The 56,999-nt window shown below is 66.1% G+C and carries 52 protein-coding genes (1 of these 52 cut by a window edge); 32 read left to right on the forward strand and 20 right to left on the reverse strand.

Annotation, left to right across the window (positions count from 1 at the left end; translation table 11 throughout):
- Window positions 1–49 precede the first annotated feature (49 nt).
- From LY622_RS20575 to LY622_RS20595, 5 genes are all read right to left on the reverse strand, one after another.
- Window positions 50–241, reverse strand: coding sequence for a zf-HC2 domain-containing protein (locus LY622_RS20575; protein ID WP_234292598.1), 192 nt, complete (start codon window positions 239–241; stop codon window positions 50–52).
- Complete coding sequence (locus tag LY622_RS20580; protein WP_234292599.1) at window positions 238–822, reverse strand: sigma-70 family RNA polymerase sigma factor; 585 nt, start codon at window positions 820–822, stop codon at window positions 238–240. Before LY622_RS20580 ends, LY622_RS20575 begins: the two co-directional genes overlap by 4 nt.
- 131 nt (window positions 823–953) lie before the next feature.
- Complete coding sequence (locus LY622_RS20585; protein WP_234292600.1) at window positions 954–1,586, reverse strand: ATP-binding cassette domain-containing protein; 633 nt, start codon at window positions 1,584–1,586, stop codon at window positions 954–956.
- On the reverse strand, window positions 1,583–3,280 hold the full coding sequence (locus LY622_RS20590) for an ABC transporter permease (RefSeq protein WP_234292601.1): 1,698 nt from the start codon (window positions 3,278–3,280) through the stop codon (window positions 1,583–1,585). Before LY622_RS20590 ends, LY622_RS20585 begins: the two co-directional genes overlap by 4 nt.
- 79 nt (window positions 3,281–3,359) lie before the next feature.
- A complete protein-coding gene (locus tag LY622_RS20595; RefSeq protein WP_234292602.1) occupies window positions 3,360–4,571 on the reverse strand; it encodes an ABC transporter substrate-binding protein in 1,212 nt (403 codons plus the stop codon).
- Between the two features lie 235 nt (window positions 4,572–4,806).
- On the opposite strand from LY622_RS20595, the gene LY622_RS20600 reads away from it, so the two are divergent.
- The 7 genes from LY622_RS20600 to LY622_RS20630 all read left to right on the forward strand — a co-directional run bounded on the left by LY622_RS20600 (window position 4,807) and on the right by LY622_RS20630 (window position 12,369).
- Entirely contained in the window at window positions 4,807–5,508 is a 702-nt protein-coding gene (locus LY622_RS20600; protein ID WP_234292603.1) for a cytochrome c peroxidase, read from the forward strand.
- Window positions 5,509–5,711: 203 nt separating this feature from the next.
- Window positions 5,712–7,220 (forward strand): NfeD family protein, encoded by a 1,509-nt coding sequence (locus LY622_RS20605; RefSeq protein ID WP_234292604.1) that lies wholly within the window; start codon window positions 5,712–5,714, stop codon window positions 7,218–7,220.
- Window positions 7,221–7,289: 69 nt separating this feature from the next.
- A complete protein-coding gene (locus LY622_RS20610) occupies window positions 7,290–8,123 on the forward strand; it encodes a slipin family protein (protein WP_234292605.1) in 834 nt (277 codons plus the stop codon).
- 51 nt (window positions 8,124–8,174) lie between these two features.
- Window positions 8,175–9,089, forward strand: a complete 915-nt coding sequence (locus LY622_RS20615) for a DMT family transporter (protein WP_234292606.1) — start codon at window positions 8,175–8,177, stop codon at window positions 9,087–9,089.
- Between the two features lie 354 nt (window positions 9,090–9,443).
- Window positions 9,444–10,934, forward strand: coding sequence for a SulP family inorganic anion transporter (locus LY622_RS20620; protein WP_234292607.1), 1,491 nt, complete (start codon window positions 9,444–9,446; stop codon window positions 10,932–10,934).
- A gap of 115 nt (window positions 10,935–11,049) precedes the next feature.
- A complete protein-coding gene (locus tag LY622_RS20625; RefSeq protein ID WP_234292608.1) occupies window positions 11,050–11,904 on the forward strand; it encodes a universal stress protein in 855 nt (284 codons plus the stop codon).
- A 96-nt stretch (window positions 11,905–12,000) separates the two neighbouring features.
- Window positions 12,001–12,369, forward strand: a complete 369-nt coding sequence (locus tag LY622_RS20630) for a RidA family protein (RefSeq protein ID WP_234292609.1) — start codon at window positions 12,001–12,003, stop codon at window positions 12,367–12,369.
- Between the two features lie 30 nt (window positions 12,370–12,399).
- On the opposite strand, the gene LY622_RS20635 is transcribed toward LY622_RS20630, so the two are convergent.
- Entirely contained in the window at window positions 12,400–13,254 is an 855-nt protein-coding gene (locus LY622_RS20635; protein ID WP_234292610.1) for a MurR/RpiR family transcriptional regulator, read from the reverse strand.
- 221 nt (window positions 13,255–13,475) lie between these two features.
- Here LY622_RS20635 and zwf point away from each other — a divergent pair, with 221 nt between their 5' ends.
- Genes zwf through LY622_RS20650 form a run of 3 tightly spaced genes read left to right on the forward strand, consistent with a single transcriptional unit; the run spans window position 13,476 to window position 16,360 of the window.
- The gene (zwf, locus tag LY622_RS20640; RefSeq protein ID WP_234292611.1) at window positions 13,476–14,984 is read left to right on the forward strand and encodes a glucose-6-phosphate dehydrogenase; all 1,509 of its coding nucleotides are present in this window, start codon (window positions 13,476–13,478) and stop codon (window positions 14,982–14,984) included.
- Between the two features lies 1 nt (window position 14,985).
- Window positions 14,986–15,663, forward strand: coding sequence for a 6-phosphogluconolactonase (gene pgl / locus LY622_RS20645; RefSeq protein WP_234292612.1), 678 nt, complete (start codon window positions 14,986–14,988; stop codon window positions 15,661–15,663).
- 34 nt (window positions 15,664–15,697) lie between these two features.
- On the forward strand, window positions 15,698–16,360 hold the full coding sequence (locus tag LY622_RS20650) for a bifunctional 4-hydroxy-2-oxoglutarate aldolase/2-dehydro-3-deoxy-phosphogluconate aldolase (RefSeq protein WP_234292613.1): 663 nt from the start codon (window positions 15,698–15,700) through the stop codon (window positions 16,358–16,360).
- Window positions 16,361–16,485: 125 nt separating this feature from the next.
- Here the strand turns inward: LY622_RS20650 and LY622_RS20655 are convergent, their stop codons facing one another.
- Genes LY622_RS20655 through ptsP form a run of 3 tightly spaced genes read right to left on the reverse strand, consistent with a single transcriptional unit; the run spans window position 16,486 to window position 22,087 of the window.
- Window positions 16,486–18,237 (reverse strand): PTS fructose-like transporter subunit IIB, encoded by a 1,752-nt coding sequence (locus LY622_RS20655; RefSeq protein ID WP_234292614.1) that lies wholly within the window; start codon window positions 18,235–18,237, stop codon window positions 16,486–16,488.
- Entirely contained in the window at window positions 18,234–19,208 is a 975-nt protein-coding gene (pfkB, locus tag LY622_RS20660) for a 1-phosphofructokinase (protein ID WP_234292615.1), read from the reverse strand. The genes LY622_RS20655 and pfkB overlap by 4 nt, the downstream gene beginning before the upstream one ends.
- Complete coding sequence (ptsP, locus tag LY622_RS20665) at window positions 19,208–22,087, reverse strand: phosphoenolpyruvate--protein phosphotransferase (protein ID WP_234292616.1); 2,880 nt, start codon at window positions 22,085–22,087, stop codon at window positions 19,208–19,210. The genes pfkB and ptsP overlap by 1 nt, the downstream gene beginning before the upstream one ends.
- A gap of 181 nt (window positions 22,088–22,268) precedes the next feature.
- Between ptsP and cra the strand changes: the two genes are divergently transcribed.
- Complete coding sequence (gene cra, locus LY622_RS20670; protein WP_234292617.1) at window positions 22,269–23,270, forward strand: catabolite repressor/activator; 1,002 nt, start codon at window positions 22,269–22,271, stop codon at window positions 23,268–23,270.
- A 51-nt stretch (window positions 23,271–23,321) separates the two neighbouring features.
- On the opposite strand, the gene LY622_RS20675 is transcribed toward cra, so the two are convergent.
- The 6 genes from LY622_RS20675 to LY622_RS20700 all read right to left on the reverse strand — a co-directional run bounded on the left by LY622_RS20675 (window position 23,322) and on the right by LY622_RS20700 (window position 30,597).
- Complete coding sequence (locus tag LY622_RS20675; RefSeq protein WP_234292618.1) at window positions 23,322–24,281, reverse strand: carbohydrate kinase family protein; 960 nt, start codon at window positions 24,279–24,281, stop codon at window positions 23,322–23,324.
- A 102-nt stretch (window positions 24,282–24,383) separates the two neighbouring features.
- Window positions 24,384–25,259, reverse strand: a complete 876-nt coding sequence (locus tag LY622_RS20680; RefSeq protein WP_234292619.1) for an aldo/keto reductase — start codon at window positions 25,257–25,259, stop codon at window positions 24,384–24,386.
- Entirely contained in the window at window positions 25,256–26,212 is a 957-nt protein-coding gene (locus tag LY622_RS20685; protein WP_234292620.1) for a D-hexose-6-phosphate mutarotase, read from the reverse strand. Before LY622_RS20685 ends, LY622_RS20680 begins: the two co-directional genes overlap by 4 nt.
- A gap of 19 nt (window positions 26,213–26,231) precedes the next feature.
- Window positions 26,232–27,200: a glucokinase gene (glk, locus tag LY622_RS20690; protein ID WP_234292621.1), complete on the reverse strand. Its 969-nt coding sequence runs from the start codon at window positions 27,198–27,200 to the stop codon at window positions 26,232–26,234.
- Entirely contained in the window at window positions 27,197–29,086 is a 1,890-nt protein-coding gene (gene edd / locus LY622_RS20695) for a phosphogluconate dehydratase (RefSeq protein ID WP_234292622.1), read from the reverse strand. The genes glk and edd overlap by 4 nt, the downstream gene beginning before the upstream one ends.
- A 116-nt stretch (window positions 29,087–29,202) precedes the next feature.
- Window positions 29,203–30,597, reverse strand: coding sequence for an aldehyde dehydrogenase family protein (locus tag LY622_RS20700; protein ID WP_234292623.1), 1,395 nt, complete (start codon window positions 30,595–30,597; stop codon window positions 29,203–29,205).
- Window positions 30,598–30,715: 118 nt separating this feature from the next.
- On the opposite strand from LY622_RS20700, the gene LY622_RS20705 reads away from it, so the two are divergent.
- The 14 genes from LY622_RS20705 (at window position 30,716) to LY622_RS20770 (ending at window position 43,378) form a co-directional block, all read left to right on the forward strand.
- Complete coding sequence (locus tag LY622_RS20705) at window positions 30,716–31,849, forward strand: GNAT family N-acetyltransferase (protein ID WP_234292624.1); 1,134 nt, start codon at window positions 30,716–30,718, stop codon at window positions 31,847–31,849.
- Window positions 31,850–31,908: 59 nt separating this feature from the next.
- Window positions 31,909–32,265, forward strand: coding sequence for a cell division protein FtsB (gene ftsB / locus LY622_RS20710; protein WP_234292625.1), 357 nt, complete (start codon window positions 31,909–31,911; stop codon window positions 32,263–32,265).
- Window positions 32,258–32,995, forward strand: a complete 738-nt coding sequence (ispD, locus tag LY622_RS20715) for a 2-C-methyl-D-erythritol 4-phosphate cytidylyltransferase (RefSeq protein WP_234292626.1) — start codon at window positions 32,258–32,260, stop codon at window positions 32,993–32,995. The genes ftsB and ispD overlap by 8 nt, the downstream gene beginning before the upstream one ends.
- Window positions 32,996–33,502, forward strand: a complete 507-nt coding sequence (gene ispF / locus LY622_RS20720; protein ID WP_234292627.1) for a 2-C-methyl-D-erythritol 2,4-cyclodiphosphate synthase — start codon at window positions 32,996–32,998, stop codon at window positions 33,500–33,502. It abuts the gene before it with no gap.
- Complete coding sequence (gene truD, locus LY622_RS20725; protein ID WP_234292628.1) at window positions 33,499–34,569, forward strand: tRNA pseudouridine(13) synthase TruD; 1,071 nt, start codon at window positions 33,499–33,501, stop codon at window positions 34,567–34,569. Before ispF ends, truD begins: the two co-directional genes overlap by 4 nt.
- A 37-nt stretch (window positions 34,570–34,606) precedes the next feature.
- Window positions 34,607–35,353: a 5'/3'-nucleotidase SurE gene (surE, locus tag LY622_RS20730; RefSeq protein ID WP_114477201.1), complete on the forward strand. Its 747-nt coding sequence runs from the start codon at window positions 34,607–34,609 to the stop codon at window positions 35,351–35,353.
- Window positions 35,340–36,020: a protein-L-isoaspartate(D-aspartate) O-methyltransferase gene (locus tag LY622_RS20735; protein ID WP_234292629.1), complete on the forward strand. Its 681-nt coding sequence runs from the start codon at window positions 35,340–35,342 to the stop codon at window positions 36,018–36,020. The genes surE and LY622_RS20735 overlap by 14 nt, the downstream gene beginning before the upstream one ends.
- A complete protein-coding gene (locus LY622_RS20740; RefSeq protein ID WP_234292630.1) occupies window positions 36,017–37,003 on the forward strand; it encodes a DUF368 domain-containing protein in 987 nt (328 codons plus the stop codon). Before LY622_RS20735 ends, LY622_RS20740 begins: the two co-directional genes overlap by 4 nt.
- Window positions 36,996–38,066, forward strand: coding sequence for a peptidoglycan DD-metalloendopeptidase family protein (locus tag LY622_RS20745; RefSeq protein WP_234292631.1), 1,071 nt, complete (start codon window positions 36,996–36,998; stop codon window positions 38,064–38,066). The genes LY622_RS20740 and LY622_RS20745 overlap by 8 nt, the downstream gene beginning before the upstream one ends.
- A 144-nt stretch (window positions 38,067–38,210) precedes the next feature.
- Complete coding sequence (gene rpoS / locus LY622_RS20750; RefSeq protein WP_234292767.1) at window positions 38,211–39,194, forward strand: RNA polymerase sigma factor RpoS; 984 nt, start codon at window positions 38,211–38,213, stop codon at window positions 39,192–39,194.
- Between the two features lie 137 nt (window positions 39,195–39,331).
- On the forward strand, window positions 39,332–40,789 hold the full coding sequence (locus tag LY622_RS20755) for a TolC family outer membrane protein (protein ID WP_234292632.1): 1,458 nt from the start codon (window positions 39,332–39,334) through the stop codon (window positions 40,787–40,789).
- Window positions 40,790–40,953: 164 nt separating this feature from the next.
- Window positions 40,954–42,075, forward strand: a complete 1,122-nt coding sequence (gene alr, locus LY622_RS20760; protein ID WP_234292633.1) for an alanine racemase — start codon at window positions 40,954–40,956, stop codon at window positions 42,073–42,075.
- A gap of 86 nt (window positions 42,076–42,161) precedes the next feature.
- On the forward strand, window positions 42,162–43,076 hold the full coding sequence (gene lpxL / locus LY622_RS20765) for an LpxL/LpxP family Kdo(2)-lipid IV(A) lauroyl/palmitoleoyl acyltransferase (protein WP_234292634.1): 915 nt from the start codon (window positions 42,162–42,164) through the stop codon (window positions 43,074–43,076).
- A 143-nt stretch (window positions 43,077–43,219) separates the two neighbouring features.
- Window positions 43,220–43,378: a DUF1328 domain-containing protein gene (locus LY622_RS20770; RefSeq protein ID WP_234292635.1), complete on the forward strand. Its 159-nt coding sequence runs from the start codon at window positions 43,220–43,222 to the stop codon at window positions 43,376–43,378.
- Window positions 43,379–43,516: 138 nt separating this feature from the next.
- Here the strand turns inward: LY622_RS20770 and ettA are convergent, their stop codons facing one another.
- From ettA to LY622_RS20790, 4 genes are all read right to left on the reverse strand, one after another.
- Window positions 43,517–45,178: an energy-dependent translational throttle protein EttA gene (gene ettA / locus LY622_RS20775; protein WP_234292636.1), complete on the reverse strand. Its 1,662-nt coding sequence runs from the start codon at window positions 45,176–45,178 to the stop codon at window positions 43,517–43,519.
- A gap of 108 nt (window positions 45,179–45,286) precedes the next feature.
- A complete protein-coding gene (locus LY622_RS20780) occupies window positions 45,287–45,496 on the reverse strand; it encodes a PA3496 family putative envelope integrity protein (RefSeq protein ID WP_234292637.1) in 210 nt (69 codons plus the stop codon).
- A 191-nt stretch (window positions 45,497–45,687) separates the two neighbouring features.
- Window positions 45,688–46,122, reverse strand: a complete 435-nt coding sequence (locus LY622_RS20785; RefSeq protein ID WP_234292638.1) for a PAS domain S-box protein — start codon at window positions 46,120–46,122, stop codon at window positions 45,688–45,690.
- A gap of 106 nt (window positions 46,123–46,228) precedes the next feature.
- Window positions 46,229–47,545 carry an MFS transporter gene (locus LY622_RS20790; protein WP_234292639.1) on the reverse strand — a complete coding sequence of 439 codons (1,317 nt, stop codon included), beginning with the start codon at window positions 47,543–47,545 and terminating at the stop codon, window positions 46,229–46,231.
- Window positions 47,546–47,601: 56 nt separating this feature from the next.
- Here LY622_RS20790 and LY622_RS20795 point away from each other — a divergent pair, with 56 nt between their 5' ends.
- Window positions 47,602–47,871, forward strand: a complete 270-nt coding sequence (locus LY622_RS20795) for an Rdx family protein (protein ID WP_234292640.1) — start codon at window positions 47,602–47,604, stop codon at window positions 47,869–47,871.
- Complete coding sequence (locus LY622_RS20800) at window positions 47,868–48,770, forward strand: DMT family transporter (protein WP_234292641.1); 903 nt, start codon at window positions 47,868–47,870, stop codon at window positions 48,768–48,770. The genes LY622_RS20795 and LY622_RS20800 overlap by 4 nt, the downstream gene beginning before the upstream one ends.
- Before the next feature lie 25 nt (window positions 48,771–48,795).
- On the opposite strand, the gene LY622_RS20805 is transcribed toward LY622_RS20800, so the two are convergent.
- A complete protein-coding gene (locus tag LY622_RS20805; RefSeq protein WP_439649605.1) occupies window positions 48,796–49,497 on the reverse strand; it encodes an arylesterase in 702 nt (233 codons plus the stop codon).
- Here LY622_RS20805 and LY622_RS20810 point away from each other — a divergent pair.
- The 5 genes from LY622_RS20810 to LY622_RS20830 form a co-directional block, all read left to right on the forward strand.
- A complete protein-coding gene (locus tag LY622_RS20810) occupies window positions 49,496–50,212 on the forward strand; it encodes an ABC transporter ATP-binding protein (RefSeq protein ID WP_234292642.1) in 717 nt (238 codons plus the stop codon). The two genes, LY622_RS20805 and LY622_RS20810, sit on opposite strands and share 2 nt — an antisense overlap.
- Before the next feature lie 47 nt (window positions 50,213–50,259).
- Window positions 50,260–52,782, forward strand: a complete 2,523-nt coding sequence (locus LY622_RS20815) for an ABC transporter permease (protein ID WP_234292769.1) — start codon at window positions 50,260–50,262, stop codon at window positions 52,780–52,782.
- Between the two features lie 131 nt (window positions 52,783–52,913).
- Complete coding sequence (locus LY622_RS20820) at window positions 52,914–54,329, forward strand: hypothetical protein (protein ID WP_234292643.1); 1,416 nt, start codon at window positions 52,914–52,916, stop codon at window positions 54,327–54,329.
- 277 nt (window positions 54,330–54,606) lie between these two features.
- Complete coding sequence (gene glyA, locus LY622_RS20825; protein ID WP_234292644.1) at window positions 54,607–55,872, forward strand: serine hydroxymethyltransferase; 1,266 nt, start codon at window positions 54,607–54,609, stop codon at window positions 55,870–55,872.
- A 184-nt stretch (window positions 55,873–56,056) separates the two neighbouring features.
- Window positions 56,057–56,999 carry the 5' portion of a type I secretion system permease/ATPase gene (locus LY622_RS20830; protein ID WP_234292645.1) on the forward strand. It continues 851 nt past the right edge of the window, so only the first 943 of its 1,794 coding nucleotides appear in the window; its start codon is at window positions 56,057–56,059; its stop codon lies beyond the right edge, outside the window.

Consider the following 56,999-nt stretch of genomic DNA (forward strand, 5'->3'; position numbering starts at 1 on the left):
GGACGGGCTGGCCAGGAAGCGATTCAGCAGTGCTGGGCGGTCTGCGGCCTCACTCCTGCTCATCCCGGGCGGCAGGCTCGAAGCGCTTGCCGGCCTCGTGCAGCATGTCGAACTGCCGATTGCACTGGCTGCAGGCGCCACACATCGCCAGGTGGACGCGTAGCGAGAGGCGTTCCTGCCACACCAGGGGGCGATCCAGGCGTTGCGACATCAGCTCGGTGGCGCGTCGGCACATGATCATGGCGTTTCCTCCGTCAGCCAGCCCTGTTCGATGCAGGCCCTCAGCCGCAGGCGGGCCCGGTGCAGGATGACCCAGCAGTTGTTCTCCCTGATGCCAAGCTCGCGGCAGATCTCCTCGGTCGATAGCCCCATCAGTTCACGCAGCGAGAAGACGCGTGCCACGTTGTCCGGCAGGGCGATCATGCAGGCATCGAACACCTGCCAGAATGTCTCGCTCTCAAAGGCTGCCTCCGGCTCCCCCCAGCTGGCGGGACGCGCCTCCTTGACCCAACTGCCGTTCCGGCGGAACTGACGGTCGATGGCCTCGTCATCGGCCTCATCTTCCAGGGGTTGCCAGGTGCCCTGGCGCTTCTGGGCCCGCATGGTATCGAGAATCTTGAACTTGAGGATGCCGAAGACCCAGGTTTCATAGCCGGATCGTCCGGAAAAGCTATCCTGATTCTCGATGGCGGCTTCGAGGGTGTCCTGGACCGCATCTTCGGCCTGGGCGTGATTGCGTAGATGCAGGCGCGCGAAGGAGAGCAGCCGAGGCCGAACGGCAGTCAGACGCTGCATGCGGTCGTCTAGCGGCGGGATGCTCACGGGGTGATCCTTTCGGGTTCTTGTTTGTCGTCAGCATGCAGGCCCTATCAGGGCAGGGCAAGCCCTCCACGTTGAACAAACGCAGAATGACCGTCTCGCATTGCCCCGTCACGATGGCGGCCACGAGCGGCTCAATGAGTGAGCTCGATCACTTCTCCGCCGGCGGCCGCCGCGTCGTCTCTGTCGTGGGTAACCAGCAGGCTCGGCAGGCCGGCCTGGCGCAACTGGGTAAAAACCAGTTGACGCATCTCCTGGCGCAGGTGGGTATCAAGCTTGGAGAAGGGCTCGTCAAGGAGCACGGCACAGGGCCGGGAGAGCAGCAGGCGCATCAGGGCCACCCGGGCCTTCTGGCCGCCGGAGAGGGTGGCCGGGTCACGATCGCCGAAACCGGTCAGGCCGATCTGCTCCAGCGCCGTCTCGACTTGCCGGGGCTTGTCGCGGGTGGCGCGCGGCATGCCGAACCGCAGGTTGCCGGCGACCGACAGATGGGGAAACAGCAGCGGATCCTGGAACAGCAGGCCGATGCCGCGCCGCTCTGCCGGCAGGTGGGTGATATCGCGACCGTCCAGGTGCGCGTGGCCGCTGGCCTCGAAATCCCCTGTCAGGAAACCGGCGAGCCAGGCCAACAGGGTCGACTTTCCCGAACCGGAAGGCCCCATCACCGTGAGAATCTCACCGGGGCCGATATGGGCATCGAGCTCCAGCAGCACGGTGCCATCCAGCGCGATGCGCAGGCTGTCGATCTCGAGATGATGGTGCGTCATGGTGACCCTCGCATTCCACGGCGTTTGGCCCAGAGCAGCCGCGGCAAACCGACGGCAATGATGAAGCCCACCAGCGGCAGGCTGGCCTGGACCAGTGCCCAGACCCCGATCGCCCGGCGGTTCCCTCCCGACGCGAGCGCCACCGCCTCGGTGGTGACAGTGGGCACGCGACCGGCACCCAGCAGCTGGGTGGGTAGATACTGGCCGATACTGACGGCAAGGCCAACGGCACAGGCGGTGAGGATCGGCGCCAGCAACAGGGGCAGGCGTACCCGCCAGAAGACGGCATTAGTCGAGCTGCCCAGCGTTCGCCCGAGCTGCGACCAGCGTGGGTCGAGGCGTCGGTAGGACTCCGACAGCGAGAGAAACACATAGGGCAGCACGAAGAGCAGGTGGCCGAAGATGACCAGGCCATGGTTTGGGCGGCTGCCGAGGGATTCCATGACCACCACCAGGCCGAACAGGAAGGCGATCTGCGGCACGATCAGCGGCAGATAGAGCAGCCCCAGTGCCGACAGCAGCCGCCCTTGGGCCGGATGGCGTCCGGTGCGCTGCTCGTTTTCCAGCGCCGCCAGGGTGAGCGCCAGGGCGATCAATGTCGAGACTGCGGCGATGATCAGCGTCGAGGCCACCGGGCCCGTCAGCGAGGGCAGGGCGCGAATCCAGTGCGTCGCGGTGAAGCCCTGGGGCAGGGCATCGGGAAAGCGCCAGAAGCCGGCCACGGAGTTGAGTGCCAGGCTGCCGATACCGACGAAGGCGGTGAGGGTGGCGAACAGGATCAACCCCTTTCCGGCCAGGCGCAGCGGCTGCTCTCCGCGTTGCCGCCCGCCCCGGGCTACCCAGCGACGCCCCAGGCAGGCGACACCCCGCTCCAGGCACCACCAGACCACAAGGGCGGCGGCGGTGATGCCCAGCTGCAACACGGCACCGGCCGAGGCCATGAAACGCCGGGAGAGGTCGGGGTCGTTGAACCAGGCGAGGATCGACACGGAGAGCGTCGGCGGCAGGGTGGGGCCGAGGATCAGTGCCACGTCGACCACCGCGGTGGCATAGGCGATCACCGCGTAGACCGGAAGACGGATCAGCGGGTAGAGGGCCGGCGCCACGACCTTCAGCCAGGCGATGGTCGGACGGTAGCCGAGTGAGCGGGCCATCGCCACGCGCCTTTCGGGATCGAGCTGTGGCAGGGCGGCAAGGCTCATCAACAGCAGGAAGGGGATTTCCTTGATGACAAGCCCAGCCATCAGCGACAGCCCCCAGGGGTCCTGGACGATCAGCGCATCGGGGGGACGCTCCCAGCCGGTCAGCCCCGGCGATATCAGTCGCGAGATCAGGCCCGACGGCGCGATCAGAAAGGCCAGCCCGAAGGCGGCGGCGGCATGGGGAATCGACAGCAGCGGCGAGACCATGCGCCGAATCCAGCGATCGAGCCGGCTGCCCGACGCGCTTGCCAGAAACAGCAACACGACCGTCAGCGAGGCGACGGTGGTGGCAAGGCCGCTGACGAAACTGACCGTCACCGAGCGGGCGAGCCCGGGCTGGGCGAACAGGTCGCGCCAGGGTGCGAGGCTGAACTCGGTGCCACCCAGGGCCGGCAGATAGCCGAAGGCGGGCAGCACCGCCATGGCCAGCCCGGCCAGGATGGGTGCCACCAGCAGCGTGACGATCAGAGCCGGTGCGAGACGCAGCATCATCTTGGTAATTGCCCCCGTTCGCGCCACTCACGGCATCGCCGGCTCAGGCCGAATCGCATCGTGACGATGGAATTCGCCATCAGTTACCGACGTAGCGGGCCTGCCAGGCGTCTGCCAGGGCGTCGACCCAGCTGGGGTGGGGTTGGCCGAGCAACTCGCCGAGTTCGTCCGGCGCCAGGGTGGCGATACCCAGGTCGATGTCATCGAACAGCGCGCGGTCGGCAGGCTCTAGGGTCGCCAGCGACAGCACGGTGCCGCTGCCCCACACCACCGGGTCCTGCTTTCTGGCCTGCGCCTCGGGAGAGAGCAGGTAGTCGGCGACCACCATGGCGCCGGCCTTGTGCTGGGCGTTATAGGGGATTGCCATGAAGCTCATATTGCCGATCATGCCGTGGTCGTGGACATAGCTGCGCACGCTGTCGGGCAGCTCGAAGTTGGCGATGGCGCCGGACGCCTCGGTGGTGCTGAAGGAGAGGGCGATGCTGATCTCACCGTCGCCCATCAGCCGGCGCAGCTCCGAGCTGTTGGCCGGGAAGGCGCGACCGCTGCGCCACAGGTGCGGGTGGAGTTCGTCGAGGAATGCCCACAGCGGGGCCGAAACCTCGTCGAAGTCCTCTTCCCGCATGGGCTCGTAGAGGATGTCGGTGTCCTCTGCCAGTTCCAGCAGCGCCTGTGTAATGAAGGCATTGCCGAGAAAGTTGGGTACCCGGGCGTAAGTGAAGTCACCCGGGTTCTCCCGGGCCCAGTCGAGGAGTTCGGGCATGGAGCGCGGGTGCTCGTCCACCAGCGCCGTATCGTAATAGAACACCACCTGGGAGCTGCTCCAGGGCGATTCCAGGCCGTCCACCGGGATCGTCCAGTCGTAACGCACCGCCGGCGTGTTGTCCGGATCGGTCAGCGGATAGTGGGGTAGTTGCTCCGACCAGGGGCCGAACAGCAGGTCGTTGGCCTTCATGGTGGCGAAGTTCTCGCCGTTGATCCAGATCAGGTCGACGTTGCCGCGCTCATGGTTGCCGGCCTGCTTCTCGGCCAGCACCCGCGACACTGCCTCGGCGGTGTCGCCGATCTTGACGTGCACCAGCTCGATGTCGTGCCGCTCGGCGACCTGGCGTGCCGTCCACTGGATGTAGTCGTTGATGCGCTCTTCGCCGGCCCAGGCGTACCAGTAGACGGTTTGCCCACGTGCCTCATCGAGCACGGATTCCCAGTCGCCGGGATCGGGGGCGGCATGCAGCGGGGCGGAGAGCAGCAGAGCAAGTGGCAAGGTGGAAGCGAGCATACGGTTCAGCATTGGCAGGTTCCTGATGCGGTGTTCGGTCAGTGGATGGTCGAAGGTAGCCTGGATTCCTTACAGCATTGGCCTGATTTTTCTCTTTTTTTTACCTTCTTGCGCATTCTTGCCGTGCGCCTGTAAGTAATCGCTCTCGGCTCCTACCAAAGGATACCGCTGGCAAGCGGCGGTGCGACATGGCCCTTTGGGTCCAGAGAATGCAAACAACAACCAACGGCTTGATCGGAATTTCATCATGGAGGTAGATACCATGCCACAGCATGACGACAAGCGCCGCAGGCTGCTAGGGCGTCTCAGTCAACAGCTCGCCTATACGGCCCCGGTACTGGCGCTGATGGCTGGCGGTGCCGCGCTGCACGCCACGACGATCAATGCATCGACCGACTCAGGCTACGGGCCTGTTTCCGAAGAGACGCTGCTGCTGGCCAGCAACCATGCCCAAGGTGAGGCAGAGGCAGAGGCGGAAGGAGAAGCAGAGGCCGAAGCCGAGGGGGAGGCAGAAGCCGAAGCAGAGGGTGAAGGTGAAGCAGAAGCCGAAGGTGAAGCAGAGGCTGGCGATCGCTCGGCGGTAGAGCGCCCCGAGGGTTATACCCCAGGGTATAGCGAGGACGGTGAAAACGCCCCGGCGCTGCTGGCACTGGGCGAAGAGCTGTTCAACGACCCCAGCTTGAGTACGACAGGCCTCTCCTGCGCCTCCTGTCATGCGGGAGATACAGGCTACCTGGAGACCTTCGAGCAACCCTATCCGCATCGGGTGGCAATGGGAGAGAATCTCTTTGGCATGGAAATGGTGCATGCCGACGAAATGGTCCAGATGTGCATGGTCAGCCCCATGGCCGCCGAGGCGCTGGGGTGGGACAGCGAGGAGCTGGCGGCACTCTCGGCCTATGTGGTCGAAGTGCAGCGGCGCTATGCCGGCGAACCCCATAATCTCTGACGCTCCACAACGATAGACACCACGCTCGCCCGATGCCGTCCAGCGGCATCGGGCCATTGCGTTCCGGTAAAGATAATGCTCGACCCTGCGTTAACGTCTCTGCACTGCTAATCTGAATTCAGAAGTACCTGAAGTAGGAATTGCATGCTTCTGGGGGGAGGCCGCTTTCGCTACGTCGGGACGCCAAGCTAGGAAGAGTCATCATGCGGACACGCCGGGTTGCCTTCGTTCATCGCTTTCTCCTGCTGACCAGCCTGCTGTGCCTGGTTCTCGGCGGCGGGCTGCTGGCCTGGCAGACGCAGGCACAGGAGAGCGAGCGGGTTGCCCTGGTCATGACCATCGACGGTGCCATCGGCCCAGCTACCGGCGACTATTTCCAGCGCGGCCTGGCACTTGCCGTCGAGCGCGATGCGGAACTCGTCGTGGTACAGATGGACACCCCGGGTGGGCTCGACGCCACCATGCGCAGCATGATCCGCAGCATGCTCACCTCGCCGGTACCGGTGGCTATCTATGTCTCGCCCAGTGGCTCCCGGGCCGCCAGTGCCGGTACCTATCTCCTTTACGGCAGCCATGTTGCGGCCATGGCACCTGCTACCCATCTCGGGTCGGCCACGCCGGTACAGATTGGGGGCGGCTTCCCCGGCATGGATGAGCCGGACGACGAAAATGACCGCAGCGGGGCTGGGGAGGAAGACAACGAGGCCGGCGGTGAGGCCAATGGCAACGGTAACGGCAGCGCCGAAGAGGAAGCGGGGGCCAACGGCGAGTCGAATGGAGACGAGGCCGCTCCCGAAGAGGAGGAAGACGCCGATACGCGCCGCCGTGGCGAAACCGCCATGGAGCGCAAGGTACTCGAGGATGCCGTCTACTATATTCGCGGGCTGGCCGAACGCCACGGTCGCAACGCCGACTGGGCCGAGGAGGCGGTTCGCGAAGCGGTCAATCTGACCTCCCGCGAGGCATTGGAGAAGAACGTGATCGACGTGGTGGCCGTCGATATCGAGGATCTGCTGGCCCAGATCGACGGTCGCGAGGTGGTGATGGAGCACGGCGAGCGGACACTGGATACGGCCGAGTTGACCATCGAGCGCTTCGACCCCGACTGGCGCACTCAGCTGCTGCAGGTGATCACCAACCCCAATGTCGCCTACTTCCTGATGATCATCGGCTTCTACGGGCTGATCTTCGAGCTGTCCAATCCCGGCAGCCTGGTTCCCGGCACCATCGGCATAATCTGCCTGCTGTTGGCGCTTTTCGCCTTTCAGCTGCTGCCGATCAACTATGCGGGGCTGGCATTGATACTGGTAGGGCTGGCGCTGATCGTGGGCGAGGCTTTGATGCCCAGCTTCGGCATTCTGGGGATGGGCGGCATCGTCGCCTTCGTGATCGGATCGGTGATGCTGATGGATGCAGACAACCTGAGAATCTCGCTGCCGTTGATCGGCGGCATCGCGCTGGTGGCGGCGATCTTCATGCTGTGGACACTGACGCGCTTCATGGGGCTGCGCCGACGACCGGTCAGGACCGGTCATGAACAGCTGCTCGGCAGCCAGGGGCGAGCGCTCGAGCGCTTCGAGGGCCGTGGCCATGTTCGTGTGAAGGGGGAGCGCTGGAACGCCCGCAGCACCAGCCCGCTGCACAAGGATCAGGTCGTCAGGGTCGTCGCGGTCGAGGGGTTGACCCTGGTCGTGGAGCCTGTCGATACCTGAACCGCTGCGATACTTGACTGCTGAAAGTACCGATACAACTCAGCCTTAGCGATACCAAGGAGATGGACCATGCTGATTTCCTATCTCGTGCCAGTGGTACTGGTTCTCATGCTGATCGCCGCATCGATCCGCATCCTGCCCGAGTACAAGCGGGGCGTCGTGTTCTTTCTGGGTCGCTTCCAGGCGGTCAAGGGGCCCGGTCTGATCATCGTGATTCCCGGTATCCAGCAGATGACCCTGGTGGACCTGCGCGTGATCACCATGGACGTGCCGGAGCAGGACGTCATCTCCCAGGACAACGTCACCGTCAAGGTCAACGCGGTGCTCTACTTCCGGGTGGTCGATCCGGAGAAGGCGATCATCCAGGTCGAGAATTTCACCGTTGCCACCAGCCAGCTGTCCCAGACCACGCTACGTTCGGTGCTGGGCAAGCATGACCTGGACGAGATGCTCTCCGAGCGTGACAAGCTCAACGACGATATCCAGGAGATCATCGATGCCCAGACCGAGGAGTGGGGCATCAAGGTGGCCAACGTCGAGATCAAGCATGTCGATCTCGACGAGAGCATGATTCGCGCCATTGCCCGCCAGGCCGAGGCCGAGCGTGAGCGCCGCGCCAAGGTGATCCACGCCGAGGGTGAGTTGCAGGCGTCCAGGAAGCTGGTCGAGGCGGCCAACGTCATGGCCGAGAACTCGGCGGCGCTACAGCTTCGCTACCTGCAGACCATGAGCGACATGAGCAACAAGAATGCCTCCACCATCGTGTTCCCCTTGCCCATGGACATCATGGAGGCGTTCCGGCACCTGAAGGCGTCACCGGCCGCTCAGGCGCGGGCCGATAGGAGCGCCCAGGGCGGCAGCGAACAGGGCAGTGGCGAGCAGGGCAGCAGTGACGCCACCTGACCTTACTGCCATGGGCACACCTCTAGGCGACCCACCGACAGCGAGGTCGCCTTGATTCACTCCCTATCGCACCGCCAGCAGGGGCTGTTGCTGACCGGCGGCGGTGCGCTGATCATTTCCCCCGATGCGCTGCTGATCAAGCTGATCGGCTTGCCGGATGCGGACATCCTGGTCTGGCGTGGCCTGCTGACCGCCTTGGGCTTCATCGCCATCGTCGCCGCGCGCCATGGGCATGGCTTCATCGAGGCCTATCGGCGCTGCGGCTGGACCGGTATCGGTGTCGCTGTGCTGTTCAGCTTCTCCACCTTCGGTTTCGTGCTGGGCAATCAGTACACCAAGGGCGGCAATGTATTGATGATCCTGGCCGGTGCGCCCTTGATTGCGGCGCTGCTGTCGCGGCTCTTCCTCAAGGAGCACCTCCCACGGCGGACCTGGCTGGCGATCTGGCTCTGCCTGCTGGGGACCTCACTGATCGTGCTCGACGATGCCGGTGCCGGTTCGTGGATCGGCAACGGCTTCGCGCTACTGGCCGCCACTGCCCTGGCCGCCAACTTTACCCTCTGTCGCACCCGCCCCGGCATCGACATGAGCCCCATGTTGACCCTGTCGGGACTGATCGTGGCCGCCGTGGCGGGCCTGTTCGGCATGGCCACCGGCAGCCTGTCATTGCCCCCCACCGACAGCCTGCTGCTGCTGGTACTGCTCTGCCTGGTGCTGCTGCCGCTGGGTTTCACCCTGATCCAGCGCGGGCCGCTCTACCTGCCTGCCGCTGAAGTGGGCCTGCTGATGCTGCTGGAAGTGGTGGCGGGCACGCTGTGGGTGTGGTGGCTGCTCGCCGAGCGGCCCGCGCCGGTGGCCCTGCTCGGGGGTAGCCTGGTGCTGGGCACCCTGCTGGCCAAGGGGCTATACGAGCGCCAGCTCGAGCGGCGGCTTCGTGCCCAGGGTGCAGCGCAGCATCCTTTCTGATAGACTTCGCCGCTCATGTCAGGGCCGTTATTAAGACGAAAGTCGAGGTATGATCGAAGTCGACGCCCGGCCCTGCAATAAAAGAGCAAGGAACGATATCAACGTGCATACCCTCCTGACAGGGCTGGCCACGCCACCCTAGCGCAATCACCTCCCCCGGTTTCCGGCTGGTGGGCCGTTCCATTCGGCACACTGCCCGCAACGCCATGGGCGCCCCGCGCCCAATCTGCATGACCCGAAACGCGACGACCCTGATGCACCGCACCGGACCGAACCGGTGTGGCCTTGGCGTGGCGCTCGAGACAAGACCCTGGCGCCTGACGGCACGACTATAACCATCGACTGGGCAATAGCATGTACGAATCCATCAAGCAGACTTGGTTCTCCAATATCAAGGGCGATACCCTCGCCGGTATCGTCGTCGCATTGGCGTTGATTCCCGAGGCCATCGCCTTCTCGATCATCGCCGGTGTCGACCCCAAGGTCGGCCTCTACGCCTCCTTCTGTATCGCGGTGGTCATCGCCTTCACCGGCGGCCGGCCGGGCATGATCTCTGCCGCCACCGGTGCCATGGCACTGCTGATGGTGACCCTGGTGCGCGACCATGGCCTCGAATACCTGCTGGCGGCCACGCTGCTCACCGGCGTGCTGCAGATCGTCGCGGGTTATCTCAGGCTGGCCGAGCTGATGCGCTTCGTGTCGCGCTCGGTCGTCACGGGCTTCGTCAACGCCCTGGCGATCCTCATTTTCATGGCGCAGCTGCCGGAACTCACCAATGTCACCTGGCACGTCTACGTCATGACCCTGGCCGGGCTCGGCATCATCTATCTCTTTCCCTATGTGCCGAAGATCGGCAAGTCGATTCCCTCGCCGCTGGTGTGCATCGTGGTGCTGACCGGGGTCTACCTGCTTTCCGGCATGGAAATCCGCACCGTGGGTGACATGGGTGAGCTACCCGACTCTCTGCCGATGTTCCTGTGGCCCGACGTGCCGCTGAACTTCGAGACCCTGTGGATCATCCTGCCCTATTCGCTGATGCTGACCGTGGTGGGTCTGCTGGAGTCGATGATGACCGCCACCATCGTCGATGACCTGACCGATACCACCAGCGACAAGAACCGCGAGTGCAAGGGCCAGGGCATCGCCAATATCGGCTCCGGCCTGCTCGGCGGCATGGCGGGCTGTGCGATGATTGGCCAGTCGGTGATCAACGTGAAATCGGGGGGACGAGGTCGCCTCTCTACCCTGGTGGCCGGGGTTTTGCTGCTGATCTTGGTGGTGTTCCTTTCCGACTGGGTGTCGCTGATTCCCATGGCGGCGCTGGTGGCGGTGATGATCATGGTCTCCATCGGTACCTTCAGCTGGGCTTCGATCCGTGACCTCAAGCAGCACCCGATGAGCACCAACATCGTCATGCTGGCCACCGTCGTTGTCACGGTGCTGACCCATAATCTGGCGATCGGGGTCTTCGTCGGCGTGCTGCTCGCCGCCATGAACTTCGCCAACAAGGTCGGCAATATCCTCTACATCGGCTCCGACGAAGCCGATGAGGGAAATCGTCGGGTCTACAAGGTGGTAGGGCAGGTGTTCTTCGCCTCCTCCGAGCGCTTCGGTAACGCCTTCGACTTCAAGGAAACCGTGCAGAAGGTCACCATCGATCTTTCCCGCGCGCATTTCTGGGACATTACCGCCGTGCAGACGCTGGATCGTGTGGTGATCAAGTTCCGCCGCGAGGGCACCGAGGTGGAGCTGATCGGGCTCAACGAGGCGAGTGCCACCATCGTCGACCGCTATGCCGTGCATGACGACCCGGCTGCCGTCGAGAAACTGATGGGCGGGCATTGATCCGGTGTTCGGGCGGCCGTGCTGTGACGTGGCGGCCCGATGGTGGTAGAACGTATGTAACGGCAGGCACGCGACAAGCCTGTCGCCAACCCACGCCAGCTTGGGAAACGACAAGATGACAGATCAGGTAATGGCCGCCATCGACGGCTCGCAGTTCTCGGAGGGGGTGTGCGACTACGCCGCCTGGGCCAGCCAGACGCTTGCGGCGCCGCTGACCTTTCTGCACGTGGTGGACAATCATCCCCAGATTGCCGAAGTGGATCTGTCCGGGAACATCGGCCTGGGGTCCCGCGAGCATCTGCTCGAGGAACTTTCTCAGCTCGACGAGCAGCGTGCCAAGGTGGCCCAGGAGCAGGGGCGGCTGATGCTCAAGGCGGCCAAGGAGCGGGCCATCGAGGCTGGCGTGGCCGAGCCCGTCACTCGCCAGCGCAACGGGACATTGGTCGAGACGCTCAGCGAGCTGGAAAACGAGATCCGCCTGCTGGTGATCGGAAAGCGCGGCGAAACCGCCCACCAGGCCGCCGACCATCTGGGCTCCAACCTGGAGCGGGTGGTGCGTACCCTGCATCGCCCCATCCTGATGGTACCGGACGGCTTCAAGACGCCCGAGCAGGTGATGATAGCCTTCGATGGCAGCAAGACCACGCGCAAGGGCGTGGAGATGATCGCCAAGAGCCCGCTGTTCCAGGGCATTCCCTGCCATGTGGTGATCGTCGGCGCCGAGACCGGCGACAATCGTTCCCAGCTCGACTGGGCACTGAAGACGCTGCGTGATGCCGGTCACCAGGCCGAAGGGGCGATTCGTGCCGGCGAGGTAGAGGAGACCCTGCGCACCTATAAACAGGAGCATGCCATCGACATGCTGGTGATGGGCGCCTACGGCCACTCGCGTATCCGCCACCTGCTGGTGGGCAGCACCACCACGGCGATGCTGCGACGGGCCAGCGTGCCGGTCTTGCTGTTGCGCTGAACAACGGCAGCCAAGCCCAATCGGGTTTGCGATGCATCACTGCGTTTTCACGCAAAGCCTGCTGAATAGGCAACCACTTCAACAAGGGAGAACATGATGTCCATCGTTCGCCACGACACCAAGGCCCGCATGAGCCGCGCCGTGATCCACAACGGCATCGCCTATCTCTGTGGCCAGGTCGCCGGGCCCGAGGCGCGCCAGGGCGACATCACCGCCCAGACGGAGAGCATGCTGGCGCGGGTCGATGAGCTGCTCAAGGAGATCGGCTCCGACCGCGAGCACCTGCTGACGGCCACCATCTATCTCAAGGATGGCCATGACTTTGCCGCCATGAACGCGGTATGGGATGCCTGGGTGCCCACCGGCCACGCCCCGGCCCGCACCTGCGTCTGCGCGCCCATGCCCGCTGACGAACTGAAGGTGGAGGTCACCGTCACCGCCCTCGTCGTCTCCAATGTATCCTGAGCTACGGCTGCGCGGCGCTCCGACAGCTTCCTAGCCGACCGGGTAGCGCGTCTCCAGCAGGCTGTCCTTTATCTTCTTCAGATGCGGCAGGAAGTCCTCGCCGCGACGCAGGGTGACCCCGGTGGCCAGCACGTCGATCAGGGTGAGCTGGATCATTCGCGAGGTCATCGGCATGTAGACGTCGGTGTCCTCGGGGGTAGCGACCTCCAGGGTTTCGGTGCACTCCCTGGCCAGCGGCGAGTCAGGTGCGGTGATGCCGAGCACCACGGCGCCACTCTCGCGGGCCAGTCGTGCGATGTCGACCAGCTCCCGGGTGCGGCCGGTCCAGGAGATCACCACCACCACGTCGCCGGTATGGCAGGCGGCGGCGACCATGCGTTGCATCAGTACGTCCACGTAGGACGTGACCGGCAGGTTGAAGCGAAAGAACTTGTGCTGGGCATCCTGGGCCACCGCCCCCGAGGCGCCGAGGCCGAAGAAGTGGATCTGCTTGGCCTGGATCAGGTAGTCCACCACGCGCTCGATGCGTGCCGGGTCGAGTTCACGGCTGGCCTCGTCCAGCGCAGCGATGGTGGCGCCAAATATCTTGCCGGTGTATTCGGTGGCGCCGTCGCCAGGTTCTACCGCCTGGCTGACGTAGGGCGTGCCGCCGGCCAGACTCTGGGCTAGCTTGATCTTGAAGTCCGGGTAGCCCTTGGCATCGAAGCTGCGACAGAAGCGGTTGACGGTGGGTTCGCTGACCGAGGCGGCCTGTGCCAGGCTGGCTATGCTCAAGCCGGTAGCCCGGGATGGATCGGCAAGGATGACGTCCGCGACCTTGCGCTCGGAGCGGTTCAGCTCTTCGAGGCGTTGACGAATACGCTGGAGCAGGTCGTGATTGGCCATGTGGGGTCGGGCTCTCCGTGACGGCATGACGCGATGCGCCAAGCAGTTGGGTGATGTGGTGATTTAACAACATTTTGATCGCTATCCTATCGCGAACCCTCGTTAGGAGGCGAACAGCGATAGAGGTCAAAGGCCTTTTTATCGTAATATTACAGAATAAACTTGCCCTGCGGTGCTTTCATGGCGTATTTTTTTAGTAAGTTAACCAGATGGGGGCGTGCATGAACTCACACAAGCGGCTGGAAGACGACAGCCGGGCAGTCATCGACCTGGCTCTCTTCGGTGGCCTGGGCGATCTCTCGCTGCGCAAGCTCTATCCTGCGCTCTACCATCTGGATCGGGAGGGCCTGCTGCACGAAGACACTCGCATTCTCGGCCTGGCTCGGCAGGAGCTGAAGGCCGAAGGCTTCCGCAAGCGGGTCGCCGAGGCGCTGCAGACCTACGTCAAGAGCAGCGAACTGGATCGCGAGGTGCTCAAGCGCTTCATGGCGCGCCTCGATTACCTGCAGCTGGACTTCGGTACTGCCGAAGGCTATCAGGCCATCGCCGAGTGGCGCTCGGCCGTCCGCCACGAGACCGTAATCTGTCCCTTGGTGGTCTATCTGGCGGTGCCGGCCAGCCTCTATGGCGAAATCTGCCAGCATCTGCAGGGCAGTGGCAGCCTGGATGAGCTGTCGCGGGTCGTGGTCGAAAAGCCGATCGGCTACGACTACGAGACCTCCTGCGAGATCAATGACGCTATCGGCTCGGTGTTTCCCGAGTCCCGCGTCTATCGCATCGATCACTACCTGGGCAAGGAGACGGTCCAGAACCTGATCGCCCTGCGCTTCGCCAATCCGCTGTTCGGCACCCAGTGGAACCAGAACAATATCTCCCACGTCGAGATCACCGTGGCCGAACAGGTCGGCATCGAGGGTCGCTGGGGCTACTTCGACAAGGCGGGACAGCTGCGCGACATGGTCCAGAACCACCTGTTGCAGCTGGTCTGCCTGATCGCCATGGATCCGCCGGCCAACCTGGATGCCGACGCCATCCGTGACGAGAAGGTCAAGGTGCTCAAGGCGCTGGAGCCCTTCAGCGAAAATGCCCTGGGGCGCGACGTGGTGCGTGGCCAGTACATCGCGGGCTCCATCGACGGCCATGGCGTGCCCGGCTACCTGGAGGAGGAGGGCGCCAATCGCGAGAGCGAGACCGAAACCTTCGTGGCGATGAAGACCGGCGTCTCCAACTGGCGCTGGGCCGGCGTGCCCTTCTACCTGCGAACCGGCAAGCGCATGCCGGAGAAGCTGTCGCAGATCGTCATTCACTTCCGCCAGCAGCCGCACTATATCTTCGATCCGGACCAGCGCAACCTGGCCGCCAACAAGCTGGTCATCCGCCTGCAGCCCGACGAGGGTATCGCCCTGGAAGTGCTGACCAAGGACAGCGGCCTGGACAGGGGCATGCGCCTGCGCCGGGGGCCGCTGCATCTGGACTTCGGCAGCGCCTTTCCCAAGGCACGGATACCCGATGCCTACGAGCGCTTGCTGCTCGAGGTGATGAAGGGGCAGCAGTACCTCTTCGTGCGTCGCGACGAAGTCGAGCACGCCTGGCACTGGTGCGATAGCCTGATTGCGGCATGGAAGGGCCTGGGCGATCCGCCCCGGCGCTACCCGGCAGGCTCCTGGGGGCCGGTCGCATCCATCGCCATGATCACCCAGGATGGACGCAGCTGGTACGAGGACTACTGACATGCCGATATCTGATGCCAAGCCCCGCGATCAACTCGCCGAACAGCTCGCCGAAGCGACTGCCGAGGCGCTGAAGCAGGATCTGGCCCGGCAGGAACGCGTCCTGCTGGTCCTCTCTGGCGGGTCGACCCCGGTGCCATTCTTCCAGGCCCTGGCCGCGCGGGACCTTCCCTGGTCGCGGATCGACGTGACCCTGGCTGACGAGCGCTGGGTTCCCGAGTCCGCCGCGGCGAGCAATGCCAAACTGGTGAGGGAGCATCTACTGGTGGGGCCGGCGGCGGCGGCCAATTTCATCTCTCTCGTCACCGACGACGAGACGCCCGAGCAGGGCGTCGAGGCGGTTGCCCGGCGCATCGAAACGCTGAGCTGGCCCGCCAGCCTGGTGGTGCTGGGAATGGGTGGGGATGGCCATACGGCATCGCTGTTTCCCGATAGCCGCGAGCTCGACCTGGCGCTCTCCACCGCCGAGCCCGTCGTCGCGGTGCGCTCCCCGAGCCAGCCACAGGCGCGTATTACCCTCAGCGCCGATCGGTTGCACCAGGCCCGCCGCCATGTCCTGCATATCACGGGCGGCGACAAGCGCAGCGTTCTGGCCCGTGCACTGGCCGGTGACGACCTCCGCGAACTCCCCATTCGCGCCTTTCTGTCCTGTCCGCTGGCCGTCTACTGGGCCCCCTGATCGTTTCTGGCCGACTTTTTTGGAGTGCTTGCTCATGACCATCGAAAAACAGCTTCCCTCGACCCGGACCACCGAACTCGACAGCATCTGTCTCAAGGCGGAGGTGATCCCGGTGCTGGCCATCGAGCGGCTGGAAGATGCCGTGCCCCTGGGGCGTGCCCTGGTGGAGGGCGGTTTGACCGTGCTGGAGGTGACACTGCGCACCGACTGTGCCCTGGAGGCGATCCGCCGGCTCTGCGAGGCGCTGCCCCAGGCCAGCATCGGCGTGGGCACCGTGCTGACGCCGGCCCAGTATCGCCAGGCCGAGCAGGCCGGCGCCGACTTCGTGGTGACCCCGGGAACCACCGAGGCGCTCTATCGCTACGGCGTGACCAGCCCGGTACCCATGCTGCCCGGCGTTGCCACCGTGTCCGAGCTGATGACTGGCTGGCAGTACGGCTACCGGCGCTTCAAGTTCTTTCCTGCCGAGGCCAGCGGTGGGGTGAAGGCGCTCAAGGCCTTTGCCGGCCCGATCCCCGAAGCGCGTTTCTGCCCCACCGGTGGGATCGGCGTGAACAACGCCGAGGACTACCTGGCCTTGAAAAACGTGATGTGCGTCGGCGGTTCCTGGCTGACCCCCAAGTCGCTGGTCGATGCCGAGGACTGGGACGCCATTCGTTCTCTGGCCCGTGAAGCCGCCGAGCGCTTCCATCATTGATTCACCCTGTTGTTCCGTGCTCTCTCGACAGCCAACTGCTGTCTTTATGCCCGGCCTTGTGGCCGGGCTTTTTTTTGTCTGGCTTTCTGTCGTCCGGGCTTTTTTCGTCCGGGCAACGGGGCCTGTCAGGCATTGGCGGCGACGGCCACCGGGGCGGCGCCGCGCTTGATCGCGGCATAGCCCAGTCCGGTGACCAGTGAGCCGACGACGATGGCCGCGATATAGAGCAGTACCGGGGTGATGGCGTTGGGGATCATCAGTACGAAGATGCCGCCATGGGGTGCCATCAGCTGCGCACCGACCAGCATGGAGAGGGCGCCGGTAATTGCGCCGCCGGCGATGCAGGCGGGAATCACCCGCAGCGGATCTTTGGCGGCGAAGGGGATGGCGCCCTCGCTGATAAAGCACAATCCAAGAACGAATGAGGCCTTGCCCGCCTCGCGCTCCGGTTCGGAGAACTTGTTGCGGGCGACGAAGCTGGCGATGCCCATGCCGATGGCCGGGACCATGCCGGCGGCCATGATCGCCGCCATGGGCGCATAGGTCTGGGAGGCCAGCAGGCCGACGCCGAAGGTGTAGGCGGCCTTGTTGACCGGCCCACCCAGGTCGAAGCACATCATGGCGCCGAGCAGGATGCCGAGCAGCACGGCGTTGGTGGCGTCCATGCCGGCCAGGAAGCTGGTCAGGCCGGCGAGAATCGCGGCCACCGGCTCGCCGATCACGTAGATCATGGTCAGGCCGGTGACCAGGCTCGCCACCAGGGGGATGATCAGGATCGGCTTGAGCGATTCGACGCTGGAGGGCAGCTTGACGTGTCGCGCCACCGCCAAGGCCACATAGCCGGCCAGGAAGCCGGCCAGGATCCCGCCGATGAAGCCGGCCTCGATATTGGCCGCCAGCATGCCGCCGATCATGCCCGGGGCGATGCCGGGGCGGTCGGCGATGGAGTAGGCGATATAGCCGGCCAGCACCGGGATCATCAGGGCAAAGGCGGTGCCGCCGCCGATCTGCATCAGCGCGGCTGCCAGGGTGCCCTCCTCCTGGAAGGCCTCGATACCGAACACGAAGGAGAGCGCGATCAGCAGGCCCCCGGCCACCACCATGGGCAGCATGAAGGAGACCCCGGTGAGCAGGTGCTTGTAGACCCCCACCTCCTTGAGGCTCTTCTTGGCGCTGTTGGACGCGCCGCCAGGGGCGCCGCCGGCACTCTCCACCGCGGCGTTTTCCAGGGCCGCCTCGATGGTGGGCTTGGCCTTCTTCAGTGCGTTGCCGGTTGAGGTGCGGTAGATGCGCTTGCCGGCGAAGCGGGTGGGGTCCACCTCGATATCGCAGGCCAGGATCACCAGGTCGGCCTCGGCGATCTCCTCGTCGGTGAGCTTGTCCTGGGCGCCGACGGACCCCTGGGTCTCGACCCGGATCGCGTGGCCCAGCGCCTTACCCGCTTGGCTCAATGCCTCGGCGGCCATGAAGGTATGCGCCACGCCGGTGGGGCAGGCGGTTACGGCGACGATCCGGCGGCCGCCGGCGGCCGGCGCCGGGTTCGTTGCCGCGGCTTCGGTGGGGGGCACGTACTCGCCTGCCTCGCGGCTGGCCCGCTCGAGAAAGGCCTTCGGGTCAGGCAGCGCTTCATGGATGGGCGCCTGAAACAGGCGCTTGTCGCGAAAACGCTGAGGCGCGGGAACGCTGTCGGCAGCGACCACGATCAGATCGGCCGCGGCGATGGCCTCCGCCGAAACGGGCTGCAGCGCTTCGAGTTCGCTGTGCATCTCGACGTTCGCCTGCCAACCGAGGCGTCGGGCAGCCTGTTCGAGGCGGCGGGCGGCAAGGAATGAAGTGGCCATGCCGCTGGGACAGGCAGTGATGAGAATGACGTTCATGCGAGGGCTCCTCCAGCGTCTACGTCATTGAGGCGACGCACGCGGGTTTGTTGTTGAAGCTGTGGTAGGTCGTCGGCGTGGGGGTTACCGACCCCGACATGGCGAACGGATTCGGCGGAGAGTGCCGTGGCCAGGCGCAGTGCCTGTTCCGGTGAGTGACCGGAAATCACCCCGTGCAGCAGGCCGGCGAGCAGGGTGTCGCCGGCGCCCACGGTGCTGGCCACGGTCAGGCGGGGTGGCGTGGCCTGCCAGGCGCCGCGCTGGCTCACCCACAGCACGCCGGCAGGGCCGGAGGAAACCACCGCCTCCTCGACCCCGCTGGCATAGAGCCGTAGCGCCCCGCGCAGCCATGCCTCGGCGGTGTCCAGGGCGCCCCCGGCCCAGGCGGCCAGCTCCTGCTCGTTGGGTTTCACCGCCGTGGGACGGGCGGCGATGGCCTGGATCAATGCCTCGCCGCTGGTGTCGGCCCACACCGGCAGGCCGGCCCGGCGTAGCCGGACGATCAGCTCGGCGAGGTCGACGGGCGTGACCCCGGGTGGCAGGCTGCCGGCGATCACCACCGCGGCGGGGCGGCGCGACGGATCGGCGATGAGCTCGTCGAGCCACGCCAGCAGATGCTGCCAGGCGCTGGCGTCGATGGTGGCGCCCGGGCCGTTGATATCGGTGACCCGTCCATCGGCCTCGGCGAGCTTGGCGTTGATACGGGTTTCGCCGGGCACGCGCAGGAAGGCGTCCACCACGCCCATCGCCTCGAAGGCGCGCAGGAAGGGGCCATCGTTATCGCCGCCGAGAAAGCCGGAAACCGTCACGTCGTGGCCGAGGCCGACCAGTACCCGGGCGACGTTGACCCCCTTGCCGGCTGCCGTCAGGTGCGTCTCGCGAGTGCGGTTGACCTCGCCGGGTACCAGCCGATCCATGCCGATGGAGAGGTCCAGGGCCGGATTCAGCGTCAGCGTGAGGATGCGCGCCATCAGCGAACCTCCAGGGCGTCGCGAACCGCCGTACTGGTGGCCTGGGCCAGGGCGAGATCGGCCTGGGTGCGGGCATCCTCGAGGTCGAATTCACGTAGCCGCGCCTTGACCAGTGGCACCTGGCGAGCGCTCACCGAGAGCTCGTCGACGCCCAGGCCCACCAGTACCGGTACCGCCATGGGATCGCTGGCCAGTTCGCCGCACACCCCGACCCACTTGCCGTGGGCGTGGGCTGCCGTGACGGTCATCTCGATCAGGCGCAATACCGCAGGATGCAGGCCGTCGGCCTGGGCGGAGAGTTCCGGGTGGTCGCGGTCGATGGCCAGGGTGTACTGGGTCAGGTCGTTGGTGCCCACCGAGAAGAAGTCGACCTCGGCGGCCAGTGCCGGCGCGAGCAGGGCGGCCGAGGGGACTTCGATCATGATCCCGAGTTGCACGTCGCTGGCACGCTCGGCTTCGGGGATCTCCTCGAGCAGTCGATCGAAGATGGCCCTGGCCGCGCGGAATTCGGCGATGTCCTTGATCATCGGCAGCATGATGCGCAGCGGGCGGGGCTTTCCAGGGACGGGCGCAGCCGCGAGCAGCAGGGCGCGCAGCTGGGTCTCGAGGACCTCGGGCCGGGTCAGCATCAGGCGGATGCCACGCAGGCCGAGAAAGGGATTGTCCTCCTTGGGCATCGGCCAGTAGGGCAGCGGCTTGTCGCCGCCAACATCCAGGGTGCGTGCGACCAGCGGGCGGCCGTCCAGCGCGTCGAGGGCTTCACGGTACTCGTCAATCTGGGTGGCGAGATCCGGCTCCTGGGCATGGGCCATGAACAGAAATTCGGTGCGCAGCAGCCCCACGCCCTCGGCGCCGCGCTCCACGGCGTCGGCGGCATGGACGGTATTGCCCAGGTTGGCGGCGACCTCGACGCGCTGCCCGCAGCGGGTGCGGGCCTCCTCGAAGCGGGTATCCCAGGCCGCGGCCTCCCGCAGCTGGCGCTCGGCCAGCCGCTGTTCGGCGGCCTGGCGACGTTCGGCCGAGGGTGTCGGCGTGATGCGGCCACGCTCGCCGTCGAGAATCAGTTCGGTACCGTCGGCGAGGGTCAGCACTCGCGCGCCGGCACCGACCACGGCTGGAATGCCCAGCGCCCGGGCGAGGATGGCACTGTGGGCCGTTGCACCGCCGCGGGCGGTGAGCAGGCCGCGCACCAGGCTGGTGTCGAGGCGCGCCACGTCGGAGGGGCCGATATCGTCGGTGACCAGAATGTAGGGGGTGGTGGGCGGGGCGGGCAGGGTGACGTTGCACAGGATACCCAGCACTCGGCGCCCCACGTCGCGCAGGTCGGCGGCGCGCTCGGCGAGCAGCCGGTCGGCGAGCATTTCTTGGGCGTGGGCAGCGGTCTCGATGGCATCCCACCAGGCGGCTTCGGCGGAGCGGCCTTCGCTGATACCTTCGTGGGCGGCCTGGTACAGCTCGGGGTCGCAGAGCATCTCCTCGTGCATGGAGAGGATCTGGGCCACCTCGCCGCCACGCGCCTGCTGGACCAGCGTCTCAAGCTGGACGGCGCCCTGGCGAATCGCCCGCTCCAGTCGCTGTGTCTCCGCACTTGGGTCAGCGGCGCGCTCGGGATAGTCGAAGCGAGGCGTCTGCAGCACGAAGACCGGGGCGATGGCCAGCCCCGGAGAGGCCGCCACGCCAGGATGAGACGTGTCGTCGGGCAGCGGTTCTGCGGGCGCGGCAGCGGCCTGCGGCGTGATGCGCTCGCGGCTCTCGTCGAACGGCAGAACCTGTTCACCGAGGCCGTCCGCCACGGCCTGGCACACGGCGTCGAGTGCCGCCACGGCGCCGTCTCCCTCGGCGGAAAAGGCCAGCTGCTGGCCGCGGCGGGCACCGAGGTTGATCACCTTGGTCAGGCTGCTTGCCGATACCGCATCGAAGCCGCCCTCGGCCAGTCGCACGCGGATGGGAACAGCCTGGGAGCGGGCGACCTGGACCAGCTGCTTGGCGGGGCGGGCGTGCAGCCCATGGGCATTGAGTACCCGCGCGAGCCGGGTGTGGGCGGTGGCGGACTCCCCGGCCAGCCGGGCCAGTATGGTGGCCGCATCGGCCCCCTGCAGCTCGCCTGCACTACCGCGCTCGAGCAGCCTCAGGATGCACTCCAGCAGGCCGCGGTGGGCCTCGCCATGAGCGGCCAGGCAGAACAGGCCGTTGACCGTCTCGCCGGCCTCCTTCAGCGGGTGCTCGGGTGTGGCCAGGGCCAGTGCGGGAACCTCGACGCTGCTTCCGCTCGAAGCCAGCCATAGCCCCTGTCCCAGGTGACGTGGGGCGTGCTCGGCGATGGCGGCGATGAAGCCGTCGCCCACGCAGCCGAGCTGGCGCAGGCGGGCGGCACCGGCCAGGGCCAGCTCACGGGCATCGCGGGCGGGAAAGCCGAGGCACAGGGTGTCGCCGTCGAGGCGCGCATCCACGACAGCCTTCGACAGCAGGGCGGCGATCTCGTTACCCGAGCCTGCCGCGGCGAGTCGCTCGGCTACGCTGTCATCGTCGAGGACATGGGTGAGCTGGCGCAGGATGTCCAGGTGCTCGTCGCTTCTTGCGGCGATGGCCACGAGCACGTGGACGCGCTGGCCGTCGTGCCAGTCGACCCCGGCCGGGAATTGCAGTACCCGGACGCCGGTGGCCTGCACGTGTTCGCGGCTTTGTGGCGTACCGTGGGGGATGGCGATGGCATTGCCCAGATAGGTAGAGGACTGGGCCTCGCGGGCGAACAATCCCTCACGGTAGCCGGGCGAGGTGAGTCCAGCCCTATGCAGCGCCTCGGCGGCCTGCTCCAGTGCGCCACGCCAGTCTTCGGCATGGCAGGCGAGCAGTACATCGTCCTGATGAAGGGTCAACATGGATGGCCTCCCGATAGATTTCGCGGCGACGCGACTGCCACCGAGTTGGTGGTTTCAGGCTTGGCTGAATCGTGTCACCTGGTGATTTTCATGCTGGAACGATTCATACTGTTTGGCAAGGTTCTATTTCTACGACTTTGGCAGGGGTAGGGTTTCTTCGGCACTCACAGTGAGGATGTTCATGACTCTCGTCGAAATCGCCCGGCTGGCCGGTGTTTCGCGCACCACGGCCAGCTATGTGATCAACGGCAAGGCCGCGGAGCGGCGCATCAGCCAGGATACCGTCGACCGGGTCATGGCCGTGGTGAGGGAGCACCGCTACCAGGTCGATGCCCAGGCGGCGGCACTACGCCGTGGCTCGAGTCGCACGCTTGGCTTGATCATTCCCGACCTGGAGAATGTCAGCTATGCGCGACTCGCCAAGCGACTGGAGCGCGGCGCGCGAGAGCAGGGCTACCAGTTGCTGATTGCAGGCTCCGAAGACCAGCCGGAGAGCGAATGCGACCTGGCACTGGCATTGCGCGCCCAGCGCTGTGAGGTGCTGATCACCGCCAGTTGCCTGCCTATGGACGACCCCTTCTACGCCGAGCTGATGGCTGATGGACTGCCGGTGGTCGCCGTGGACCGTGGCTTCGATCCCCAGCGCTTCGCCTGCGTGGTGAGCAACGACCGGGACGCCGCCGAGCGGCTGACGCGCTCGGTGCTGGGCGGTGACGTGGCCAGCGTGGCCTGGCTGGATGCGGTACCGGGACTCTCGATCACGCACGAGCGCCGCGCCGGTTTCCAGCAGGCGCTATTGGGCAGCGACGCTGCCGTCTTTGCCTGTTGCGCGGAGCGCTACGAGCGCGACGAGGGAGCTCGGCTGATGCGCGAGCTGCTCGCCGAGCGTGGCCTGCCCGATGCCCTGGTCACCGCCTCCTATACGCTGCTGGACGGCGTCTTCGATGTGCTGCTGGAAGAGGGCGGGCTGCCGCCGTCGCTGCGCATGGCGACCTTCGGCGACAACCGGCTCCTCGACTTCCTGCCGCTGCCGGTCAATTCGGCGGTGCAGGACCACGACCGCATCGCTGCCGCCGCCCTGACCGCCGCCCTGGCCGCCGCCAGGGGCGACTATCGCCCTGGCCAGCAGATGGTTTCTCGCACCCTGCGCTGGCGTCTGCCGGAGCGGCTGCCGCTTGGCTGAGTGGTCAGCGGCGACATGAGCCAGCCGGTGCGGCTTTCTTCAGCGACGAATTTACTGCCGCAGATGTGCCAGATCTCCTCGATCAGGCAGCGCGGCATAGGCACCGGGGCGTGTCACGGCGTGGGCGCCGCAGCGACAGGCGAACTCGACGGTGCGCCTGAGAAAGGCGTCGTCCTGGTGCCAGTCACCTTCGATACCCCGTTCGGCCAGTTCCGCCAGCAGGCCGCCGATGAAGGCGTCGCCCCCGGCGGTGGTATCCACGGCCTGCACCCTGGGCGGGTCGACCCGGAAATCCCTGCCGACCCCCAATGTACGTACCGGGCCCGCTCCATCGGTGATCACGATCAGCTTCACGCCGGCGGCGAGCCGCTCGGCCAGCCAGGCTTCCACCGGGTGATCGCCACGCAGATAGTCGAGTTCATCGGTTGAGAGCTTGACCAGCCCGGCCTGGTCGAGCAGGCGGGTGGTCAGGGTGATGTCGGCAACACCGCTCTCCCAGAGGTTGTGCCGGAGGTTGGCGTCCACGCTGACCAGGCAGCCGGCACGATTGGCCATGTCGGCCATGGCCAGGGTGGTCTCGCCAATATCGGATTCGGTCAGGCTGTTGGTACAGAAGTGCACGATGGCGGGGTGGGCGAAGATCCCTGCCGGCAGGTGTTCGAGCCGATACAGCAGATCGGCGGCGGGCGGCCGGTAGAAGTCGAAGGTGCGCTCGCCCGCCGCGTCGCGGGAGACGAAGGCCAGTGCCGTACGCGCCTCGCGGGTACGTGCCGTGCCCGAGAGGTCGACACCGTGGGCCGCAAGCTCCGCGGCGATGAAATCGCCAAAGTAGTCATCACCCAGCATGCCGAGAAAACGGCTCGGGACCCCCAGTCGGGCGCAGGCCACGGCTACGTTGGCCGGGGCGCCGCCGGCATAGGGTGTGAAGGTCTCGGGGCCCTCGGTGGCGTCGCCGAGGCGGCTGGAGAGCATGTCGACGAGGGCCTCGCCGAAGGCGATCACTGGGGTCATGGTGGTGTCCTCGATAGTGGTTCGTGGCGTCACTGTCTGGTGGTGTCATGATTTTGGTGGGGCATGGTTTGGATGCGTCGTGGTTCAAGCGGTGCGGCCGAGTCAGGCGACGTCGTGGCCGCGGGCGGCCTCGAGCAGGGCATACCAGGCCGGGCGGTCGAGCGTGAGGCCGGCGTCCGCGGCGAGCGCCGCGAGGCGCTCGGGCTTGAGGCTGCCGACCACCGGCACAGGGCGGCCGGGCAGGGCGCGCAGCCAGGCCAGGGCCAGGCCGGCGGGGGTCACGCCGTACTCACCGGCCAGCCTCAGTAGCAGCGGGCGCGCCGGGCCCTGGAGTACCCGGCCGCCGCCCAGGGGGGACCAGATCATCGGTGCCAGGCCGTCGGCCACCAGGGCATCGAAACTGCCGTCGAACAGCGGGGCGGGGTGATCCAGCGAGAGCTGCAGCTGGTGGGCCGCCAGGCGCCGATGCATGGCACCCTGCAGGCGGCGCCACTGCTCAGGCAGGAAATTGGAGACCCCGGCGGCGCCGATCTTGCCCGCGGCGATGGCGTCGTCCAGCACCCGGCCGGTAGCCTCGACATCCATCAGCGGGTCGGGGCGATGGAGCAGGAAGTGGTCGAGCCGTTCCACGCCGAGCCGTGCCAGCGAGCCGTCGATGGCATGCGCCAGATAGGCCGGCGAGCTGTCGTAGTGCTTGACCCGGTGGGCAGACGCGTCGCGCTCCGGGGTGACGATGCTCGCCTTGGTAACCACCTTCACCCGGTTGGCGAGCCCGGGGCGGGCACCCAGGGCGGCGCCGAACAGCGCCTCGCCCTGGCGGTCGCCATAGATGTCGGCGTGGTCGAACCAGTCGTGCCCCTCGTCGAGGCGGGCCTCGATCCAGTCGGCCAGCCGCGCCGGGGGATGCAGCGCCGGTTCCTCGTGCAGCCGCATCATGCCCAGCAGGAAGGGCACATCGAAGGTGGCGGCGGTGCTCATGCGCCGGACTCGCGGGCGCCCTCATCCAGAGAGAGCGTGGTGCCCAGCAGGTGCTGGGCACCGGGTACCAGCCACACCGGGTCCAGGCGGGTATTGGCCGATTCCACGCAGAGGAAGCGGCGCGAGGCCCCCGCCGGCGTATCGTCGGGGGGCGCCTCGCCCGGATGCCAGACCACGGCGGAGTCGCTGCCCTGGCGGGCGACCCGCAGGCGCCGGTTGCCATCGTCGAGAGTCAGCTCGGCATTGGTGTGGTAGATGCGGTCGAGGCCGCCACGCACGGCCAGTTCGCCCTGCTGGTCACGCTCGGCGAAGCCGGCCAGCTTGTCCAGATAGCGGGCCCCGGCCAGCCCCTCCAGGCGACAGGCGAAGCTGTCGGTCACGGCGAGGTAGGTATGCAGGGCGCCGCTCAGCTTGACCGGGGTCTCGCCGACATGCTCGGTGATCAGCTCCACGTGCAGGCGGCGGGCGTTGGCCTGTATCACCGCACGGGGGGCCAGCTGGGTGTGCAGGGGCTCGGCGGGAGAGAGGTGCAGCTCGATGCCATCTTCGTGTTCATCCACGGCGTCCAGCCGCCAATCGGCCTTGCGCGCCGGGCCGTGGAAGGGCCCCGACCGGTCAGGTGTCTCGTCGGCGGCCCTGTCGTCGGCAAACCAGGGCCAGCACAGCGGGATGCCGCCGCGAATGGCGTCGGGCAGCGGTTGCGGCGTCGGCGTCACCCACAGCCAGCCGCCGGGCACCAGGGCCTCTTCCTGCTCACCCGGGCCGGCAGCGTCGGTGTCAGCGAGCGTGGCTTCGGACGCGTAAGGATGATAGTGAAGCACCTGGGCACCCTGCAGGCAGACGGCAAGTTCGCCCCAGCTTTCGCGAGCCAGCCACACGGGGCGGCCGGCCCATTCACACTGACGCTGGCCATCGGTCTCGTCGAGCAGGGCTCGCAGGCGTGACGGAATCATTCGCTCTCCTAGTTTCAGGTCATTCCACTTCTTCGTTGCGCAGGGCCTCGGCGGCGCCCAGCAATCCGGGCCAGGGGGCGGTGACCACGTGAACCGGGATGGCGCGGGTGTAGTCGCTCATGCGCCCCTTGGCGGTGAAGGCTTCCACGAAACGGCTCTGGGGCAGCCAGTCGAGCAGCCTTGGCAGGATGCCGCCGCAGAGATAGACCCCGCCGCGTGCGCCCATGACCAGGGCCGCATCGCCACTGATGTCGCCGAGGATCTTCAGGAAACGCAGTAGCGTATCACGCGCGATGCCGTCTCCGTGCGAAGCGGCCTCGGTCACTTCGGCAGGCGTGGCATGGCGCGGCGGCGCCCCCTTCAGCGAGCAGTGGGCCAGGTAGAGGTCGAGCAGCCCCTGGCCGCAGAGGATGCGTTCCACCGAGACCCGCCCATAGCGGTTGCGGAAATGGCGCAGCAGGTTCTGCTCGCGTTCGTCGGTGGGGGCGAAGGTGAAGTGGCCGCCCTCGGTGGGCAGCGGTATCCAGGCGTGGCGTCCCGGGAAGATGCCGGCCACGCCCAGGCCGGTGCCGGGGCCGATCACCAACTGGACGCTGTGCTCGCGGGCCTCTCCCGGCTGGACTTCAACCAGGTCGTCGGGCCCCAGATGGGGCACGCCCAGCGCCTGGGCGGTGAAGTCGTTGATCACCTTCAGTCGCGTCAGCCCGAGTGACGCCTGTGCCTCGCGCCGGGAAAAGGCCCAGTGATTGTTGGTCATGCGCACCCGGTCGCCATCGATGGGGCAGGCGAAGGCGAGGCAGGCCTCTTCCGGTGCCTGGGCCCCGTTCTGATCGACCTTCGCCAGATAGTCGCGCACGGCTTCCACCACGCCGGGATAGTCGGCGCAGGGCAGGGTCTGGATGTCATGGGGCTCGAAGGCGCCCGGCGCCACCAGCGCGAAGCGCGCGTTGGTGCCACCGATGTCTCCGATCAGCGCCGGTCGGGTCATTGATCCTCCTGCTCGATCGTTTCGAGCTGCCGTGCCAGTACCTCCGCCTCGAAGCCGCCGAACACGCCGGCTCCCTCTTCGGCCTTCGCGGCCAGATGGCGGAAACCGCCGAACAGCTCGCGGCCCATGCCGAAGTGGCTATGTTCCAGGTTGATGTCGACGAAGGGGCGGCCGTTGAACTCGGCGGCATCGACCAGCACGCGCAGCTCGCCGCTGTCGGCATCCAGGCGCACCACGTCACCGTCGCGAAGCTTGGCCAGCGGGCCGCGATCGACCGCCTCGGGGGTCACATGGATGGCAGCCGGCACCTTGCCGGACGCGCCCGACATGCGGCCGTCGGTGACCAGTGCGACCCGGTAGCCGCGATCCTGGAGCACGCCCAGGAAGGGGGTGAGCTTGTGCAGTTCCGGCATGCCGTTGGCCTTGGGGCCCTGGAAGCGAACCACCACCACCACGTCGCGGTCGAGCTCCCCCGACTCGAACGCCGCCTTCACCTGATTCTGGTCGTCGAACAGCTTGACCGGCGCCTCGATGACGCGGTGCTCCTGCTTGACCGCCGAGATCTTGATCACGCCGCGGCCGAGGTTGCCGTCGAGCACCGTGAGGCCGCCGGTGGGGGAGAAGGGAGCTGCCACCGGACGCAGCACATCTCGGTCGTGGCTCTCCGTGGGGCCTTCGCGCCACACCAGCTTGCCCTCCTCGAGGAAGGGTTCCTGGGTATAGGCGTGCAGGTCGGTGCCGAACACCGTGGGAATGTCGCCATGGATGAGGCCGGCATCGAGCAGCTCGCGAATCAGCAGGCTCATCCCGCCGGCGGCCTGGAAGTGATTCACGTCGGCCTGGCCGTTGGGATAGATGCGGGTCATGCTGGGCACTACCGCCGAGAGCTCGGTGAAGTCGTCCCAGTCGATGGTGATGCCCGCCGCGCCGGCCATGGCCACCAGGTGCAGGGTGTGGTTGGTGGAGCCCCCCGAGGCGAGCAGGCCGACCATGGCATTGACGATGGCGCGCTCGTCGATCTGGCGGTAGAACGGGCGGTAGTCGCCGCTCTGCTCGGTGTTGCGAATCGCCTGCTCCGTGGCGTAGCGGGTCAGGGCGTCACGCAGCGGCGTGCCGGGATTGACGAAGGAGGCGCCGGGCAGGTGTAGCCCCATCATCTCCATCATCAGCTGGTTGGAGTTGGCGGTGCCGTAGAAGGTACAGGTGCCGGGGCTGTGATAGGACTGGGACTCTGCCTCCAGCAGCTCGTCGCGACCCACCTTGCCCTCGGCATAGAGCTGCCTGATGCGCGCCTTCTCGTTATTGGGCAGGCCACTGGTCATGGGGCCACCTGGCACGAACACCGCCGGCAGGTGGCCGAAACGGGCCGCGCCGATGAACAGGCCGGGTACGATCTTGTCGCAGATCCCCAGATAGAGCACGGCGTCGAACATGTTGTGGGAAAGTGCCACGGCGGTGGCCATGGCGATCACGTCGCGGGAGAAGAGCGACAGTTCCATGCCCGGCTGCCCCTGGGTCACGCCATCACACATCGCCGGCACACCGCCGGCAAACTGTGCCGTGGAACCCATCCCGCGTGCCGCCTCCTTGATGGCGGCGGGGTAGTCCTCGAAGGGCTGGTGGGCGGAAAGCATGTCGTTATAAGACGAAACGATGCCCAGGTTGGCGCTGTTCGTCAGCTTGAGCCGGTCCTTGTCGGTGGCGACATCGCAGCCGGCGAAGCCGTGAGCCAGGTTGCCGCAGGAGAGCTCGCCACGATGTACGCCCTGGCTGTGCTGGGCCGCCATGTGGGCTTCGTAGAGCTTGCGCCGCTCGTGTGAACGCTTGCGAATGCGCTCGGTAACCTGGTGGACGGTTGAGTGAAGAGCTGCGGATGGGCGAGCCATGGGGTACCTCGCATCGTTGAGTGGCATTTGCGGTAAGTTTACAGATTATCGCGCACTTTTCCCCGTCATGATACGTGCCTTTCGGCTACTATGTAGTTTTATTACGTATTTTTTGCTCAAAACCCCATCAGCCGGTAGAGCCAGTGCCGGTAGGGCGGGTTGAGCAGTCTCACGCTGCTGCGCCTGGCCTGAAGGAAGACGCTGCGCTGGTGGCTGAAGCGCAGGAAACCGGCCTCCCCCTGGTACCCACCCATGCCGCTCCCGCCCACGCCGCCGAACGGCAGGTTGGGTACGGCGTTATGCCAGAGCGTATCGTTGAAGACGACGCCGCCGGAGTGGGTGTCCTCGAGGATGCGCCTGCGCTGCTCGGGGTCGTTGGTAAAGGCGTAGAGCGCCAGCGGGCGAGGCCGTTCGTGAACGAAGGCTATGGCATGATCCAGGTCGCCGATGCCGATAATCGGCAGCCAGGGGCCGAAGATCTCCTCACGCATGATGGCCAGCTCGCCATGCGGGTCGATCACCAGCGTCGGCGGCAGCTTGGCGCCCCGGCTGAGTTCGACCGTCTCGCCCAGCGGGATCACCCTGCAGCCGTGATCCTGCGCTTCTTCCAGCATGGCATCGAGTCGCTCGCGGTGCGACTCGCCGACGATGGCGCTGTAGTCGTCGCCGGCCGGGCCGCTGGGGTGAAAGCGCTTCACCACTTGGGTCAGGGCCGCCACGAAGGCGGTCAGATGCGGCTCATGCACCAGCACATAGTCCGGTGCGAGGCGGGTCTGGCCGGCATTCAACCACTTGCCGAAGGCGAGGCGCTCGGCCGCCTGCTCCAGGTCGGCATCGGCGCCGATGATGACCGGGGTCTTGCCGCCCAGCTCCAGCGTGACCGGGGTGAGGTTTGCGGCGGCGGCCAGGGCGACCTCCCGCCCGGCCCGGTCGTCGCCGGTGAACAGCAGGTGGTCGAAGGGCAGGGTGGCGAAGGCCCGCCCCGTGCCCGCGTCGCCGGTGATGACCTTGAGTTCCTGTGGGGAGAAGTAGTGTTCGGCCAGCCGTGCCATCAGGGCACTGGTCGTCGGCGATCTTTCGCTGGGCTTGATCATCACCCGGTTGCCGGCCGCCAGGGCATCCACCGCGGGCAGCAGGGCCAGGCTCCAGGGCGAGTGGCTGGGGGCGATGATGCCCACCGTGCCCAGAGGCTGCCGATGTACGCGCACGCGGGCCGGCCATAGCCGCCAGGGCACGGCCGCTCGGCTGGGCCGCATCCAGCGCTTGAGGTGTCGGCGAGCATGGCGCACGGCCTGAAGCACCCGGGCGATGTCCAGCAGCCGGGTCTCGGCCTCGGGGCGATAGCCGAAGTCCTGGCGAATCGCCTTGATGATGTCCTGACGATGCTCCCGGGTCATGTCGCCCAGTCGTCTCAGGCGGTCGCGGCGCACGGCGAGGCTCGGGTAGCGCTCGGCATCGAAGGCCTGGCGCTGCGCGTCGAGGTGCGCCGACAGCTGGCTGGCGTCGGCCATTCGCGTCTCCCTGTATGAGGGTGATGGAAGGAGTGGGTGGGTCTGGGCACAATGTAGGCGGTTTGCCGGTCGCTTGTCAGCCGGCGGTATCGGTCATCACCGAAAAAGCAGGAGTCGCATGTCCGAGCTCGTCCTGAAAAAGCTCCCCGCCATCGAGGCAGTGACAGCCGATGCGTGGAACGCCCTGGTTGGCCACGATCATCCCTTCCTGCGCCATGAATTCCTCCATGCCCTGGAGGCCAGCGGCTCGGTGGGAGCCGCCACGGGCTGGGAGCCGCGCCACCTGACGCTGTGGCGGGGCGAGGCACTGGTCGGGGCCATGCCGCATTACCACAAGTATCACTCCTACGGCGAGTATGTCTTCGACTGGAACTGGGCGGACGCCTGGGAGCGCGCCGGCGGGCGCTACTACCCCAAGGGGCTGACGGCGATTCCCTTCACGCCGGCGCCGGGCCCGCGGCTGGCGCTGGCGGAAGGGGTCGACCCGCTGGTGGCCCGGAACCTGCTCGCCAGCGCCTGGGAGAGCGGCTCGCTGTCGAGCTGGCACCTGCTGTTTGCCGAGCGGGAGGAGGTGGACAGCTGGCTGGCGGCCAGGCCGACGCTGGTGGTCCGCCACGGGGTCCAGTTCCAGTGGCAGGACCGGGGCTACGGCGACTTTGCCGGCTTTCTGGCGGCCATGACCTCGAAGCGGCGCAAGGCGATCCGCCGCGAGCGACGCCTGGTCGCCGAGCAGGGGCTGACCCTGCACCGCCTGGAGGGCGAGGCGATCGGCGCGGAGGACCTGGCGCACTTCTACCGCTGCTACGAGATCACCTATCTGGAGCGCGGCCGCCATGGCTATCTGAATCTCGATTTCTTTCAGCGGCTGCACCGTACGCTGCCCGAGGCGCTGGTGCTGGTTCAGGCGCGCCTGGAAGGCAGGCCGGTGGCCGCCGCGCTCTGCCTGCAGGGTAGCCGGACACTTTACGGACGCTACTGGGGCAGTGAGGTGGTGGCCGACTCCCTGCATTTCGAGGCCTGCTACTACCAGGGTATCGAGCACTGTCTGGCCCGGGGCCTGACCCGCTTCGACCCCGGCACACAGGGCGAGCACAAGCTGAGCCGCGGCTTCGCACCGCATCGGTTGCGCTCGCTGCACTATCTGGCCGATCCGGGGCTGCGTGCGGCCGTGGCGCGATTCTGTGACGAGGAGCAGCGCCATGTGGCGGCCTACAGTCGGATCGCGGAGCAGGCACTACCGTTCAGGGCGTGAGCCGGCGGGACGAAGGTGGCATAATGGCGACCGTTTCGAATCAGTGAGGAAGGACCCCGATGCTCAAGTGGCTCGCCATCGCCCTGCTAGTGATGCTGGCGCTGCTGCAATACCGGCTGTGGTTCGGCGACAGCGGGGTGCAGGAGTTGCGCGAGATCCGCGAGCGGGTCGCCGCGCTGGATGCCGACAACAAGCCGTTGCGCGATCGCAATGCGCGTCTCGGCGCCGAAGTGGTCGACCTCAAGACCGGGCTGGACGCCATCGAGGAGCGGGCCCGCAGCGATATCGGCATGGTGCGTACCGACGAGCACTTCTACTGGGTTCCGGGCGTGGTGATCGAGGGCAGCCTGGTGGAGGCGAACGCCGGCCTGGTTCGCCAGCCCTCCTCCACTTCCGGAGCCGCTGCCGATGAGTGAAGCGCTCTGGCTGGTGGTGCCTGCCGCGGGGCAGGGGCGGCGGATGGGCGCCCAGCGGCCCAAGCAGTACCTGACCCTGGCGGGCAAGCCGGTCATGGCCCATACCCTGTCGCGCCTGCACCAGGCCTTTCCCACGGCGCGGCTGTGCCTCTGCCTCGACCCGGACGATGCCCTGTTCGACCCGGCCTGGGTGCCCTTCGCCCGCTGGCAGCGGGTGGCCGGCGGAGCCGAGCGGGCCGACTCCGTGGCTAACGCCCTGGCGGCACTGGTTGATCAGGCCGGCGACGAGGAGATGGTGCTGGTGCATGATGTGGCCAGGCCCTGTGTCACCGTCGATGACCTGGTGCGCCTGTACGAGGTCCTGCGCCACGATGCCGTGGGCGGCCTGCTTGCCGCCCCGGTGGCCGACACCATGAAGCGCGACGATGGCGCAGGACGGGTGGCCGCCACCGAGTCGCGGCAGGGGCTGTGGCATGCCATGACCCCCCAGGGCTTTCGCTACGGCCTGCTGTGCCGGGCCCTGGCGACGGCTCGACGGCAGGGGCTGGCCGTGACCGACGAGGCATCCGCCGTGGAGGCGCTGGGCCTGGCGCCGCGCCTGGTGGCCGGTCGGCGGGACAATCTCAAGATCACTCATCCAGAAGACCTGGCGCTGGCGGCACGGATACTCGCGGCTGAGCACGCCGAGGGGCCGGGCGACGCTGCCGCGTCCTGCAGGGAGAAGCGCTAGATGTTCAGAATCGGTCATGGATTCGATGTGCACCGCTTCGGCGAAGGCGATCACCTGATGATCGGCGGCGTCGCCATTCCCTTCGGGCAGGGCTTCGTCGCCCACTCCGATGGCGACGTGCTGCTGCATGCCGTCTGCGATGCCCTGCTTGGCGCCTGCGCCCTGGGTGATATCGGCCGTCACTTTCCCGATACCGAGGCGGCCTGGGCGGGCGCCGACAGCCGTGCCTTGTTGCGACACGTACACGGCCTGGTCTCTGATGCCGGCTACCGGGTCGGCAACGTGGATGCCACGGTCATCGCCCAGGCGCCCAGGCTGGCGCCGCACATCGCCGCCATGGTGGCCTGTATTGCCGCCGACCTTGCCCTCGAGCCGAGTGCGGTCAACGTCAAGGCGACCACCACGGAGCGGCTGGGCTTCACGGGACGTGGCGAGGGCATCGCCGCCGAGGCGGTGGTGCTGCTGGCCCGTGATGACCAGGCAGCGACAGCGGGGGCCTCACGATGACCCCGGCCGGCAAGGCCGACCCCTGGCCCCGGGTGCTGGATGCCGACTTCGGCCCGCCGCCGACCGGCGACTATCGCGCCACCCCGGAGGATTTCGTCGTCGAGGAAATCCTCGACTTCGCCCCGGAGGGGCAGGGGGAGCACCTCTGGCTCTGGATAGAGAAGCGGGGGCTCACCACCCTGGAGGTGGTGCGCCATCTGGCTCGCGCCTGTGAGGTGACGCAGCGCGCCGTGGGCTACGCCGGCATGAAGGATCGCATCGCCGTGACCCGGCAGTGGCTGTCGGTGCATCTGCCGGGCCGCGAGGGCCCCGGTGACCTGGCCGAGCGCCTGGCGACCCACGGCGTGCAGGTGCTGGAGCAGGTGCGCCATCCCCGCAAGCTCAAGCGTGGCGTTCACCGCGGCAACCGCTTCTCGCTGGTCATCACCGGGGAGGCGGTGCAGGCGCCCGGCCTGGAGGCGCGCTGGGAGTGGCTGTGCCGGCATGGCGCACCCAACGGCTTCGGCCCGCAGCGCTTCGGCCCCGACGGCCGTAACCTGGCGCGAGCGCGGGCGGTGTTGGCCCGCGGCTGGCGCAAGCGGGACGATCGGGAGGGCATGATGCTCTCCACCGCTCGCAGCTATCTGTTCAACGAGCTGCTGGCCATGCGCCAGGGGGACGGCAACTGGGACCGGTTGCTGCCAGGGGAGGTGGCGATGCTCGATGGTACCGCCAGCCAGTTCGTTGTCGAAACCGTCGATGCTGAGCTGGCCGAGCGAGCCGCCCGACTCGACCTGCACCCAAGCGGGGTGCTCTGGGGCGTCGGCTCGTCGGCCACCGCCGGCAGCGCGGCGGAGTACGAGCAGCGCCTGCGCGAGCGCCATGGCCCGCTCTGCGATGGCCTGGAGAGCGCCGGGGTGAAGCTGGCCCGACGGCCCCTGCGCATGCGCCTGGGTAAGCCCCGTCTGAGTCGCGAGCCGGCGTGCCTGCGGCTCGATTTCATCCTGCCGCGTGGCAGCTTTGCCACGGCGGTACTGCGCGAGCTGATCGAGAACCCGACATTGGGTGCGACACCGGCGCTCGCTTGAACTGAAACCGAGCTCCTGGGGAGACGAGAACATACCGATGCGCAGACTCTTGCTATCCAATGACGACGGGGTGCACGCCCCGGGACTGCGCGCTCTGTACGACGCGCTGGACGCACACGCCCGCCTGCGGGTGGTGGCGCCCGACCGCGACCGCAGCGGTGCCAGCAACTCCCTGACGCTGAACCGGCCGCTGTCGCTGACGGCGCTGGACAACGGCTTTCACTGCGTGGACGGCACGCCGGCAGACTGCGTCTACCTGGGCGTCAACGCCCTGTGGGACGAGAAGCCCGACCTGGTGATCTCGGGGATCAATCATGGTGGCAACCTGGGCGACGACGTGCTCTATTCCGGTACCGTGGCAGCGGCCATGGAGGGGCGCAACCTGGGCATGGCGGCCATCGCCATGTCGCTGGTGGGATCTCGCCACTTCGATACCGCCGGCAGGGTGGCGGCGAGCCTGGTAGGCGCGGCGGACCAGCTGTCGTTGCCGCCGCGCAGCCTGCTCAACGTCAACGTGCCGGATCTCCCCTGGGACGAAATTCAGGGCTTTCGCGTGACCCGAATGGGCTATCGCGGGCCTGCCGAGCGACCCATGGAAGTTCGCGATCCACGTGGACGGCTGCGCTACTGGATTGCAGCCGTCGGCCGGAATGCCGATGATGGGCCGGATACCGACTTTGCCGCCGTCGAGGCGGGCTATGTGTCGATCACGCCGCTGCAGACCGATCTGACGCGTCATGCGGCCATCGAAGACGTGCAAGGCTGGCTGGATGCATTCACCTGAACAACTGCCCGAGCTGCTGCGCGGGGTCGGCATGACATCGCAGCGAACCCGAGACCGGATGGTCGCGCGCCTGGCCGACCAGGGTATCGAGGACGAGCGGGTGCTCACGGCCATGGCCAGTGAGCCGCGCCACCTGTTTCTCGATGAGGCGCTGTCGCACCGGGCCTACGAGGACACCTCGCTGCCCATCGGTCTGGGCCAGACGCTGTCCCAGCCCTGGATGGTGGCGCGGATGACCGAGCTGGTGCTGAATGAGTCTCCTCGGCGCGTACTGGAGATCGGTACCGGCTCCGGCTACCAAACGTTGATTCTTGCACGGCTGGTACCGGAACTCTGGTCCGTCGAACGAATCAATGCCTTGCATCACCGAGCGGCGGAGCGTCTGCGTCTTCTCAAGGCATACAACGTTCGACTGCGGCTGGCGGACGGGGGGCACGGCTGGTCCGAAGCGGCTCCCTTCGATGTCATACTGCTGACCGCCTGTGCTCAGGAGTTGCCGGATGTGCTGGTGTCCCAACTCGCCGATGGTGGCGTCATGATTCTGCCGCTGGCCGATGCCGGGGGAGAGCAATGGCTGACCCGAGTGCGTCGCGTCGGCAACCGACAAGAGGTCCAGCGGCTCGAGAGGGTTCGTTTCGTGCCGCTGCTGCAAGGAGTGATTCGTTGAAGCGTCAACTCAGTGTGTTCCTCAAGGGCGCCGGCATGGGGGCCGCGGATGCCGTTCCCGGGGTGTCCGGCGGCACCATTGCCTTCGTCACCGGCATCTACGAGGAGCTGATCCATACCATCAAGCAGTTCGGCCCCAGTGCCTTCATTGCCTGGCGTCGTGGCGGCCTTGCCTTGCTGGCCACCCACCTCAACCTGACGTTCGTGATTCCACTGCTGCTGGGCATCGTTGCCAGCCTGGTCACGGTGGCCCACCTGGTGGTGTGGCTGATGGAGGAGCATCCGCTGCTGCTCAACGGCTTCTTCTTCGGGCTGGTGGCCGCCTCGGCCATCGTGGTCAGTCGTCACCCCGCCGACTGGAAGCTGTGGCACCTGTTGCCTCTCGTCGTTGGACTGTTGCTGGCCCATGCGCTGCCTTCGCTGATGCCGGTCATCACCCTGTTGGGCAGCGAGGCATTGATGCTGATCGTGGGTGGCGCCATCGCCATCAGCGCCCTGCTGCTGCCCGGGGTCTCCGGCAGCTTCCTGCTCCTGACCATGGGGCTCTACGGCACGGTGATGGAAGGCATTCGCGGTTTCGACCTGGAGCTGCTGTCGATCTTCGCGGTGGGCTGCTTGATCGGCCTGTTCGGCTTTTCGCGCCTGCTGTCGTGGCTGCTGCACCATCATCACACCGCCACGATGCAGCTGCTGATCGGCTTCATCGTCGGCTCGCTGCCGGTGCTCTGGCCCTGGCGGGAGCTGGTTCGCTACCAGCTCGGCCCGCAAGGTCAGATGATACCCCTCGACTACCGCTACCTGACCCCCGGTGACTACGCCAACCTGACCGGGGAGCCCGGGTTGATGCTGCCGGTGCTGGCCACGATGCTGATCGGCGCCGTGCTGGTGCTGGCCCTGGCTGGCTATCATCGTGTGAGTTCTTCCGGCAAGGTGGCGGCCGGCCCTAAAACTGCGCCTGAAAAGGAGGATGGCTCCAATGCGTAAGGTATTACTGGTATCCGCCGTCGCCCTGGCGATGACCGGCTGTGCCGCTCAGCAGGAGCACTCCGCTCCCCAGGTTCGCGACCTCTCCGTGAGTCGCGAGCGTGCTTCTGTCAGCCAATACACCGTGGAGGCTGGCGATACGCTCTACGGCATCGCCTGGCGGCATGAGATGGACTACCGCGATCTGGCGCGTCTCAACCAGATCAGCCCCCCCTATAGGATCGAGCCAGGCCAGCAGCTGCGGCTGGACGAGAATGGCGCCGCTCGCCCCGGCAGTGAAGCACCCCGCGAGCAGCGCGATACGGAAGTTGCCGTGGCCACTGGCCTGGGCGGTGCCGCCGAGGCCGGCGATACCGATTGGTTGTTGCCCGATGATGAGGCCATCGAGCGCAGCCGTCGCCTGACCGCCGAGCCATTGGAGAGCGGTGAGCCGAGCCCGAGCCAGGCGGCGGTGGAGAGTGCCGGACAGGCCGCCGGGACACAGGCCGCCGTAGCGCGTCAGCCTGAGCCTGAGCCGGAGCGCCAGCCCGATCCCGCACCTGAGCCCACCGTGGAGCCTGAAGTGGCCGAAGCGCCGGCCCCTGTCGAGCAGCCCGAGCCGGCGGCGGTCGAGCCGGATGCGGGTACCGAGGTGGCGGGCGCGCCGGAACAACAGCCCGAGCGTGACGGTCGAAGCTACACGCCGGTGGAAGAGGTCGCCTGGCGGTGGCCGGCCGATGGCGCCCTGATCGGTCGCTTCGGTGAGGGGGGAAGTATCACCGCGGGCATTGATATCGAGGGGCAAAAGGGGCAACCTGTCAGAGCAGCCGGCCCGGGTATTGTGGTCTATGCGGGCAGCGGTGTGAGGGGCTACGGCAACCTCATCCTGCTCAAGCACAATGATCAGTACCTGAGTGCTTACGCCCACAACGACAGCCTCAGGGTAAGGGAGAACGATGTGGTCGAAGCCGGTGAAGTCATCGCCACCATGGGCGATAGCGACGCCGAAAGTGTCAGGCTGCATTTCGAGGTGCGCAAGGATGGCCAGCCTCAGGACCCCCTGAACTATCTACCGGAGCGATAGACCGTCGTTTCGGGCCATCTGCCGGGCAGCACGGCGACGTTATCGTCGCCGTGAATTACATAATAATAGAACGGTGCGTGCCGATAGATGATGTGGTGTATACCGGCACCTCAGGACGAAACAACGGGGTAGCAACCGATGAGCATGCTTGAGCGGGACCTTCAGGACGTTAATCTAGAGGATGTCACCGAGGCCGAGCAGGAGCTCGAAGGCGGTGAAGCCAGTGAGGAGAGCGTTGCCAGGGATGAGGAGGCGTTCGAGAAGGCGCTGAGTCGTGAGGACAAACACTATCATCACAGCCTCGATGCCACCCAGATCTATCTCAACGAGATCGGCTTCTCCCCCCTGCTGACCCCGGAGGAGGAGGTCTATTTCGGCCGCCTTGCCCAGAAGGGCGATCCTGCCGGCCGATCGAGGATGATCGAATCCAACCTGCGCCTGGTGGTCAAGATCGCCCGGCGCTACCTCAACCGTGGCCTGACCCTGCTCGACCTGATCGAGGAGGGCAATCTCGGCCTGATCCGCGCCGTCGAGAAATTCGATCCCGAGCGCGGCTTCCGTTTCTCCACCTATGCCACCTGGTGGATCCGCCAGACCATCGAACGGGCGCTGATGAACCAGACGCGCACCATTCGCCTGCCGATTCATGTGGTCAAGGAGCTCAATATCTATCTGCGGGCGGCCCGGGAGCTGACCCAGAAGCTCGATCATGAGGCCACCGCCGAGGAGATTGCCGAGCACCTCGACAAACCGGTGGAGGCGGTCAAGAAGATGATGGGGCTCAATGAGCGCGTTTCGTCGGTGGACTACCCGATGGGCGGCGAGAGCGACAAGCCGCTGATCGAGACCCTCGCCGATGATAACGATCAGGGCCCCGAGTCGAGTCTGGTCGACGTCGATGTCAAGCAGCATGTCGACGACTGGCTGGCGGAACTGACCGAAAAGCAGACGGAGGTGGTGATCCGCCGTTTCGGCCTGCGCGGGCACGAGGCCGCCACGCTGGAAGAGGTCGGAGACGAAATCGGCCTGACCCGTGAGCGGGTACGCCAGATACAGGTTGAAGCGCTCAAGAAGCTGCGTCGGGTACTGGAGAAGCAGGGCCTGTCCATGGACTCCATCTTCGAATAGCGCTTATGCTCCGGGATGGGTCGCTGGCCCGGCAGGCGGCCCGTTCCGGCCAGTTCGTACCATGGGTGCGCTACGGCGCATCATTGTCGCGCCTTGCGGTTTTCCGGGCGCGTCTTGTCGTTAAGGGAACATCGACCATGTCTCGCCCAGCCTCATCACGTTGCTTGCGCAAGCGCTGGATTGCCGCGTTTGTCACTCTTTCAATGGCCGGCAGTGCGCAAGGCGCCGACCTCTGGACCATTGCCCAGGATGCCCTCGAGAACGATGCCGAGCTGGCTTCCGTCCGCTCCGGCTTTCTGGCGACCGAGGCCGCCCGGGACGTGCAGCGCGGTACCCTGCTGCCGCAGATTGCGGTCGGGGGCAACGTCAGCCATTCGCGAATCTATTCAAGCGCTGCCCAGGGCCAGGAAGGCGTGCCTGAAGGCGGCGTGCCGGGCGAAGTGGCTCCGCGAGACGACACCATCAATAGCGTCGGGGTGAGCCTGGAGGCCGAGCAGGCGCTCTATGATCCGACGCGGCAGGCTCAGCTCGCCCGGGCCGAGCGGGAGATCGACCGCGATGCCGTGTCACTGGACGTGGCCAGGCAGCAGCTGCTCTTCAATGTGGCCGACGCCTATTTCGAGATTCTGCGGGCCCATGACATCCTGAGCGCCCGGCGGGCCCAGGAGATTGCCATCAGTCGCCAGCTGGAGCAGGCCCGCGAACGTTTCGAAGTGGGGCTGATCGCCATTACCGACGTGCACGAGGCCCAGGCCTCCTACGATCTGGCGCGCGCTCAGCGCATCGCGGCAGAAAGCGCCATGCAGGTCAGCTTCGAGGCGCTGGAGCGGCTGACCGGGCACCGCTATGACAGCATCGATGCCCTGGATGACGATATCCCCATCGTGCCGCCCGAACCGGGGGATCGCGAGGACTGGGTGACGCTCGCCATGGACAACAGCCCCATGGTGCTGATGGCACAGGCGGGCATCGAAGTGGCCAGGAGCCAGGTGGAAATCTCCCGTGCCGGACAGCGTCCGGTGGTCTCGGCCTTCGCCACTTATGGCTGGTCGGACAGCGACCGTACCGGGACGAACCACAACTCCGAGAGCCAGGTCGGGGTGCGTGCCAGCTTGCCGCTCTATACGGGCGGATCGACGGAGGCGCAGATCCGCCAGAGCGGCTTTGCCCTGGAGGTCAGTCAGTATGACTTCGAGGCGCAGCGGCGCGATACCATCCAGCAGGTGCGCTCGCTGTTTACCCGCGTCAACAACGACGTGGAGACCGTCGAGGCTCGCCGGCAGGCAATCGTGTCCAACCAGAGCGCCCTGGAGGCGACGCGTTCGGGTTACGAGGTGGGCACGCGAAATATCGTCGACGTGCTCAATGCCGAGCAGAGCCTGTTCAATGCCATCGCCGACCATGCCGAAGCCCGCTATGACTATGTGCTGGGTCTGCTGCAGCTACAGCTGCAGGCGGGGCTGCTTGGCGCGGACTCCATCCAGGCCGTCAATGCCTGGCTCTCCGATGAGGAGAGCGTCTCCCTGGAGCTGCCGGACGAAGCCAATGACAATCCGGTCATGAACATCGGTGAGCGTCCCCGGGCGCCTTCGTGAAGACTGACTGGCATGATGATTGATCGGCATTAAGATAAACTGATATTTTATTGAATTTTAGAATTACCCATAAAGAACCACCGATAAATCGGTGGTTCTTTTCGTGATTATGGCAATGATATAGAGGATAATTCGGCGTCACTGCTTCTCGTGAGGAGGTTTTCATGGCAAGACCCCTGGTCGCCGATATCGACCTTGACGCCCTGCGTCACAATTACTGCCTGGCTCGCGAGCTGGCACCCCACAGCCGGGCGCTGGCAGTGATCAAGGCCGACGCCTACGGCCATGGCAGCGTCGCCTGTGCAGCGGCGCTGGAGTCCCTGCCGGCCGGCGTCAGGCCGCCTGCCTTTGCGGTTGCCAGCATCGAGGAGGCCGAGGCGCTGCGCCAGGGCCATATCGAAGCGCCGATCGTACTGCTCGAGGGTATCTTCGAGGCGGCCGAACTGGCCCGCGTCGAAGCGCTTGGCCTGTGGCTGGCGGTGCATAGCGAGTGGCAGGTCAAGGCCTTGCTGTCGCATCGCCCGGCCCGGCCGATCCCGGTGTGGCTCAAGGTCGACTCCGGCATGCATCGCCTGGGATTCACGCCACAAGAGGCCATCGATGTCTGGAAGCGCCTCACTGAGAGTCCTGAGTGCGTCACCGCGGTGCAGCTGATGAGCCACTTCGCCACCGCCGACGCCGTCGATGCCGCCTATTTTCACCAGCAGCTCGCCTGCATGCGAGAGCTGGCCCAGCGTCTCGACGCGCCGCTGTGCCTGGCCAACTCGCCGGCGACCCTGGCCTGGCCCGAAGCGCATGGTGCCTGGGTGCGCCCAGGGGTGATGCTGTACGGCAGCGATCCCCTGGAGGTCGCCAGCGACGCGACGCGACGCCTGAAACCGGTCATGACGCTGCGCTCGGAGATCATCGCCATGCGCGACCTGAAGGCGGGCGAGGCAGTCGGCTATGCCGGCCGCTGGCAGGCGCCGCGGCCGTCGCGTATCGCGGTGGTGGCCTGCGGCTATGGTGACGGCTACGACCGCCACGCCGTGGATGGCACGCCGGTACTGGTGGCGGGACAGCCCGCCGGCATAGCCGGCAAGGTTTCCATGGACATGCTCACCGTGGATGTCACGGACATTCCCGAGGCCGGCATCGGCACCGAGGTGGTGCTGTGGGGGCAGGCATCCAACGGCAGGGTGCTGTCGGTGGATGAGGTGGCGCGTCATTGCGACACCATCAGCTATACCCTGCTTACCGGCGTGCTTCCGAGGGTGCCGCGCCGCTATCTCGGTCTCGGCGCTTGAAGGGGCAATGACCGCGTTGGCGACGGCTCGCCTGCACGGCTTCAGCGGGCGCGGTATGATGCGCCTTTTGATCGAGTGGAGCTTGTATGTCCAAGCGTAACTGGCCCGCCTCCTTTGCCCACCCGCGTTTCTGGCCCGCATGGCTGGCCATCGGTGCCATGCGAGTCGGCGCCTGGCTGCCCTGGCGGTTCAAGCTGGCGATTGGGCGCGGGCTCGGTCTTCTCGCCTGGTGGGCGGTGCCGCGCCGTCGTCATATCGTCGATACCAATCTGCGGCTCTGTTTTCCCGAGCTGAGTGACGCCCAGCGAGACAAGCTGGCACTCGATACCTTCAAGGCGAACGGCATCGGTATCCTTGAGACCGCCACCGGTTGGTGCCGTGATCCCAGGCACCTGCGCCACCGGGTCACCTACAAGGGGAGGCACCACCTGGAGCAGGCCCAGGCCAGGGGCAAGGGGGTGCTGATCGTGGGCATTCACTTTTCCACACTGGACCTGGGCGGGGCCCTTCACTCGCTCTATTTCGACTCCGATGCTGTTTATCGGCCACACAACAACCCCTTGTTCGATCGCTTCATGACCCAGGCGCGCAAGGATATTTTCGGTGAGACGATCGATCGGCGCGATCTGCGAGGCATGGTGCGCCGCCTAAAGGAGGGGCATATCGTCTGGTATTCGCCCGATCAGGACTTCGGTCGGGACGTCAGCGTCTTCGCTCCGCTGTTTGGTGTCGAGGCGGCGACCATCCGGCTGACCGCCAAGATAGCCCGGATGACCGGGGCGCCAGTGGTGCCCTTGATGTTCCATCGCAACCCCGACAACCGTACCTACACCATTGAATGCCACCCGCCGTTGGACGACTTTCCCAGTGGCGATGAAGTGAGTGACGCGACACAGGTCAATGCGTTCATCGAGCAGGCGATAAGTAAGCACCCGGAGCAGTACATGTGGTTGCACCGCCGTTTCAAGACCCGTCCCGCCGGGGAGCCGGGGCTCTATTGAGGGAGACGAGGCACACGGGATCAGGCGTTGGTTACATGACCTGACGGGCGGTAACTTGACGATTCCGTCAGTTGACGCAAGGCTGATGGACACCCAAAAGGAATTTTCGGCGCCACGGCGTCAAGAAGGCCAAGGAGGTCATCATGCTCGGCAACGCCATGTTGTTCCTGATCATTGCCATCATCGCCGGTGTTCTCGGTTTCAGCGGTATCGCCGGTGCGGCTACCACCATCGCCCAGATCCTATTCTTCCTGTTTCTGGTGCTGTTCATCGTCTCGTTGATCACCGGTAGGCGACCATGACGGACGATATCGGCCAAGGTTTTACTATTCGCTGAGTCGCCAGGAAGGCTGCATCGCCAGTAGCCGGGGAATATCTATCCCCAATGACACGAGGCCTCGCCATTCGGCGAGGCCTCGTCGATCAGCTCCAGCGCACTATCACGCGTCGATACGCTTGTACTTCATGCGATGGGGGGTGTCGTTGCCGACACGCTTGCGGTGATCCGCTTCGTAGTCGGTATAGTTGCCCTCGAAGAAGACCACCTGGGAGTCGCCCTCGAAGGCGAGCACGTGGGTGGCGATCCGGTCGAGGAACCAGCGATCGTGGGAGATCACCAGGGCGCAGCCCGGGAAGGCGAGCAGGGCTTCCTCCAGGGCGCGCAGGGTCTCGATATCCAGATCGTTGGAGGGCTCATCGAGCAGCAGCACGTTGGCACCCTGCTTGAGGGTCTGGGCCAGCTGCAGGCGACCGCGTTCCCCGCCGGAGAGGTCCTTGAGAAACTTCTGCTGATCGTTGCCCTTGAAGTTGAAGCGGCCGACGTAGGCCCGCGAGGAGACCTCGTAGCCGTTAATGTTGAGAATGTCCTGTCCGCCAGAAACCGCTTCCCATACCGTCTGCTTGTCGTCCAGGGCATCGCGCAGCTGTTCGACGTAGGCGATCTCGACGGTATCGCCGACGACGACCTCACCGCCATCGGGCTGTTCGCTGCCATTGATCAGCTTGAACAGCGTCGACTTGCCGGCACCGTTGCCGCCGACGATGCCCACGATGGCGCCCTTGGGCACGGTGAAGCTGAGGTCCTCGTAGAGGAGCTTGTCGTCGAAGCGCTTCGATACGCCGTGGAATTCGATGACCTTGTCGCCCAGGCGCGGGCCGGGTGGAATATAGATCTCGTTGGTCTCGTTACGCTTCTGGAAATCGCCAGACTGCATCTCCTCGAAGCGATTGAGGCGCGCCTTGCTCTTGGCCTGGCGGCCCTTGGCGTTGCTGCGCACCCACTCCAGCTCGTGCTTGATCGCCTTCTGGCGCGAGGCCTCCTGCTTGGCCTCCTGCTCGAGGCGCTTCTCCTTCGATTCCAGCCACTGGGAGTAGTTGCCCTCGAAGGGAATGCCCTGGCCACGGTCGAGCTCGAGAATCCAGCCCGCCACGTTGTCGAGGAAATAACGGTCGTGGGTGATGGCCACCACGGTGCCGGAATAGTCGTGCAGGAAGCGCTCGAGCCAGGCCACGGATTCCGCATCCAGGTGGTTGGTGGGCTCGTCGAGCAGCAGCATGTCGGGATTGGAGAGCAGCAGACGGCACAGCGCCACGCGGCGGCGCTCGCCCCCGGAGAGGTTGCCCACTCTGGCGTCCCAGGGCGGGAGCCGGAGCGCCTCGGCGGCGACTTCCAGCTTGCGCTCCAGGTTGTGGGCATCGGCGGCCTCGATGATGTTCTCGAGCCGCGCCTGCTCGCTGGCCAGGGCGTCGAAATCGGCATCCGGCTCGGCGTAGGCGGCGTAAACGGCATCGAGCTTGGCCTGTGCGTCCTGGATCTCGCCCAGGGCTTCCTCCACGGTCTCGCGCACGCTCTTCTCGTCATCGAGCTGCGGTTCCTGGGGCAGGTAGCCGATGTTGATGCCGGGCATGGGGCGCGCTTCGCCCTCGTGCTCCTTGTCGACGCCGGCCATGATGCGCAGCAGGGTCGACTTGCCGGACCCATTCAGGCCCAGCACACCGATCTTGGCGCCCGGGAAGAAGGAGAGCGAGATGTCCTTGAGAATCTGTTTCTTGGGGGGTACGACCTTGCCCACCCGATTCATGGTGTAGACGTATTGCGCCATGGAATTCCACTGGGTTGAGGGTTTCAGTGGCCACGATGATAGTGGCCAGGCAGGGCAAAGGCCAGCGTTGCGCCGGCCTTTGCTGCGGGATGGTGGTCAGTCGTGGGGCTACTCGTCCTCTTCGTCGAGCAGCATCCAGTCGTCCTCGATGGCGCGCTTCAGTCGACGCTCTTCCAGCAGTGCCTCGACGCGGCGACGGGCGCGCAGGGTCTCGTGTCGGCTGGCGGCCCGGGGACGGGCGTAGTCGTCATCGTTGACGGCTTCGAGGAACTCCTGCTCATCCTCATGAGAATCGTTGATCAGGGGGTCTTGGCTCATGTGACATCCTCCATGGCCCGATGACGACCGACTCGACGGTCGACTCATCACAAGCATTCGCTTCGCGTCCGAAGCGACGGACCAGAAGCGCCATGGGTGCCGATATGTCGGCACCTGACGGCTATATATATCCGTCCGGCGCCGAGAGCAAGTCCTGATCGATGTTTTTTTGACCTGACGGGGGCATTGTCTCAGGAGCGGCCGTATTCGGCCTTCAAGCGCTCGAGCTCCATCTGGGTCTCGACACGCTCGGTGACGTCTTTCTGCACGCCAATGTAATAGGTGAGCTTGTCCTCTTCATCGTACAGGGGCGTGATCGACAGCTCATTCCAGAACAGGGTGCCATCCTTGCGATAGTTGCGCAGGACCTCGCGACAGTGGCGTCCCTCCTTGAGGGCCTTGCGGATGTTGGCAAGGCCAGGCTGGTCACGATCCTCTTGCTGCAGGAAGCGGCAGTCTTGATAGAGAATCTCGTCTGCGCTGTAGCCGGTGAGTCGTTCGAAGCCCTTGTTGACATAGATCAGGATGTTTTCATCGCCCTCCTGTTCGGCGACGACGATGCCGTCCACCGAGGCATCGATGATGCGCTCGAGCAGTTCCGGGCTGATCAGTGGGGATCGTTTCATACAAGGCGTTCCTGTCTCGGGTCCTGGCTATCGGCTAGCCGACAACGGCTCGTTTCGATGATATATCATGGCCAGCCCGGGGCGCGTTGACAATCTTTACCCGTGGTTACCGCTCTACATCGGGCAGCTTGCTGGCGCTGAGCGCCGCTGCCAGTGCCATCGTGGCGAGAAACATCAGCAGCCAGGTGGTGCCCAGCCACTGGGCGAGGGCGCCCGCCATGCCGCCTGTCAGCAGCATCAGCGCGCCGGTGATGGTGTTGGAAAGGGCCACATAGAGTGCGCGCCGGTCTGCCCCTGCCATGTCGACGATATAGGTCTTGCGCCCCAGGCGGACGCCGGCATGCACGATCACCAGCAACGCATAGACCATGGCATAGGGCCAGACCGTGTTCGTCCAGGCACCGGGTAGCCAGGCGAAGCTGGCGCCCAGCAGGCAGCAGGCCGCCGCGCCCAGGCCGGTGTCGCGCATGACCGTGCGGCTGGATGCATCGGAGCGCTTGCCCCAGACGGGGCTTGCCACCATGCCGGCAACGCCGGAGACCACGATGAGGATGCCCAGTCCGCCAAGTTCGGTGCCGCTCTGCTGCTGGCCCAGCAGCGCCACGTAGGGGAGTGCCAGGGCGCTGGCAAGCAGCAGCGCTCGGGAGAGATTGAAGTGCAGGAAATTCCGATCGTCGCGCAGCAGGCGTAGCCCCAGCTTGATGCTGTCCCAGGCGTTCTCGCCGCCCTCCACGGCCCCCGGCGTTTCCCGAATGCACGCCGCGCACAGGGCATTCAGCCCCCAGCCTAGCGCCGCCACGCCAAGCAGCACGGCCAGCGCCAGCTCGCCGGGGCGATCTTCGAACAGGATCAGCACCAGGCCCGCAACCAGGGTTGCGGCGCCGGCCACGCTGCCGCTCCAGCCCAGTAAAGTACCGCGACGGCCCTTGGCAATGGTCTTGCCCAGCACGTCCTTGGTGGCAATCGACGAGAGCCCCCTGGCCAGTGACAGCGCCACCAGCACGACCAGGACCAGGGCGCCGCCAATGGCACCGCTGCCGAACAGGGCGAGCAGTGCCAGTGCCGCGGCGGCCAGGGCCTGCAGCGCACCGCCGACCGCCCAGGCCCACTTGCGCTCCGGCTTGAGTCGAATGAAGCCCGCCACGAACAGCTGCGGCAGCAGGGCACCCGATTCGCGGATCGGGACCAGCAGCCCGACCATCCACAGCGGGGCCCCGATCACACCGAGCAGCCAGGGGAGTACCAGGCGGGCGCTGGAGAGCTCGTCGGCGAGCTTGTTCCCCAGCGATGCGAACAGGTGCAGGAAGAAGTTGTGGGGCTGTTCGTCACATGCCTCGTCGGGAATGTCACGACACATCCGGCTGTCCTCGTCACCGGTCAACCATTCGTAGAGGCGGGTTTGACTGATCTCGCGTTCAGCCATGCAGGCTCCTTGGCTGTTATCATCGGAGCCATCATTGTTGCGACAGGGAGGCCGACATGTCACGTATCCGCATCCACTACTGCACCCAGTGTCAGTGGCTGCTGCGCAGTGCCTGGCTGGCCCAGGAGCTGCTTTCCACCTTCGGTGAGGACCTCGAGGAGGTGGCGCTGGTGCCGTCCCATGGCGGTTATTTCGAGATATTCTTCGACGATGATTCGCTGTGGGAACGCAAGCGAGACGGCGGCTTCCCCGACAGCAAGCAGCTCAAGCAGCGGGTCCGGGACCGGCTCGATCCGGGGCGCGATCTCGGGCATGTCGACCGGTGAGGGCGGCCGAACCGAACCGCGATCGCCAGGCGATACTGTTTGGTCTTGGCGCCGTGGCGTTATGGTCCACGGTGGCCACGGCGTTCAAGATTGCGCTTGCCTACATGTCGCCACTGGAGCTGATCTGGCTCGCCTCGCTGGTTTCCTGGGCGCTGATCGGCGTGCTGATGGTGCGCCAGGGCCGGCTGGGGCAGGCATTGTCGCAGGGGTGGCGCACGGCCGCCTGGGCGGGGTTGATGAACCCGGTGGCCTACTATCTCCTGCTGTTCGGCGCCTATGATCGGCTGCCGGGCCAGGAGGCCATGGCGCTCAACTATACCTGGGCGCTGGCCATGGCCTTCCTGGCGGTGCCGATTCTCGGCCAGCGCCTGACCCGGATCGACATCCTTGCGGGCCTGATCGCCTACGCCGGCGTCTGGGTCATCGCGACGCGGGGGGCGGTCTTCGACGTCGCCTTCGCCGATCCCCTCGGGGTAGGCATGGCGCTGGCGTCGACGCTGCTCTGGGCTCTCTACTGGTTGCTCAATGCCCGCGATCATCGCCCGCCGCTGGTCGCCCAATGGCAGAACTTCACCGTCGCGCTGCCGGTGCTCACCCTGCTGATGCTGATCGGCCCCGGTTTCTCCTGGCTTGGCTGGAAGGGATTGGCAGCGGGGGTCTATGTGGGGCTGTTCGAGATGGGCGTCGCCTTCGTGCTGTGGCAACTGGCGGTACATCGGGTATCGCGTACCGCCAGGGTGTCCAACCTGATCTTCCTGTCGCCGCCGGTATCGCTGCTGCTGCTGTTCCTGGTGGTCGGTGAGCCGATCCTGCCCTCCACCCTGGTGGGGCTGGTGCTGATTCTCGGTGGGCTGGGGCTCCAGCAGTGGCAGAAAAGCCCGGTGCCGGCGACGTCGTGAGAGGCTGCTTGTGCACAGGCCCTGGTCAGCCGTCGGACAAGGAACCAGCTACGCCGTTGCGCTCCAGCAGCGGCAGGAGCTCGGGCCATACATTGTCGAGGATGATCGGTTGGGCAAGGGGTGTCGGGTGAATACCGTCGGACTGCATCATGCCCTCTTCCAGGGCCACCCCGTCGAGCAGGAAGGGGAGCAGGGCCAGCTCGTAGGACTCGGCGAGCCGGAAGAAGACACCGGTAAAGGCATCGCGGTAGGCCTGGCCGTAGTTCGGGGGGATGTCGATGCCGAGCAGCAACACCTCGGCGCCGGCCTGGCGGCTTGCCTCGATCATGGCGCCGAGGTTGGCCTCCAACTGGTTCGGCGGCAGGCCACGCAGGCCGTCGTTGCCGCCCAGCCCGAGCAGAACGATGTCGGGCTCATGCTGTCCGAGTAGGTCGGGAAGTCGGCTCGCGCCGCCACTGCTCGTCTCACCGCTGATGCTGGCATTGACCACATCCGCCTTTCCGTCGAGACGCGCTTCCAGCAGACTGACCCAACCTTCATCCTGCTCGATGCCGTATGCGGCGCTGAGGCTGTCGCCCATGACCAGCAGCGTCGGGGAATCGTCGGCAAGTGCCGCCGGTGAAGCAGCGAGTGCCATCAGGCCCAGCACGCAGGCACCAAGGCCGTGGCGCCAGCGCTGGCCCAGGTGATCGGAAATAGACAGCAGCACAGGGATACCTCTAGACATGTCAGACTCCTCGAGAACCAGCTCATCCACGATTCTACACGCCCGTGGACTGGGCAAGCAGGTAACCAGCGGCGAACGCCCGCTGACCATTCTGAGTGCCCTTGACCTCGAAGTGTTCCCTGGAGAGTCGCTGGCGATCCTCGGGGCCAGCGGTGCCGGCAAGTCGACCCTGCTGGGACTGCTGGCCGGGCTCGACCAGCCCACCAGCGGCGAACTGACCCTGTTCGGCGAGTCGCTGGCGAGCCTCGACGAGGATGGCCGCGCCGGCCTGCGCGCCGGCAAGGTGGGCTTCGTGTTCCAGAACTTCCAGCTGCTACCGACCCTCACGGCGCTGGAGAACGTGCTGCTGCCGCTGGAGTTGGCGCCACTTCCCGATAGCGAGCAGCGCGGCCGCGACTGGTTGGCTCGGGTCGGCCTCGGCGAGCGGCTCGACCACCTGCCCAAGCAACTCTCCGGCGGCGAGCAGCAGCGCGTTGCCCTGGCCAGGGCCTTCGTCACCGAACCGCAGCTGGTCTTCGCCGACGAGCCCACCGGCAACCTCGATCATGCCACGGGCGGGCGCATCATCGACCTGCTGTTCGCCCTGAACCGCGAGGCGGGCACCACCCTGGTGCTGGTGACCCACGACTACGCCCTGGCGCGGCGCTGCGATCGCTGCCTTCAGCTGGAAGAGGGGCGACTAATGCCACTGGTGCTGGACGAGGTGGGGGCATGAACGACGCTGTCGGCACCGCACCAGCCCAGCCCGAGGCGCGCCGCGGGATGGGTGCCCTGGCCCTGTCGCTGCGCGGCATGCGCCGTGACCTGCGCGCCGCCGACGTGCGGGCGCTGTTCGTGGCGCTGGCCCTGGCGGTGGCGGCTTCGACCATGATCGGCTTCTTTCTCGACCGTCTGGAGCGTGGCCTGGAACGCCAGGCCGGGCAACTGCTGGGCGGCGACCTGGTGCTCGAGCAGGCGCGGCCTTTCGAGGATGCCCTGCGACAGACGCTGCAAGAGGCCGGGCTGACCCTGAGCGAGCAGGTCGGCATGGTCTCCATGGCCAGCCACGAAGATGCCTTCCAGCCGGCCAGCCTCAAGGTCATCGACGACAATTACCCCCTCTACGGCGAGGTCCATGTCGACCGGGGGGCGGGTGTCGAGCGGCTCGCGCGCGGTCCTGCGCCGGGCGAAGCCTGGCTGGCGCCACGACTGGCACAGCTGCTGGAGGTCGATCTCGGCGATCGGGTGCAGGTAGGCCAGACCCACCTCGAGGTCACCGCCCTGGTCGAGCGCGAACCCGACCAGTCCGGGGGGTTCGCCAATTTCAATCCGCGCCTGATGATGCATCAGGCCGATATCGAGGCGAGTGGCCTGGTACAGCCCGGCTCCCGCATCGAGTTCTCGCTGCTCACCCGGGGCGCGCCGAGTGAGGTCGATGCGGTGCTGCCACGCTTGCGGGGGTTGACTGCCGATGGCGTCGAAGTGCGTGACGTCCGGCGCGATCGTCCGCAGCTGGGCAATGCGCTGTCGCGGGCCGAACAGTACCTGAGCCTGGCCGGGCTCGCCGCGGTGCTGCTGGCCGGGGTGGCGGTGGCCATGGCCACGCGGCGCTACGTGGAGCGCCATCTGGATACCGCGGCGCTACTGCGCTGCTTCGGGGCCACCCAGCGTCAGTTGACCCAGCTGTTTGCCCTGCAGCTGCTGTGGCTCGCCCTGGCTGCCTCCATGGTGGGGGCGCTGCTGGGCCTGGTCGGCCAGGCCGGGTTGCTGTGGCTGCTCACTGCCTTCCTGCCCATGGAGCTGCCGCCCCCCGGCCCGCTGCCGCTGCTGCTGGGCGTATTGACGGCGCTGGCGGTGCTGGTCGGCTTCGCCGGGCCGACGCTGCTGCGCCTCAAGCGCGTCAGCGCGCTCAAGGTGCTGCGTCGCGAGCTCGATCCGCTGCCCGCCTCGGCGTGGCTGGTGGTGGGGGTGGCCAGCCTGGTGTTCGGCGGCTTGCTGTGGCTCTATTCCGGCGACCCGCAGCTGGCCTTCGGCCTGCTGGTGGGCGGCCTGGTGATGCTGGTGCTGCTATGGGGGCTTGGGTGGCTGCTGCTGTCACTGGTGCTGCGCCTGGTGGCACGGATGCCGTCTGCCGGTGGTGGCAAGCGTCAGGCGCTGCGCCTGGGGGCGCGCCAGCTGGCGCGGCGTCGCAGCGCCAGCCTCGGTCAACTGCTGGCCTTCTCGGTGACCTTTGCCGCCATGGCGATGATTGCCCTGGTGCGCGGCGACCTGTTGAGTACCTGGCAGGACCAGTTGCCCGAGGACACGCCGAACTACTTCGCCATCAATATCCAGCCCGGTGAGCGCGACGCCTTCATCGATACCCTGGACGATGCCGTGGACGAGCGCACCACCCTCTATCCGATGGTGCGCGGGCGCATCACGGCGATCAACGACCAGGCCCCGCGCGATGCGGTGCCGGCCGATGCCCGCGGCGACGGTTCGCTGCGGCGTGAACTCAATCTCACCTGGCGCGAGACGCTGCCGGTGGGCAACCGCCTGGTGGCCGGCCAGTGGTTCGACCGGTCACCCACGCTTGCCGAAGGCCGGGTGCCGATCTCGATAGAGGATGGTCTGGCCGAGCGGCTGGGGCTGGGGCTGGGCGATAGCATGTCTTTCACCATTGGTGGCGAGGAGATCGTCGGCGAGATCACCAGCCTGCGCGACCTGGACTGGGACAGCTTCCGCCCCAACTTCTTCGTCATCTTCCCGCCGGATGTGCTGGAGGGGTTCGGTCACAGCTATATCACCGCCTTCCACCTCGACCGTGAACGCGACGACATCAGCAGGGCGCTGGTTCGCGAGTTCCCGGGTGTCTCGCTGCTCAATGTCGAGGCGATCCTCGGCCAGGTGCGCGAGCTGCTGACCCAGGTGACCCGGGCGGTGGAGTTCGTGCTCGGCTTCGTGCTGTTGGCCGGTATCAGCGTGCTCTACGCGGCCCTTACCGCCAGCCGTCCGACCCGTGCCCACGAGAGTGGCTTGCTGCGCGTATTCGGTGCCGGTGACCGCCTGATCTCGCGAGTGCAGGGGGCCGAGTTCGCGATCCTCGGCTTCGCCAGCGGGCTGATGGGGGCGCTGCTTGCCGAGCTGGCCGCGGCGGGAATCTATCTTGCCTGGTTCGACCTGGCGCCACGTATCCACTGGGGGCTATGGCTGACCCTGCCGCTGGGCGGCGCGCTGGTGATCGGCGTGATCGGCCATGCGCTGTCGCGCAGCGTGCGCCGGCAGACGCCGATGGAGAGCCTTGGCCTGCTCGGTGAAGCGTGAATGAAGGCGTTGGCGGGGCATTGACCGACCCCGGCGGCAAGGGAGGCCGATGGGCGTTTTTCTGGTTACACTATGTAAAGGCGGCGGCCGTACGGCACGCTGTTCTTTCTTTCACATAGGAGGTGACGTCGATGAATGCACCATGTCCGGGGGCATCGCGCCTTGGTTCTGCCCTGGTTTTCGCCACGCTGACGGGGGCGTCCGGCGCGGCACTTGCCGACGCAGAACGGCTCGAGACCGAGCTTCGTTCCCTGTTCGGGGGCTACGGCAGCGTCGAGATCGGCGATGTCTCCAGTGCCATGCTGCGCTCCCGCGTCACGGCCAAGGACTTCGTCTTCGAGTCCGAGGAGGGCGAGCGGCTGCTCATCGACAGCTATGAGGTCAGCGGCAACTACGACAGCCCTGACGAGGTCACCCTGAAAGGGGTTCGCATCGAGGACAGCCTGACCGAGCTGATGCTGATGAGCGCGGAGCGTATCGTGCTCGGCAAGCCTTCACGCGCGGTCTTTCCCCTGGACGACAGCCTGGCGCCAGACGAGGTGCGCATCGGCAGCCTGGCGATCGATGGCATCGTGATTGACATGGCCTCGGAGATTGCCGAGGACATTTTCCATGGCACGCCGTTCACCCGCAGCCAGGGTCGCATGACCATCGAACAGGTTCGCGGCCAGTCGCTGGCCCATGACGGCATCGGCATGCTGGAAATCAGCGGCGTGGCGGGCTCGGGGGAGGATCTCGATGAGTTCGGTTCCGGCTCCTTCACGCTGGCTTCCCTGCGCTTCGAAGGCTTGACCGGGCTGGATGTCGACGGTGAGGAGCAGTTGGACTCACTGATCCTGCGTGACTTCGCCATCGAGTCCGATCAGCTGGTCGGCAGCCTGTCGCTGCTGGATGTCGATGGCGACTTCTCCGACGGCGAGGGCGGGGTGCGCCTCGAAGGCTTCCATATGGACCTGGCTCGCATGATCGAAATGGCTCCGGAAGACGAGCGGACCCAACTGCGCATGGCCAGCAACGTCCTGACCGACGGTACCGGTGAGCTGCGCCTCGACGCCGCCTTCCTGGGAAGCTGGAAGGAGGGGAGCGAGCATAGTGTCCTGGTCAGCGACAGCCGTATCGAGCTGCACGATGCGCTGCGCCTGATGCTCGACATCAACCTGCCCGTCGTGCTGCCGAATGGAGTGGAGCCTGCCGATGTCTTTGCCGATGTCGACTGGCTGGAGGCCGCGACCCTGCTGGGGGGCGACATTCGCCTGTCGCTTGCGAATCAGGGGCTCTTCGGTCGCCTGGCCACCCTTGGGGCGGCCATGGAAGGGGTGACCGAGTCGCAGTACATAGAGCAGGCGCGCACCCAGGCCCAGGGGTTCGGCATGATGTTCGGCCCCCAGGTGCAGTCGATCCTGATGGGGCTGGTGGAGCTGCTGGAAGGAACGGCGGAAGAGCTCGAGATCAGTATTGTGCTGCCGCCGGAAAGCAATATGGCCACCTACACGGCCGACCCGCTGGGCCTGCCGGATAAGCTTTCCATGACGGTGGAAACTCGCTAAGGAAACACTGCATAAATGTCTGCGCGGGTAAATCGCTGCGTTGCGCGGTGCTCGGAATCCTCACCTATACCCCATAGGCTCCGGTTCCTGTGCTCCGTGCGCCTTGCGCTTCACCTCGCTCGCCAATTTATTCAGCGCTTCCCTGAAGCTGCAGCAGGGCTAAAGCCTGCATGAGAAATGGTGGTGCTGCCCATGACGGCCTTTCAAGTGAAAGCCGCCATGGGCTGGGGTATCATGGCGCATCCTGATTCTCCCCGTGATGCGAGGTTCCCCGCCGATGTTCAGCCGTGACATGCAGATTGCCGGTTTCGATGATGTCCTGTTCGATGCGATGCAGAAAGAGGTCGCTCGCCAGGAAGCACACATCGAGCTGATCGCCTCCGAGAACTATGCCAGCCCCCGCGTTCTCGAAGCCCAGGGCAGCCAGCTGACCAACAAGTACGCGGAAGGCTACCCCGGCAAGCGCTACTACGGCGGCTGCGAATACGTCGACATCGTCGAGCAGCTGGCCATCGACTATGCCAAGCAGCTGTTCGATGCCAGCTACGCCAACGTTCAGCCCCATTCTGGGTCCCAGGCCAACAGCGCCGTCTTCCAGGCGCTGGTCAAGCCGGGCGACACGGTGCTGGGCATGAGCCTCGACGCCGGCGGCCACCTGACCCACGGTGCCAAGCCCAACTTCTCCGGCAAGCACTACAACGCCGTGCAGTACGGCATCGACGAGAGCGGTCGCATCGACTACGAGGAAGTGGCGAAGCTTGCCCGCGAGCACCAGCCGAAGATGATCATCGCCGGCTTCTCGGCCTACTCCCAGATCATCGACTGGGCCAAGTTCCGCGAGATCGCCGACGAGGTGGGGGCCTATCTGCTGGTCGACATGGCCCATGTGGCCGGCCTGGTCGCCGCCGGCGTCTACCCAACCCCGCTGCCCCACGCCCACGTGGTCACCACCACCACCCACAAGACCCTGCGTGGCCCCCGCGGCGGCCTGATCCTCTCCAGCGAGGGCGACGCCGAGATCGAGAAGAAGCTGCAGTCCGCGGTCTTCCCCGGCGGCCAGGGTGGCCCGCTGGAGCACGTCATCGCCGCCAAGGCGATCTGCTTCAAGGAAGCCATGGAGCCGCAATTCAAGGCCTACCAGCAGCAGGTGGTCAGGAATGCCCAGGTGATGGCCGGTGTGTTCATCGAACGCGGCTACGACATCGTTTCCGGCGGTACCGAAGACCACCTCTTCCTGCTCTCGCTGATCAAGCAGGGTCTGACCGGCAAGGACGCGGATGCCGCCCTGGGCCGTGCCCACATCACCGTCAACAAGAACGCCGTGCCCGGCGATCCCCAGAGCCCCTTCGTCACTTCCGGCCTGCGCATCGGCACCCCGGCGGTGACCACTCGTGGCTTCGGTGAAGCCGAGTGCAGCGAACTGGCCGGCTGGATCTGCGACATCCTCGACGCCATGGCCAGGGGGGACGACACTACCGCTCTGGAAGCCGAGGTGAAGGGCAAGGTCGAGGGCGTCTGCGCGCGCTTCCCCGTCTATCGCTGAGCCATTCTAGCGCTGATCGTTTGGCCGCCCGAGCTAGTCCGCACCCCGCGCCGTTCTCACGGCGCGGGGTGCGGTTGTTTCATGCACGGAAATCTGTCGCTCCGCCGCTCAGTCTGTTATTTTTCGTAAATATGCTCGGGGGTTGCGACCCCGCGGGCAGTAGCGACGGCGGGGGACGAGCGGCATGGCGGAACAGCGGGGTGTGACGGAGCTGCACCAGGCCTTGAAGGCGTGCCGCGGCTCCTTCCTGTCGGTGGGCTTCTTCAGCCTGTTCGTGAACCTGCTGATGCTGGTGCCGGCCATCTACATGCTCCAGGTCTACGACCGGGTGCTTGCCACTCAGAGCGGCGAGACCCTGCTGATGCTGACCCTGGTGGTGGTCTTCTTGTTCACGGTGATGGGGCTGCTGGAGCTGGTACGCTCACGCATGCTGGTGCGTATCGGCAACCGGCTGGACACACTGCTCAGCGCCCATCTATACCAGGCCATGTTCCGTCGCAGTTTGATCACGGAGGGGCGCCAGTCGGCCCAGCCACTGAGCGATCTCGGCACCCTGCGCCAGTTCTTCGCCGGCAGCGGCCTGTTGGCCTTTTTCGATGCGCCCTGGGTGCCAGTTTACCTGGCGGTCCTCTTCTTGTTGCACCCTTGGCTGGGTCTCTTCGCCACCGGCGCCGCGGTGGTGCTGATGGTGCTTGCCCTCCTTAACGAGAAGCTGACCCAGCCGCTCCAGGCCGCTGCCAACGCCGAGCACATAAAGGCTCAGGAGCTAGCCGGCTCGAACCTGCGCAACGCGGAGGTATTGCATGCCATGGGTATGCTGCCCGCCATCATGGGGCGCTGGGCGCGCCGGCATCGCGACTACCTGGCTGGGCACTCCCGTGCTGCCGACCGTTCCGACACCCTGAGCAATACTTCCAAGACCCTGCGCTTGCTGGCTCAGTCGCTGATTTTGGGGCTGGGGGCTTGGCTGGTGCTACGTGCCGAGCTGACCCCCGGGATGATGATAGCCGGCTCCATTATCATGGGCCGTGCACTGGCACCCATCGATCGAATGATTGGTACCTGGAAGGGCTTCGTGGCCGCTCGGGGAGCCCATGGTCGCCTCCAGGATCTGCTGGTCAGTACGC

Source organism: Halomonas alkalisoli, from assembly GCF_021412585.1.
Lineage (GTDB): Bacteria > Pseudomonadota > Gammaproteobacteria > Pseudomonadales > Halomonadaceae > Halomonas > Halomonas alkalisoli.

Coding starts and splice junctions, on each gene's coding strand:
- truD (WP_234292628.1), top strand. CDS start 33,499: ATGACCCCGGCCGGCAAGGCCGACCCCTGGCCCCGGGTGCTGGATGCC.
- LY622_RS20770 (WP_234292635.1), top strand. CDS start 43,220: ATGCTCGGCAACGCCATGTTGTTCCTGATCATTGCCATCATCGCCGGT.
- ftsB (WP_234292625.1), top strand. CDS start 31,909: ATGCTCAAGTGGCTCGCCATCGCCCTGCTAGTGATGCTGGCGCTGCTG.
- pgl (WP_234292612.1), top strand. CDS start 14,986: ATGCCGATATCTGATGCCAAGCCCCGCGATCAACTCGCCGAACAGCTC.
- LY622_RS20685 (WP_234292620.1), bottom strand. CDS start 26,212: ATGATTCCGTCACGCCTGCGAGCCCTGCTCGACGAGACCGATGGCCAG.
- LY622_RS20805 (WP_439649605.1), bottom strand. CDS start 49,497: ATGTCTAGAGGTATCCCTGTGCTGCTGTCTATTTCCGATCACCTGGGC.
- LY622_RS20815 (WP_234292769.1), top strand. CDS start 50,260: ATGGGTGCCCTGGCCCTGTCGCTGCGCGGCATGCGCCGTGACCTGCGC.
- surE (WP_114477201.1), top strand. CDS start 34,607: ATGCGCAGACTCTTGCTATCCAATGACGACGGGGTGCACGCCCCGGGA.
- LY622_RS20745 (WP_234292631.1), top strand. CDS start 36,996: ATGCGTAAGGTATTACTGGTATCCGCCGTCGCCCTGGCGATGACCGGC.
- LY622_RS20610 (WP_234292605.1), top strand. CDS start 7,290: ATGCTGATTTCCTATCTCGTGCCAGTGGTACTGGTTCTCATGCTGATC.
- LY622_RS20780 (WP_234292637.1), bottom strand. CDS start 45,496: ATGAGCCAAGACCCCCTGATCAACGATTCTCATGAGGATGAGCAGGAG.
- LY622_RS20810 (WP_234292642.1), top strand. CDS start 49,496: ATGTCAGACTCCTCGAGAACCAGCTCATCCACGATTCTACACGCCCGT.
- ptsP (WP_234292616.1), bottom strand. CDS start 22,087: ATGTTGACCCTTCATCAGGACGATGTACTGCTCGCCTGCCATGCCGAA.
- LY622_RS20605 (WP_234292604.1), top strand. CDS start 5,712: ATGCGGACACGCCGGGTTGCCTTCGTTCATCGCTTTCTCCTGCTGACC.
- LY622_RS20620 (WP_234292607.1), top strand. CDS start 9,444: ATGTACGAATCCATCAAGCAGACTTGGTTCTCCAATATCAAGGGCGAT.
- LY622_RS20820 (WP_234292643.1), top strand. CDS start 52,914: ATGAATGCACCATGTCCGGGGGCATCGCGCCTTGGTTCTGCCCTGGTT.
- LY622_RS20595 (WP_234292602.1), bottom strand. CDS start 4,571: ATGCTGAACCGTATGCTCGCTTCCACCTTGCCACTTGCTCTGCTGCTC.
- lpxL (WP_234292634.1), top strand. CDS start 42,162: ATGTCCAAGCGTAACTGGCCCGCCTCCTTTGCCCACCCGCGTTTCTGG.
- LY622_RS20625 (WP_234292608.1), top strand. CDS start 11,050: ATGACAGATCAGGTAATGGCCGCCATCGACGGCTCGCAGTTCTCGGAG.
- LY622_RS20680 (WP_234292619.1), bottom strand. CDS start 25,259: ATGAGCACCGCCGCCACCTTCGATGTGCCCTTCCTGCTGGGCATGATG.
- LY622_RS20795 (WP_234292640.1), top strand. CDS start 47,602: ATGTCACGTATCCGCATCCACTACTGCACCCAGTGTCAGTGGCTGCTG.
- LY622_RS20575 (WP_234292598.1), bottom strand. CDS start 241: ATGATCATGTGCCGACGCGCCACCGAGCTGATGTCGCAACGCCTGGAT.
- zwf (WP_234292611.1), top strand. CDS start 13,476: ATGAACTCACACAAGCGGCTGGAAGACGACAGCCGGGCAGTCATCGAC.
- edd (WP_234292622.1), bottom strand. CDS start 29,086: ATGGCTCGCCCATCCGCAGCTCTTCACTCAACCGTCCACCAGGTTACC.
- LY622_RS20790 (WP_234292639.1), bottom strand. CDS start 47,545: ATGGCTGAACGCGAGATCAGTCAAACCCGCCTCTACGAATGGTTGACC.
- LY622_RS20675 (WP_234292618.1), bottom strand. CDS start 24,281: ATGACCCCAGTGATCGCCTTCGGCGAGGCCCTCGTCGACATGCTCTCC.
- LY622_RS20700 (WP_234292623.1), bottom strand. CDS start 30,597: ATGGCCGACGCCAGCCAGCTGTCGGCGCACCTCGACGCGCAGCGCCAG.
- glk (WP_234292621.1), bottom strand. CDS start 27,200: ATGACCCGACCGGCGCTGATCGGAGACATCGGTGGCACCAACGCGCGC.
- LY622_RS20735 (WP_234292629.1), top strand. CDS start 35,340: ATGCATTCACCTGAACAACTGCCCGAGCTGCTGCGCGGGGTCGGCATG.
- pfkB (WP_234292615.1), bottom strand. CDS start 19,208: ATGGCGCGCATCCTCACGCTGACGCTGAATCCGGCCCTGGACCTCTCC.
- LY622_RS20655 (WP_234292614.1), bottom strand. CDS start 18,237: ATGAACGTCATTCTCATCACTGCCTGTCCCAGCGGCATGGCCACTTCA.
- ettA (WP_234292636.1), bottom strand. CDS start 45,178: ATGGCGCAATACGTCTACACCATGAATCGGGTGGGCAAGGTCGTACCC.
- LY622_RS20585 (WP_234292600.1), bottom strand. CDS start 1,586: ATGACGCACCATCATCTCGAGATCGACAGCCTGCGCATCGCGCTGGAT.
- LY622_RS20590 (WP_234292601.1), bottom strand. CDS start 3,280: ATGATGCTGCGTCTCGCACCGGCTCTGATCGTCACGCTGCTGGTGGCA.
- cra (WP_234292617.1), top strand. CDS start 22,269: ATGACTCTCGTCGAAATCGCCCGGCTGGCCGGTGTTTCGCGCACCACG.
- ispD (WP_234292626.1), top strand. CDS start 32,258: ATGAGTGAAGCGCTCTGGCTGGTGGTGCCTGCCGCGGGGCAGGGGCGG.
- LY622_RS20755 (WP_234292632.1), top strand. CDS start 39,332: ATGTCTCGCCCAGCCTCATCACGTTGCTTGCGCAAGCGCTGGATTGCC.
- rpoS (WP_234292767.1), top strand. CDS start 38,211: ATGCTTGAGCGGGACCTTCAGGACGTTAATCTAGAGGATGTCACCGAG.
- LY622_RS20705 (WP_234292624.1), top strand. CDS start 30,716: ATGTCCGAGCTCGTCCTGAAAAAGCTCCCCGCCATCGAGGCAGTGACA.
- ispF (WP_234292627.1), top strand. CDS start 32,996: ATGTTCAGAATCGGTCATGGATTCGATGTGCACCGCTTCGGCGAAGGC.
- LY622_RS20635 (WP_234292610.1), bottom strand. CDS start 13,254: ATGGCCAATCACGACCTGCTCCAGCGTATTCGTCAACGCCTCGAAGAG.
- glyA (WP_234292644.1), top strand. CDS start 54,607: ATGTTCAGCCGTGACATGCAGATTGCCGGTTTCGATGATGTCCTGTTC.
- LY622_RS20650 (WP_234292613.1), top strand. CDS start 15,698: ATGACCATCGAAAAACAGCTTCCCTCGACCCGGACCACCGAACTCGAC.
- LY622_RS20785 (WP_234292638.1), bottom strand. CDS start 46,122: ATGAAACGATCCCCACTGATCAGCCCGGAACTGCTCGAGCGCATCATC.
- alr (WP_234292633.1), top strand. CDS start 40,954: ATGGCAAGACCCCTGGTCGCCGATATCGACCTTGACGCCCTGCGTCAC.
- LY622_RS20630 (WP_234292609.1), top strand. CDS start 12,001: ATGTCCATCGTTCGCCACGACACCAAGGCCCGCATGAGCCGCGCCGTG.
- LY622_RS20600 (WP_234292603.1), top strand. CDS start 4,807: ATGGAGGTAGATACCATGCCACAGCATGACGACAAGCGCCGCAGGCTG.